The organism is Enterococcus sp. 3C7_DIV0644 (assembly GCF_002141235.1).
In the GTDB taxonomy this organism is placed as follows: domain Bacteria; phylum Bacillota; class Bacilli; order Lactobacillales; family Enterococcaceae; genus Enterococcus_D; species Enterococcus_D entomosocium.
The window spans coordinates 2,889,768-2,945,972 of record NZ_NGLK01000001.1 but is presented as its reverse complement, the minus strand read 5'-3'; the positions used below and the strand labels follow the sequence as shown (position 1 = coordinate 2,945,972).

Below are 56,205 nucleotides of genomic sequence, written 5' to 3'. Positions count from 1 at the left end.
CAGGTCATAAGGGGCATGATGATTTGACGTCATCCCCACCTTCCTCCGGTTTGTCACCGGCAGTCTCGCTAGAGTGCCCAACTAAATGATGGCAACTAACAATAAGGGTTGCGCTCGTTGCGGGACTTAACCCAACATCTCACGACACGAGCTGACGACAACCATGCACCACCTGTCACTTTGCCCCCGAAGGGGAAGCTCTATCTCTAGAGTGGTCAAAGGATGTCAAGACCTGGTAAGGTTCTTCGCGTTGCTTCGAATTAAACCACATGCTCCACCGCTTGTGCGGGCCCCCGTCAATTCCTTTGAGTTTCAACCTTGCGGTCGTACTCCCCAGGCGGAGTGCTTAATGCGTTTGCTGCAGCACTGAAGGGCGGAAACCCTCCAACACTTAGCACTCATCGTTTACGGCGTGGACTACCAGGGTATCTAATCCTGTTCGCTCCCCACGCTTTCGAGCCTCAGCGTCAGTTACAGACCAGAGAGCCGCCTTCGCCACTGGTGTTCCTCCATATATCTACGCATTTCACCGCTACACATGGAATTCCACTCTCCTCTTCTGCACTCAAGTCTCCCAGTTTCCAATGACCCTCCCCGGTTGAGCCGGGGGCTTTCACATCAGACTTAAGAAACCGCCTGCGCTCGCTTTACGCCCAATAAATCCGGACAACGCTTGCCACCTACGTATTACCGCGGCTGCTGGCACGTAGTTAGCCGTGGCTTTCTGGTTAGATACCGTCAAGGGATGAACGTTTTACTCTCATCCTTGTTCTTCTCTAACAACAGAGTTTTACGATCCGAAAACCTTCTTCACTCACGCGGCGTTGCTCGGTCAGACTTTCGTCCATTGCCGAAGATTCCCTACTGCTGCCTCCCGTAGGAGTCTGGGCCGTGTCTCAGTCCCAGTGTGGCCGATCACCCTCTCAGGTCGGCTATGCATCGTTGCCTTGGTGAGCCGTTACCTCACCAACTAGCTAATGCACCGCGGGTCCATCCATCAGTGACGCAAAAGCGCCTTTCAACTTTCTTCCATGCGGAAAATAGTGTTATACGGTATTAGCACCTGTTTCCAAGTGTTATCCCCTTCTGATGGGCAGGTTACCCACGTGTTACTCACCCGTTCGCCACTCTTTTTCTTTCGGTGGAGCAAGCTCCGGTGAAAGAAAAAGCGTTCGACTTGCATGTATTAGGCACGCCGCCAGCGTTCGTCCTGAGCCAGGATCAAACTCTCATAATGATTTGTTTGAATGACCATACGGTCATTAAGCTCATAAAAATTAACTTTGCTAGCTATTGCTTGCATGTATTTGTTTCAATAAATTGAAACGTCCTACACATTGGTTCGTTTGCTTGCTTTGTTCAGTTTTCAAAGGTCTACCGTGCTGCGTTAGCAACTTTTATATCATATCAGAGCGACGTTTGATTGTCAACTCTTTTTTAAAAGTTTTTTTCAAGAAGTTGTTATTTAACTTCTCTCTTAACCTCAGCGACTTTTTCATCTTACCATCTCAACCGTTATATGTCAAACACTTTTTTGAAAAGTTTTTTTGATTTATCAGGTTTTTTCAGAGACGATATTTTTTCGACTTTGTTATAATAACACTTGTAAAATGTTTCGTCAACAACTAATTTCAAAAAAGATCAATCAGTGTTTGTTACAAATGTCTTAACAAGGACAAGTAATAATATAGCAATTCTTAAAGGAAAAATCAACTAAAAAAATAGGCTTTTTGACAACTATTTTCATAGGCGAATTATTCATTACCAAACGTTTCGAACGTTCGTTTATAAGCAGTGTTTCGGCACTAAATCTATCATTTAAGAATGAAAAAAGAGAACTTAAGCTTTTTTGCTCAACGTTCTCTTTTCGTCCGATCTTCCGTTTGAAGAATCGGTATATAAATCCGAAAGATTGTTCCTTGGCCAATGACACTCTCCGCCGTGATTTTTCCTTTATAGCTTTCTAATAGTTGTTTTGCTATAGATAACCCCAAACCATTGCCACCTTTGGTTCTAGCACGGGCTTTATCTACTCGATAGAAACGATTAAAGATCTTATCGAGGTCTTCTTTGGAGATGCCTTCCCCGAAATCTTGGATGGCAATTTCAAAAGATTGACGATCCAATGAAATAGATAGATGAACTTCTTTTCGATCAGTGGAATACTTTACTGCGTTATCCAAGACAATAATAATGATCTGTTCAAAATGATTGCGATAGATTTTCAGCTTCAACTCATGATACAAATCATCATCCAACGTAAAGACAAAATCCGGATACAGTATTTTAAAGTTATTGAACACTTGATAGACAACTTCTTTTGCATTAGTTGTTTCATTTGCATAATGAACATCCACTTGTTCCGCTCTTGAGAGATCCAACATTTCCTGTACTAGCGTCTTCATTCGACTGATCTCTTGCATACTGGCTGCGAGGGACTCATCCAAGATCTCTGGATCATCTTTCCCCCAACGTTGCAAAAGATTCATGTGTCCTTCAATGATTGCTACGGGTGTCCGTAACTCATGAGAAACATCTTCAACGAATCGCTCTTGCTGCTCAATGTACAGGCGCATGCGATCCAACATCTCATTAAATATATCTGCTAAATCAGACAGTTCATCGTTCGTATTTAATTCTGGCATATGCACGGTTGACTGCGGGTTTTTCCGAACAGTTTCCATCGTATCCCGTAATACCTTTAATGGCTGAAGGAAATACGCTGATAAAAAGAACCCGAGGACACTGCTGAGAATCAGAGAGACGACTTCTAAGATAATCAAAGTCAGCAGCAGTTTGCTGCGTATTTCATAAAAAGAAGTCAACTCATAAAATGTTTGAGCATAGCCAATCCGCTCTCTGGTGCCTTTTGAATAAATGGGTTGGATCGAGAGAAAGCCTGTGATACCATCCAGCGTTACGATGGTTGGCGCTTTGCGCTGCGTGTCGATCAGTGCTAAATCATTTTCATGGGTTTTAAAAACAAGGTCCTCATTCAAATTATAAACAAACAGGCTCAATGGTGCTTGGCCTAATTCCGAAATAAAGGAGTCGATTTTCATTAAGTTGCCATCGATCGTTGAAGTGCGATCATAAATGCTCGTCGTCCCCGCATCATTTTTGGTTAAATTACGATACGTTCGGACCAATGTTAGTTCTTGATCCGAATTGGCTAAACGAGAAGCAACCTCTGACATCGTCCGCTCCACATTGTTTTCTTCTTTAGCGACGATCAAATTCACCGATGTTTTATAGGTGATCACGGCAAAGATCGTAAATACGACGAATATAAAGAAAGAACTTGCGAAGGCCCACTTTACAGTTAAAGAAGGCCCCTTCAGTTCTTTTAATTTTTTCATTCTTTTTTTAAGGTTCACGACCGCATCACATAACCTGTACCACGAACGGTTTGGATATAGCTTTCCTCCCCTGGTACATCAATTTTATTCCGTAAGTAGCGGATGTAAACATCGACAACGTTGGTTTCAACTTCTGTCTCATAGCCCCAGACTTTGTTTAATAAAACATCTCTGGCCAAAACGACATTAACGTTTTCCATTAAAGTCAACAATAGCTCATATTCGCGTTTTGTTAGTTCAATGACATCTGTTCCGCGACGAACGACACGATTTTCTTTTTCAATCGTTAGGTCTCGGTAAGTGATCGTGGTTTGTTTTGCAACGTTTTTGTCCCCTTCGATATCGATACGGCGAAGCAACGCACGTAAGCGTGCCAGCAATTCTTCAATTGCAAAAGGCTTCACAATATAATCATCGGCACCATGATCTAAACCTGATACTCGATCAATCACGGAATCTCGTGCGGTCATCATGATGATCGGGGTGTTCTTCGATTGACGCACGCGGCGGCAAACTTCTAACCCATTTAACTCAGGAAGCATTAGATCCAATAAGATCGCATCCCATTCATTATTCAGCGCCGCATCCAGTCCCGTCCGTCCGTTATAATGAACTTCAGTATTATACCCTTCATGCTTCAATTCTAATTCTACAAATCGAGCTAAGTTCTTTTCATCTTCAATGATTAGAATATTACTCATTATTGATAGCCCCTTTATTGATTATTCTGCCTTTAAATTAGACATTATCTGTCTTATTTTATCATGTATCTAAAAAATAAAAAAGAGATTGACCGAAAGTTCTCACTTTCGGCCTTTCTCTTTTGGATTCTCTTAAAGCTTACGCTTCATCATACCATGAATAATGGAAAATTCCCTCTTTATCTGTCCGTTCATACGTATGCGCTCCGAAGTAATCCCGTTGTGCTTGGATCAAGTTCGCTGGCAAACGATCAGAACGATAAGAATCGAAGTACGCGATCGCAGATGAGAACGTCGGCACAGGTACTCCTGCTTGGACAGCTAGTGCAACTACTTCACGTACAGAAGATTGATAACGTTTCGTAATATCTTTGAAGTAGTCATCTAATAGTAAGTTTTCAATGTCGGCATTCTTGTCATAAGCATCCGTGATTTTTTGTAAAAATTGAGCCCGGATGATACAGCCTGCACGCCAAATTTTGGCAATTTCACCAAAAGGAAGATCCCAATCATATTCTTTTGATGCAGTACGTAATTGCGCGAATCCTTGTGCATAGCTCATGATCTTACTGAAGTATAATGCTTCGCGGATCTTATTGATAAACTCTTCTTTGTTTCCTTCAAAAGCAACTGCTTCTGGTTTTGGTAAGACTTTGCTGGCATTGACCCGTTCTTCTTTGTAAGCCGAGATATAACGGGCAAAAACAGATTCAGTGATCAATGGTAGTGGTACGCCTAGGTCTAAGGCACTTTGGCTTGTCCATTTCCCAGTTCCTTTATTACCAGCAGCATCTAAAATCACATCAACGATTGGTTTGCCTGTACCTTGATCGTCTTTGCGAGTCAAAATATCCGCTGTGATCTCAATTAGATAGCTGTCTAATTCGCCTTTGTTCCATTCAGCAAAAATATCAGCCATTTCATCAACAGATAGACCTAATATGTTTTGCATCAAGTCATAAGACTCAGCAATCAGCTGCATGTCCCCATATTCGATCCCGTTATGAACCATTTTTACGTAATGGCCTGCACCGTTTGGTCCAATATAAGTCACACAAGGTGTTCCATCTTCGGCTTTTGCAGAAATTTGTTCCAAGATTGGCGCAACCAATTCATACGCTTCTTTTTGTCCTCCTGGCATGATCGAAGGACCTTTCAAGGCGCCCTCTTCCCCACCAGATACACCTGTACCGATAAAGTTGATTCCTGAGTTTGCCAACTCTTCGTTACGACGAACCGTATCTTTAAAGAAGGTATTTCCGCCATCGATCAAAATATCGCCTTTGTCTAGATGAGGCAATAATTCTTGGATCGTTGCATCTGTCGCAAATCCTGCTTTTACCATTAATAAAATACGACGTGGTTTTTCAATAGATTGAACAAATTCTTCTATCGTATAGGTTGCTTTAAAATTTTTATCTGGATGTTCTTTTACTACTTCTTCTGTCTTTGAACCAGTACGGTTAAATAAGGCAACTGAATAACCGCGGCTTTCGATGTTCAACGCTAAGTTTTTGCCCATAACAGCCATACCGACAACGCCGATTTGTTGTTTTGTCATCTTTCATCCTCCTAAGATTCAATTATCTTTTTCATTATAGCGCAAATGTACCTGCTTTTGAACTATTCTCTTTCGCTGGACAAAAATATTTCTGAAAAGTTCCATATTAGTCAAAAAAACAAAAAAACCTCAGGCTCCATGGTTAGCCTAAGGTTTTAGAATCCTCTTTCTGAAAAAAAGGAATTATGCTTCTTTTGTTGCTACGTCTTTGCCATCGTAATGACCACAGTTTGAGCAGACATGGTGGCTTTTTTTCATTTCACCACAGTTTGCACATTCGTTCAAACCGTTGATTGTCAATTTGTAATGTGTACGACGTTTTGCTTTCTTCGCTTTCGAAGTTTTTCTAGCTGGTACTGCCATTTTGCTACACCTCCTTGTTAATGAACGCAACCTTGAGGCTGCAATTTATTCCAATCCTACGCGTTATCGTCATCTGATTCAGTGAATAATTCGGATAATTTTGCAAGACGAGGATCAACTTGTTGAGCTTGCGCTTCTTTTTGATTTGCAAAGTCTTCTTCTGACAAAACAGCCCAATCGTTGCCAGATGGCATTGCTGAACCTTGCTTTTCTTCTTCTGTCAGGACTTGCAAAGGAATCGCAAGTAATAGGTTATCAGCGACTGATTCATCTAAGCTGATGGTTTGACCTTCAACGATCAAAACTTCTTCTTCGACGATCGTTTCATCGCGACGCTGAAATTGCTCTGGTGTCATGAAGTGTTCATCCACTGAAAAATCAAAAGGAATCGCTACAGGTGTCAAAGAACGAGTAGATGGCAATGTCATCGTCGTTTCTACTTGATAGTGCAGCAAGTATCCTTGCTTATCAACACTCATCAGCCCTTTTACTTTTACAGGAGACAAATCAATGATCTGTCCATCGCGTTTTATCAGTTGACTCTTTAAGTCAAGTGTTTCTTCAAACATCAGCGGTGTCTCTTGGTATTTTTTTAATTCCAATAAAGACCATTTCATTTTTATCACCCCTAAGCAACAAAAGCAATTATACAGGGCTTCTGAGGCTTTGTCAATGAAATTTTCTTGACACCTTTTTCATTTTTGATCGTGTCATTTTAATGCCCTTTCTCAAGGGATTTCGACCCTCTCAAAAAAACAACAGGAAGCGCACAACGTGCACTTGCCTGTTGCTTGATCAATCGTTAAAAATCATTAGATTGCTGTTGTTTCTCCACGATAAACGATACCGCGACGAGAATCAAGAGTAACCAATTCGCCATCTTTGATGGTTGTGGTTGCGTCTTTGGCACCAACGATGACTGGTAGATCTTTCGCGATTCCGACAACTGCTGCATGAGAAGTCAAGCCGCCATCTTCAACAACTAAAGCTGCTGCTTTTTCGATTGCTGGCATATATTCTTTATCTGTTGTTGGTACAACTAAAATCATGCCATCTTTTGCTTTCGCAATTGCTTCTTCGGCACTGTGAGCGATCACGGCATTGGCAACAACTGATTTTTCACCAATCCCTTGCGCTTCAAGCAATTTTGAACCGATCAATTGGATCTTCATGACGTTGGTTGTTCCGCGTTCACCAACAGGAACACCGGCTGTGATCAAGATTAGATCGCCTTCTTTAGCAAAACCTAAATCAACTGCTTGTTTTGCTGCTAATTCAAACATTTCATCAGTTGTTGATGGTTTTTCAGCAACGGTTGGGTAGACACCCCAGTTAAGCATCAAGCCACGTTTTGTACGTTCATCAAATGTAACAGCTAAAATGTCAGCATCTGGACGATATTTAGAGATCATTTTTGCAGTGTAGCCAGATTCAGTCGCTGCAACGATTGTTTTAACCCCTAGGTTTTTCGCCGCACGAGCAACAGATAAACCGATTGTTTCTGTTACATCTGTTTTATCGAATTGGTTGATTTGGAATGTGCTGTTTTCTGATAAAGCTTTTTCAGCTTCAATGTCGATCCGTGCCATTGTTGCTACTGCCTCAACAGGGTAGTCACCGTTTGCTGATTCACCAGAAAGCATTGTTGCATCGGTACCATCAAAGACAGCATTGGCAACGTCAGAAGCTTCTGCACGGGTTGGACGTGGGTTTTGTTGCATTGACTCTAACATTTGTGTTGCTGTGATAACTGATTTACCAGCAGCGTTACATTTTTTAATAATGCTCTTTTGAACCATTGGTACTTCTTCAGCAGGGATCTCAACACCCATGTCACCACGGGCAACCATGATACCATCAGAAACTTTGATGATTTCATCGATATTATCGATACCTTCTTGTGATTCGATTTTAGAGAAGATTTGCACATGAGTCATGTCTTTTTCTTCTAAAATTTCACGAATCTCTAAAACGTCTTGCGCTTTACGTACAAATGAAGCGGCAATGAAGTCGATATCGTTATCAAGACCAAAACGGATATCTTCTGCATCTTTTTCAGTAATACCAGGTAAGCTGATTGATACACCAGGAGCGTTGACCCCTTTACGTGATCCTAACATTCCAGCATTTTTAACAACAACCACTAATTCGCGGGTTGCTTCGTCTTTTTCTTTGATTTCCATGTCGATCAAACCATCATCAAACAAGATGTGTCCGCCCACATGAACATCTTCAAATAAACCAGGATAAGTTACAGCAATTTTTTCTTTTGTTCCTTTGTGTTCTGGATCCATTGAAATGCGTGTTTCATCGCCAACGTTAAATTGGATGTATCCAGCACGACCAAAGTCAGCTTCTGTCGTATTTTGTACAGTTGTACGGATTTCAGCACCTTTTGTATCTAAAAGGATACCGACATCTTTACCAGTTTTCTTCACGGCTTCACGAACCATTGTCATACGCGCTAATTGTTCTTCATGATCTCCATGAGAGAAGTTAAAGCGGAAGACATTCGCACCGGCTTCAATCAGTTGAGAAATAATTTCCACACTGTTACTTGCTGGTCCTAATGTACTTACGATCTTTGTTTTTTTCATTACTAAACGCTCCTATTCATTTATTTAAAATAGCTAATAAGCTTTTTTTACAAAATTACTGTTGCGTTGCTCTAAAAAATCTCTTTAAAATGAGATTTCTTTGTTCAAGTTATACAAGCTAAGATCTGGCTTGTGACGATTGTTTTCAAGGGTTTCGATAATATCAGAAGCAATCATTTCATTGTTTTCGATACCGATACATAGACCGCCTTTGCCTTGTTGCAATAATTCAACGGCATATGAACCAAATTTACTTGCTAACACACGGTCACGAGCGCTTGGTGAACCACCACGGACAACGTGTCCTAGAATTGATACACGGGTATGGAAATCGCCGTATTCAGAAAGTTTGTCAGCAAAATCATTTCCGCCCATCACGCCTTCGGCTAAAACGATCAAGCAATGTTTTTTCCCGCGGTCGCGTCCTTCACGGATACGATCAGCAACAACTTGCATGTCAAAATCATGTTCTGGGATGATGATTTCATCCGCACCACCGGCCACACCTGACCATAAAGCGATATCGCCAGCACCACGTCCCATTACTTCGATCACAAATGTGCGGACATGTGATGTCGCTGTATCACGGATACGGTCAATCGATTCTAAGACAGTATTGATCGCTGTATCAAAACCAATCGTGAAATCTGTTCCTGGAATGTCGTTATCGATCGTTCCTGGAATCCCGATTGCTGGGAAACCGTGGCGAGTAAGTGCCATCGCACCATGGTAAGATCCATCTCCACCAATCACGACTAGCCCTTCGATGCCAAATTTCTTTAATTGCTCGATTCCTTTTAATTGCCCTTCTTGTGTCGCAAATTCTGGATAACGTGCTGAATATAAGAATGTTCCACCACGTTGAATTTTGTCACCAACATCAGCAACATCTAAGCGACGAATGTCGCCTGCGACTAGTCCGGCATAGCCATAGTTGATTCCATATACTTCAAGTCCGTCAAAAATACCCTTTCTGACAACTGCGCGAATCGCTGCGTTCATTCCTGGTGCATCGCCGCCACTGGTTAGAATTCCAATGCGTTTCATTATTCTTTCACCTCATCAAAAGATTTTGTTTAGGGAAGCCCCTGTTTGCTAGTTTTCAAGTAATAACCACGAGACATATTCTACCATTATTCCATGAAAATGTCTTGAAATAGTGGGAAAAAGTTGAAAAAAGTGTAAGTTGAATTATCGTTTTCGGAAAATTACTTGAAAATTACATTTCCATTTCCTAATAATGCCTTCAGTTGTGTGACAAAGTTCGGCTCATCCGTTACCCAGTTTTCTTCTGCTAATAACACTTTTTTGCCACTACTTTCATAAAACATCACCACTGGAATATTTCCTTGATGCTGCTTCATTTCCTTCGACAATGCTTGCAGGTGCGACGTTTCGGCTTCAGCAGAAATCTTTAAGTAGCAAGTTTGTGGCGCAATTTTATTTTGAACGTTTTCTGCTAAGTCTATTTTATCAGCAATGAGTTGGATTTCACCATTGTAACGACTTACCTCGACCTTTCCTTCAATATAGAGAACAGCATTTTCTTCGATCAAGGAACGCACTTGTCGATAAACGATGGGAAAAATCGTTACTGAAACTTCTTTGCTAGCATCCGTTCCTTCAACAAATGCCATCTGTTCGCCTTTTTTTGTACGTATCTCCCGAATCTTGCGGACATACAAAAGGATGCGGACCCGTTCATTCGGAACCAGATCGGCAATATCGGTGATTTGTTTTAATTGATGCAATTTTTGAAACTGTTCTACGGGATGGCCAGACAAATAAACACCTAAGTATTCTTCTTCCAAAGCCAGTTTCTCTTCCAGTTTGTAATCGGCAACGGCTTCTTCTTTTAAAGCCATGGTTTCTAAGAGATCCAAACTGCCGCCACTATAAGTAATATTTTGGATTTTCCCTTCTAGTTGGATCAATGCTTGTTTTCGATTAGGCGCAATCACATCGAATACACCGATGCTCAAAAGCGGCAATAAATAGTCCAACTTTAACCACTTGCTGTTCCGCTGATTCAAGCGAAGTAAAAATTGATCCATGGACGTGAAATTGCCATGCTCTTTTCGTTCTGTCAAAATGTCTTGGATCATGTCGCGCCGAATCCCTTTGATACTGCTGAACCCAAAGCGGATTTGTTTCTCATTTTGCAGTTGAAAACTAAACCCACTGGTATTGATCGATGGTGGCAATACTTCTACTCCATAACGTGCGGCTTCATTTAAGTATTCTTTCATTTTGCTTGCAGTATTGCGTACCGAGTGCAAGATCGAAGCAAAAAAAGGTGCCGGATAGTGCACTTTCAAGTACGCCATTTGAAAGCCGATAAAGGAATAGGCAAACGCATGGGAACGGTTAAACCCATAGTTGGCGAAGCGCTCAATATAGTCATAGACCAAATTGGCGGTCTTCTCGTCATAATGATTGGCCAACGCACCTTGCACAAAATGGCGACGTTCTTCATCCAACACGTCTTTTTTCTTTTTACTGATTGCTCGCCGCAAAATATCTGCCTGTCCTAGGCTAAAACCAGCCATTTTGGAAGCTACTTGCATGATCTGTTCTTGATAAACAATGATTCCGTAAGTGTTTTGCAAGATTGGAATCAAGCTGTCATCCGGATAAGAGACCCGCTCTTGTCCTTTTTTCCGCTTGATAAAAGTATCAATATTTTGCATCGGTCCCGGGCGATACAAGGCATTGACTGCAGCAATGTCTTCGATACTTTCTGGCCCTAGCTTGCGCAAGACATTGCGTATTCCCGCTGATTCAAATTGGAAGATCCCTGCCGTCTCCCCTTTTTGAAACAAACGCAATGTTGCTGGATCATCAAGAGGAATCTCTTTTTGGGTTACGATTTGTTGGCTGATTCGTTTGATACCTTTCAAGGTATTATCAATGATCGACAAGTTTCTCAAACCTAAAAAATCCATCTTCAATAGGCCAATGGCTTCCACGTCATTCATGGTAAACTGGGTCAGCCAAATCCCATCGCTGCCTTCTTGCAAAGGCACCAAATCAAGCAGATTCTTGTCACTGATCACCACACCGGCGGCATGGGTCGATACGTGACGGGGCAGTCCTTCTAAGATTTTGGCGACTTGAAACATTACTTGATTCCGCTCATTGAACGAAACCAGCTCTCGCAGCTGATTGGATTGTTCATAAGCAAGATCTAAGGTCATTTTCAAGGCATTGGGGATGGCTTTTGACCAGCGATTAGCTTCACTTTGCGAGAGACCAAAGACCCGAGAAACATCTCGCAAAACCATTTTGGCCGCCATGGTACCAAACGTGGCAATCTGTGCCATATATTCTTGCCCATATTTTTGGCGCACATACTGTAAAATCTCGTCTCTGCGATTGTCAGGAATATCTAAATCAATATCAGGCATCGTGTAACGTTCTGGATTCAAGAATCGTTCAAACAAAAGATCGTATTTGATTGGATCCACGTCGGTGATAGATAAAACATACGCCACCAGTGCTCCGGCAGCGGATCCCCGTCCAGCTCCGGTAACGATTTCTTGTTGGTGGGCAAAGTCCATGACGTCCCAAATAATCAAGAAGTAATCATCAAAGCCCATCTTATGGATGACAGACAACTCATAATCCAAACGCTGTTCGTACGCCGATGTAACGTGAGCAACTCGCTGAGGCAGACGTTCAAAACAAATTTTGCGCAAATAGTCCGCAGCATTTTCTTCTGCTGGTAACGGGTAATGAGGCAATAGCCGCTGATGCAGTGGCAGCTCGACGGCGCATTCAGCTGCAATCCGCTGATTATTCATCAATGCCTGCGACGCTTCGCCAAATGACGCAGTCAATTGGTCTGCCGGTTGTAAAAAAAGCTGTGTAGTCGCTTGCTCTTTTGCCTGACGAAAGTCTTCAATTTGCGAACCATCTTTGATATGGGTCATCACTTTGACTGCAAAGGCTTCTTCTTGTGCTAAAGCCGCGATGGGTTGATACGCACATGGTGCAATGTTTTGCTCGTTAAACCAAGCGATCGTTTCTGGATCTAGCCCTTTGCTAGTAATCCCTAAAAACAAGCTCTCAGAATCAAATTTATGGCTGATTGCTCGCAGTGCTTCTTGATTGGCTTCTAGATCATCGTGCTGAGAAGGCAGAAACCCCTCGCCTTCAGGCAGCAAACCAAAGAGATCCTGCAAAGAATCACAAGCAGCTAAATTCAACTGCTCGGTGATCATTTTTTCACTTGATAAACGCATCAAGGTTTGATAGCCCTTGAGGTTTTTTGCAAATACGTACAATGGAAAGGACATTGATCCCTCTCCGAAGGTACAGTCGAACAAAGCGCCAAAAATCGGCTTGATGCCCTGTGCTAGGCATTGTTGATAAAACTCGACCGCGCCATAGAGAACATTATGATCGGTCAGCCCCAATGTCTGATAGCCCATCTTTTTGGCTTGCTCTATATAGTGAGGAATTTTGATCGTACTTTGCAGCAACGAATAGGCGCTTAAGGTGGTGAGCTGTGAATACATTGAAATCCCTCCAAAAATGAAAATTCTCTTTCTTTCTGCTAGTAAATAGATTTGAAAAACAAAATGAAAAAGTGAAAATCTTTACAATAAATATTTTTGTGATAAACTAAAGTCGAAATGGAAGATACGCAGAAAAGAGGTGTCGTCATGCGTTACCTAGTCACTTTATTTTGGACTTTTGTATTAGGTCAAGTCGTTGGCTATCTAGGCAGCTCACTTGCTGGAGCAACTTATGATTTTCAATTAACTTCAATCATCTCTTTGGTCACAGGTGTGGTGATCATTCTTGTTGGTATTATCGCACCAGCGCCTGAAAAGACAAGCCATTAAAAAAAAACCAGTTACCTTTATTGTAACTGGTTTTTTTTTCTTTTCAACTATTCACTGATGTCCGTTTTACGTAAGCTTTTACGGAAATTAAATCCTGAGATAAAAATATTGATCAGTACAAACCCGCTCGTCACCCAAAAGACGGCTGGATAGCCAAAACCGGCTGCCACCGTTGAGCCGACCATTGGACCTAACACTTGCCCAAAGTTGGAGAACATTTGGTTGTAGCTATAGATACGGCTGACCCCTTCCATTGGAGTGATCTTGCTGATCAGTGTATTGATGGACGGCATCAAGGCACCGGTAGAAAAACCAAGCAAGAAGCGCAACACGCCTAGTTGAAACGGAGTAGAGACAAAGCCCATCGGAATGAAACAGAAAAATGACAGTACTAAGCCCCCCAACAGCACTTTGTGATTGCCATAACGATCACCGATTTTGCCTAAAAACGGCGAGGAGATAATCGCTGAAACACCGGCAACAGAGACGATCAATCCGCTGACGAACAAAATATTGCCCGTATCCCCGCTTAAATCACGAATATACAATGTGAGGATCGGACTGATGCTCGTTACACCTAGCTGTAAAATCAGGGAAGTAATAAACAAGCCAACAAGCAACTGCATATTTTTGATTTGACCAAAAATTTCTTTAATGGAAAGCAGATCGCCCTTTTCAACTGGCTCAAAATCTTCTTGAACGAGAAAAATCGTAAGCAACAGCGTGATTAGTAGAACAACGCCTGTGATAATAAAGACATTTTTCATGCCAAACCATTGCGCCAACGCCCCACCCATCGAAGGACCAATCAAATTCCCTGCGATGGCTCCTGTAGCCAATGTCCCAAGCGCCCAACCGCTTTTTTCTCGAGGCGCCTGCGAAGCGATCAACGCAGTCGCATTTGGAATATACCCCGATAAAATTCCGGTAAAGAAACGCATGATCAATAACCAATAGACATTCGGTACAAAAGCCAAAGAACCCATCGTCACTGTCATCCCCGCAGCCGCGCGAATCATCATTAAACGACGACCTTTTTGGTCTGCTAGATTTCCCCAAACTGGAGCAATGATAGCCGCCGCAAACGCCGTTACTGAGATTGCTAATCCAGAAAACAACTCAATTTGACTCTCTGGAGCGCCTAACTCTTCTATATATAAGGGAATGAATGGCATGACAAGACTAAAACTGGCACCCGTAAAAAAACAACCTACCCATGAAATCAGTAGATTTCGTTTCCAATCAATCTTCATTTACAAACCTTCTTTCACAAATACTATACCGTATCGTGAGTAATAATCAAATAAAAAATCTTTCTGCATTTAAAATACAGAAAGATTTTCATCATTAAACTTAACTGATCAAAGCCAAAATGACAAAGTTCAGGATAAACAACGCATTGACGACCCAGATGATCGGAGACACTTCGTTGGCTTTTCCTTTCACTACTTTCACTAATGCATAGAAAATGAAACCAACAGCGATCCCATTTGAAATACTGTAAGACAAGCCCATAAAAATGGACGCGAAGAAGGCTGGAACTGCTTCTTCTAGATCAGTCCACTTGATGTCCGCAAAAGAAGCCATCATCATTACCCCAACCAAGATCAATGCCGGTGCTGTCGCTTGTGCGGGAACGATTGAGATCAGTGGAGAAAAGATACTGCTGATCGCAAAGAGTGCTGCCACCACAACGGAAGTCAAGCCCGTGCGTCCACCAGCACCGATGCCAGCTGCTGATTCCACATAAGTCGTTGTATTTGAGGTCCCTACGATGGCCCCTACAGAAGTGGCTACGGCATCTGCAAAAAGAGCCTTATCCATCTTCGTATTCAACCCATTACTGTTTTCAACCGCTTCTTCATCTTTTTTCGAAAAGATCCCTGTACGACGTCCGGTTCCGATAAATGTACCGATCGTATCGAAGACATCTGATAAACTAAACGCTAAAATCGTCATGATTACTTGAGGGATTTTGGCAGAATCACTGAATAGTGAGCCCATTCCTTCAGAGCCAAACGCAGCGCCAAATGTGATTCCTAGTTCGCTGATGGAACTTCCTAATGAATTCCCGTGCCAATCAATGGCACTTAAATCCACCACACCCATCAAAATACCAATGATCGTCGTTCCTAAAATACCAAAAATAATTGCCCCACGAACATTTTTCACCACTAATAAAGTAGTCACTACTAAACCAATCACTGCTAACAAAACAGGTGCATTATTGAAATTCGCCAAAGCTGGGACGATCCCCCCATTAAAATTGGCACTCACAATCGTCTCACCGTCGACAACTGAACCCGTCACTGCGGCAGTGTCTGCACTGAAGTTTAGCAAGTTGGCATTTTTGATCCCTACATAAGCCACAAAGATCCCGATGCCGCCGCCGATTGCATGCTGCATGCTTTCTGGAATCGCATGAATGATCATTTTTCTGATTCGAGTCACCGTGATAAAAATGTTGATCAGGCCGCAGATGAAAACCATCGCTAATGCTTGCTGCCACGTATACCCTAAACCAAAAACAACGGTAAAGGTGAAGAATGCATTAAGTCCCATTCCAGGTGCTTGCGCGTAAGGCACATTTGCAAATAAGCCCATGATCAGGGTACCAATCACTGAAGCGATGATCGTTGCTAGGAAAACAGCTTGAAACGGCATGCCTGCAGCAGATAAAATCGTCGGATTCACAAACAAAATATAACTCATCGCGAAGAAGGTGGTGACCCCAGCCATCACTTCTGTGGAAACCGTCGTTTTATTCTCCTTTAATTTGAAAAACTTTTCCATGTTATGTTTCACTCCTGAACTTTAATCGTTTCTATGAAAAGAAAAAATGAATAATTGCGCTTTTCATCGAACAATTACAAATTATAAGGGAATAATTTTCGCTTTTCAAACCTTTTTCCGAATAAAACGAACCAAAAACGTTTAATGTTCGTGTTTTACTTTGTAACTATTATGAAAACTTATCGAAAACTTACTTGTATTGTGAAATGACAGAAATATGTTACACTTAAGCCACTACCATAAGAGAATGGAGCGAGTCTTTTGAAACCAAAAATCATCGCCATTGATTTAGATGGCACAACCTTAAATACTGAATCCCAACTTTCCCCTCGCACACGTGAGGTACTGGTTCGCGCCACCAAAGCGGGACACTTTGTTACCATCGCTACAGGAAGACCTTTTCGTATGAGTGATCAATTCTATAAAGAATTGGCGCTCACAACACCAATGGTCAATTTTAACGGTGGGTTGGTCCATAAACCTCGACAAGTCTGGGCAAACGAAATGGAGCACTCGATCTCTCGAGAAATTGCGTTTGAGCTCATGGCACAAAAAGAGCAGCTGGGCCTGACGTTTGTTGCAGCAGAAAATCGTGAAACCTTTTTCATCGATGACCTAAGCGGATTTGATCAACACTTTTTCTTTTCGGGTAATGCTTCCGAAAAAAATCTATTAGCAAATTTAAAAACGGATCCCACTTCATTACTGGTGAAAACCGAAAATGAATTAGCAGAATCTGTTTCTTTACGTATCAAGGATCAATTTGACGATGCAGTCGATGTTCGCACGTGGGGCGGGCCTCAAGCCATCTTAGAGATCGTACCAAAAGGGGTCCATAAAGCACTTGGTCTTTCGGTGATCGCGGATTCTTTGTCTTTGGATCGGCAAGATATCATCGCTTTTGGTGATGAACACAATGATTTGGAGATGCTGGATTATGCGGGGTGGGGCGTTGCTATGGCAAATGGCACGCAACAATTAAAATCGATCGCCAATGATGTTACTGACAAAACCAATGCGGAAGATGGCATGGTCGATTACTTGGAAAAATATTTAGGTCTATAAAAAAAGCCGATGCGGGATTGTCCGCATCAGCTTTTTTTTGCTTCCATATTCAAATCAAAGTGTTTCATAAACGATTTCTTTGGCTTCGGGAATCGATTCATCAATAAAGAATACTTTGTACCAGGTCAAGAATGTAAAGATCGTCCAGATTTTTCGCTGAAGATTCGGTTTTCCTTGGCGATGGTCTTCTAGCATTTGCAAAATCGCTGTTTGATCAAAGAAGGTTGCTGCAAAGTCTGACTCAAAAAGGGCTTTAACTGCTTCATACCCTGTTCCTTCTTTCAGCCATGCCTTGATTGGTACAGGAAAGCCTAGCTTTTCACGGTTTGCCCATTCTTTTGGCAAATGACGGTTTGACGCTTGTCGAAACACATCTTTCGTATTGTTTTGATTGATCAAATATTTCGTCGGGATCGTTTGCGCCAGTTTTTGCATCTCGATATCCAGTAACGGAACCCGTAATTCTAAAGAACTCGCCATGGACATTTTGTCTGCTTTTAACAAAATATCCTTCGGCATCCATTGATGAAGATCCAAATATTGCATCTTGTTGACCTCGTCTTTGAGACCATTGACTTTCTCATAATGAGGCGCAACGATTTCAGCAACAGATGGTCCTTTTTGATACGTTGGTTTTAAAAGCTGTAGTGCTTCCTCTTCTTCAAAGACCAGGGCTTGCCCGATAAAGAAGTCTTGGGCAGGTGCCGTTGCTTCATAAAGATGAATTCGACCATGGAAGTTTTTCATTTTGCCGATTTGACGCCCTAAACGAAAGCGGATGTTTTGCGGCAGTTTTTTCAAGCCTTGGGCAAAAACGCGAACCGCTTTAGAGTTTGTGTGGAAGCCATAGGCAGCATAACCGGCAAATAATTCATCTGCCCCTTCCCCAGATTGAACGACCCGCACTTGCTGTGCTGCTAGGTTGGCTAAAAAGTACAAAGGGACACAGCTTGGGTTAGAATCCGGTTCGTCCAAGTGATACTGAATCAGCGGAAATGCCTCAAAGGACATTTCACCATCGATGACCGCTGCTGTGTTGTTCAAGCCGAGCTTTTCCGTCAATTTGCGGGCTTCGATCGCTTCGTTGTAGGTTTTGTCATCAAACCCAATTGAAAATGAGTGATCTGGGCGCAAGACCGAGGCCACGTAACTTGAATCGACACCACTGGATAAAAATGAGCCGACTTCAACATCACTGATTTGATGAGCGGCAATTGATTCTTGGACTGCTTGATCGATTTTATCGACCCATTCTTCTCTTGAATGATTTTCTTTCACTGAAAAATCTGCATCCCAGTACTGCTTGATCGTCAATCCCTGTTCATTAAACAGATAATAATGCCCTTCTTGCAAACGATGAACGCCTTTAAAGAAGGTTTCTCCGTTCAAAGGCGAGTATTGGAACGTCAAATAAGGTTTCAACGCCTCCTGGTTTAATTCTTTCTTGAAATCTGGATGAGGCAAAAAGCTTTTGATTTCAGAGCCAAACATGAAACTGCCGTTCATTTGTGCATAGTAATACGGTTTGATGCCAAAGTGATCCCGCGCGCCGAAAAGCTCTTGTTTTTGAGTATCCCAGATGGCAAAAGCAAACATTCCCCGCAGGCGCTGCAAAACATCAATCCCCCACTCTTCATAGCCATGTAAGACTACTTCGGTATCCGCATGGGTAGAAAAGACATGACCTGCTTGGATCAATTCCTCACGCAATACTTGAAAGTTGTAAATTTCACCATTAAAAATGATTACTTTTGTTCGATCCTCATTAAAAATTGGTTGTGAGCCACCTTCTAAGTCGATGATCGATAAACGACGAAACCCTAATGCCACTCGGTCGTCGGTAAATTTCCCTGAACTGTTTGGTCCGCGATGAACGATCCGGTCCATCATGCGTTCAATAATGATTTCTTTTTGGTCTTTTGAATTGACAAAGCCGACAATTCCGCACATATTTTCACATCCGTTTTCATAATCCATTTTCATTTTTCTAAAGTAAATCATACCATAGAATTCAAGAGATACGATCTCTTTTTCAAAAAAATACAATCAATATATTTTTGCACAAAACACAATTTGAAGATAAACCTTATGATATCAAGGTTTCCAATCATCTCATACTCTCAATCTTACAAATTTGTTATCTAAGAAAATAGCTATCCTCAAAATTCTTAAGAAATTTTTTATGAATTCTATTTTTCTGAAAATATACAAAGATACTTTTCCCGAATTTACTGACTCCAGCAAACTTCTTTTGCTTCCATTCTCAGCATTGATTTCCTGAAAATAATCAGTCAGATTTGTTCGTTTGATAGTTTTATTGGACTATTGTGAAAAAAAGTGTTATTCTAACTATGGAATTTCGTTATCAACTAACCGTTGCCTTTCAATGACAAGTTTTAAGAAAGGAGAATGACTATGACATTCTATAACACAGATCTACAATATCGTGTAACTCTGGATACCAAATTGAATTTATTTATCGTTTTCGATAAAAAAGATGCGAATCATTTTGCGACTGGAATTACGATCGAGCAAGCTGTACAAGAATTGAAAAAAACTGCATAAGGAGTTTATCCAAATGAAGGATACCGATTCGTACTGAAAGCACCTCGCTAAGGAAATAATTAGCTAGGTGCTTTCTTGTTTTTTGGCTCGCTTTTGTCTGTTGCAGCATCCACTTCTTGCTTCTGTCCACTTTGCTGTTCATCTAGCTGTAAGATTTCATCAACAGATCCTTGCGTAATAAACTTACTCAATCCCTGTGCCGCAACTTTTGTATAACGCATAAAATAATCTTTTTCTTCAAAATCCATCTTCTTGCCTCCTACTGATACAACTGTGCTTTTATTAAGTTTACCATCTATTTCACTAGTCATTCTTGAGCGTCATTCCTTTAATACTTATGAATGATCCATTAATAGCATACACGTTACATTTGTCAAATCATCCTTTTCCTCTATTCATGAAAAGACAAATCTGTTTTCTGGTACAGAACATAGTACTATTGTCTTTTCAGGAGACTTTTATTTAGGAGGAATTTTTATGGCTACGTTTTTCGCCATTTTGTTTTTCATTGGATTGTTCTGTTTCGTTTTTGGCATTGTCTTATTTTATATTGGGCTTGTAAAACAAAATGCAAAACGAGATCGAAACGTTTTGATCATTGTCGCTTCCGCTTTTATTGCCTTGTTTTCTTATGGTGGCTTGTCCTTCTACCAAGATGTGACATCTTTCGATAGCATCACTGCGCAATTAAGCCTTTCTTTACGTAACGAATCAAGGCAAAGCGAATCCTTTGGCGATGCCGCTGCTTCCATGGAACAACCACAAGGAGAACAAAAAGCTGGCAACAACGAAGCAAGTAGCGCACAACAAGAAGAACCCGCGAACAACGAGCAACATACACCTGAACTTTCTCGTGAAGAAAGAAATGCACTGAATCGTGCAGAAAGATACTTATCCAGCAATGCGTTTTCTCAGTCGAGCTTAAAACGCCAACTACTCTATGAAGATTTTTCTGAGAGCGCAGCAGACTTTGCCGTAGCCACCGTGGATGCCGATTGGAACGAGCAAGCATTGAAAAAAGCGATTCGCTACTCGCAAAATTTATCCTTATCGGATGAGCGTGTGGCGAGCCAACTTTCCTTTGAAGGCTTTACTTCTGAACAAATTGAATACGCCTTATCACGTTTGCCCGATTGATTCTTTTCGTTTGTTGCAGGACCACAAGCAAAAAAGATATCGGCAAGTTGACGGAACAATTATGCTGTTTTCTAGACCGAGTGTAGGTTAATCGCTTTTCAGATGGTTATCGATCAACCTCGGCAGTCATTTATATTCTTCTGCCCACAACAAACAAAAAAGCCTATCTCGAAAGATAGGCTAAACGCTCCAAAGCGTTGGTATAAGGAGAGTACAGGATTTGAACCTGCGCGCCGGGATGAACCGGGTCGGCGGATTTCGAGTCCGCTGCATTACCACTCTGCCAACTCTCCATAACAGTTATTTTCGCTAGTTTTACAAAAAATGTCAAGAAAAATCTGCATCCAAAATGGAAATGGATACAGATTTTTTGTTCTTTAATCGAAAATATAGTTTTCTTTCTTTTCGATTACGCCTGCGATCGTCTCGTTGATGATTTTGATGATCTGATCATCGGTGGGTGTGATGATACCCGCCGACATTAAGGAAGCCAAACCAGTCACAACGATCCATGCGCCATTATGTAGTGCATTTATCGCATCTTCGGATAGATCTGCATATTTTTTTTCTGATTTGATCAAGGATTTGAAATAGGTGGATGAAAAATCATGCATCAATTTCCCACCGCCGTAGTCGTCGATAAAAAGGGCGATGTAGAGATTGTGCTGCTCTTGCGCGAAGCGTATATAATTCAGGCCTAAATCAACAAGTTTGTCTCCTGTTCGAACGACTGGAAAAACATTTTCCGATAAATCTTTGAAAACAGCCTCCACCAAGGTATTTTTTAAGTCCTGCATATTTTCGAACTCAAGATAAATTGGTTGAGTAGAAATTCCCATGTGCTTAGCGATATTCCGGGCCGTAAAGTTGCCAAAACCTTCTCTATTGATCAGTTCATAAGCGGCCTTCAAAATGTGTTCTCTTGTATAGACCTTCCTTCGCATCAATAAATCCCCCTTTTTAAATAAAACACTCCTTCCGTTATCTTATTTCTATTCACTTTGTTCACTAAAAACGAATGTTTAGTAATAGGAAATGTTCTGCTTTTTTCATTTATCACAAAAAATCCAACGGATGGCGTTCTAGTTATTTTTCAAATCTACTTTTCTTTCTTGTTGAAAACTCGCTGAAATTGTACACTAGGAGTGTAGCACGCAAATTCGATTGAAAAAGGGGTTTGGAAATGGCTGAATCAAAAGAGCTATTATTGGAGACCTGCTTATTAGCAGGGAAAATCATGATGGAAAACGGCTCGGAAGTGTATCGCGTGGAAGATACGATGAATCGAATTGCGGCAAACGCTGGAGAGCAAGGGAGTATTAGTTATGTAACAGCAACTGGACTTTTTATGGGCTTACGCAGTAGCCACTATGCACAAGTAGAAAATGTTCATGATCGAGTCATCAATCTCGAAAAAATTGTTGCCGTCAATGGGCTCTCTCGCGCCTATGCGGAAAAGAAACTTTCCTTAGCGGAACTGCATGAGGCATTAAAAAAGGTCAATCAGACAACACCAAGTTTTCCTTACTGGCTACAGGTTCTTAGTGCTGGCGTGGTCAGCAGTACCTTAATGATTATTTTTGGCGGTGCTTGGTTTGACTTTCTAGCGACCTTCGTCATTGGCTGCCTTGGCTTTTTGTGTGCGTATTGGGTCAAGAAACTGATCGACATTCGCTTTTTGGATATGTTTTGTGCCTCCTTACTGATCGGTACTTTGTCTGTCTTAGCGGTCTCTCTTCATATCGCACAAAACGTCGATAATTTGATTATCGGTGCCGTCATGCCCTTAGTTCCTGGTGTAGCAATCACCAATTCCTTTCGAGATATCTTGGCAGGCCATCTCATTAGTGGCACAGCTCGGGGAACAGAGGCCATCTTTACTGCTGCCGCGATCGGTGTCGGCATTGCCACGGTCTTCACCTTATTTGGAGGGATCTCATGACGATTTTTATTCACCTTTCCTTCAGCTTCTTAAGCACTGTAACCTTCGGCATCTTGACCAATATTCCTAAAAGAGCCTTAGTTGCCACAGGCATTGCTGGAACGGTTGGCTGGATGATCTATTGGTCATTGCAAACGATTGGCTACGGTCTAGGCAGTGCCAACTTCTTAGCCGCATTTGCCGTCGGTTGCGTCAGCATCTTTTTTTCCCGCAGAAAAAAAATGCCCATGATCATTTTTAACATTCCCAGCCTCGTTCCCCTCGTACCGGGTGGGCCTGCCTACAAAGCCGTTCGAGAATTCGCTTTGGGCGACAACTTTGTCGGTTTTGAAAATCTGATGATCGTTGTCATCACCGCTGGGGCGATTGCCGGCGGGTTCATGATGACGAGTGTGGTTGAAAAGATCGTCAATCGCTGGCAAGTGAAACGCACAAAAAAACGTCACCCGGATAAAAAAATCTCCTAAAACTATTGGCGCGCAGAAACTATAAATTTTTCTTATTTCAGACTTTAGTACAATGTTTTCTTTTCGGACTTCTTTTATAATAAAGGCATACCTTACAAAACTGTTTGACGTTTGTCATTTGTTTTACTGGATTTTTCTGGTCCCACCCCGTATAGTGAGATTATGAAACATAAAGGAGATGAAGTCCTGTGAGCATAGCAACTTCTCGTCGTATCATTAATACGATTTCTATTATTGGCTTAGGTTTATCGATCGCGTTAACCATCTATTTTATCAATCTAGGTGTTTTTAAAGATATTAATGCACTGCGAGGTCTAGTTGGAAATTCCGTTATCTTAGGACCAATCGTCTTTATCCTATTGCAGATCTTGCAAGTAGTAATCCCGATTATTCCCGGTGGTGTCTCCAGCGCTGCAGGTGTCTTGATTTTCGGTCCTTATCTAGGATTCGTTTATAACTATGTAGGAATCAGTATTGGTTCTGTCATTATTTTCCTGCTTGGCCGACGATACGGTAAACCATTCATTTTAAGTATGATCAGTGACAAAACTTACGATAAATATATCGGCTGGTTAGACAACCAAAGCCGATTTGAAAAACTTTTCGCCCTTGCAATCTTTCTACCGGTTGCCCCTGATGATGCCCTTTGTCTAATGGCTGGCTTGACCAACATGACAGTGAAGAAATTTACGTTGATTATTTTGTTGGCAAAACCTGCTTCAATTTTCTTGTACAGTATGGCATTGATTTACGGTGGAACATTCTTAACTGGTTTGTTAGGCGGATAAGAATCATATGTAAGAAAAACGATCAATTCAGCGAGCCGAACGTAAAGAAGCTGCTTTTCAAACAGGGAACTATGCCTGTGGCAAATGTGCTTCTAAAACTGTTCGGCTCTTTTTTACCGCCTTTCTAGAATAAATTGAACCACAATACTTACTTTGTTAGGATGACGACCATGAATTATTTAAAAAACAGCTTAGTCAACACGTGGGATTTTTTGAAAGACAGCAATGCCTACTTCCGTGATGTTTTATTGATGCACGGTGCCTTGTTGTTCTTAGTGATCCCGATATTATCAGCTTCCACCAAGTTCGTCTTAAAGCGCGGCGGCTTGCCTTATCTTTCTTTCGATAATATCGGTAGTATCTTTACAGATCACCCTGTTGTGTTGCTCTCATTAACCCTGATTTTGCTTTTGATCTTATTAGCCGTCTTTTTTGAATTTACTTTCTTACTGCTGAGTGTCTATTTTATCAAAAAGAAGCAGCCCATCAGCTTGCGGCAATTGTTACGAATGACTATTTTGCAATTGCGCAAATTACGGCCGATGACCTTTTTATTTTTCCTTTTTTACTTCTTACTGATTTTACCCATCGGTGGATTGAGTTTTAATTCGGATTTACTCGCAAAAATCAAAATCCCTGCTTTTATCATGGACTTTATTTTTGCCAATCGTGTCTTGATCATTGGGGCAGTGCTTTTGGTTTATGTTTTGTTGATTTACTTGGGGATTCGCGTGATCTTTGCCTTACCGGAAATGATTTTACGTGATCTGCCCTTTCGAAAAGCGATCAAAGAAAGCCTCCAAGTAACAAAACGCCGTTTTTTTGCCATCGTTGGTCAATTTGTCTTTATCGGTGGTAGTATCTTATTGATCACGACTCTGGGCTTCACGCTGCTGATTACCCTTCAAGCGGTGATTGAAGTTGTTACACCGGACTATGCGTTGTATAGTGCTGTTTTTATTATGACTTTCTTGCAGTTTATTTTGTTACTGAATGTCATTTTATCGACCGTGGCTATTTTTTACATCATCGTTGATTTCATGGATGATGAAGGCTTTTTACCAGAGATCCCTTCGTGGTTCCACCAAGAACCATTGAACCAGCGACATTTTCTAGGACTGAAAAGTTCCTTGTTTACCTTGGTCACGGTACTTTTTGGTGTTGGGGTTAGTCTGTATAATATGAACTATCTGACCTCAGCTGCTTCGATCCATCCGGTAACGATCTCCCATCGAGGGGTAAGCGACGGACAAGGGGTCCAAAATTCCCTTGAAGCGTTACGATTTACTAGTGAGAAATATCAGCCGGACTACGTGGAAATGGACGTCCAGCAAACAAGTGATGGTCATTTTATTGTCTACCATGATTTTTCTTACCGGCCTTTGACAGGCGGCAAAGGAAAACCCGAGCAATTGCCCTTGAGTTACGCCGAATCACTGACGGTTTCAGAAAACAACCAGACAGCCCGTATTCCAACTTTTGACGAGTACTTGGCGCTTGCCAATCAGTTGGACCAAAAATTACTGGTGGAGATCAAAACCCAACAAAAAGATACTGCGGCACTCGTAGATGCCTTCTTAGACCGATACCAAGAGGATTTAGTTGCAAATGGGCATATTATGCAAAGTCTCTCCTATACAGTTGTTGAAGAATTAAAAGAGAAGGCGCCTGAATTGACATCGGGATACATCATGCCTTTCAATATCGTAGGGCCGCCACTGACCAGTGCCGACTTTCTGACAATGGAATACAGTACGATCAACCGCAACTTCATCGCTTCTGCCCGGACCGATGGCAAGGAAGTGTTCGTTTGGACCCCCAATGATGCGGATACTATCAGCCGAATGCGTTTTTACGGTGTAGACGGGATCATTACTGACCAAATGGGGATTTTAAATGAAGAGTTGAGTTTGTCGGAAGAAGACATGACTTATTCAGACAAACTATTGAATTTCGTGATTGGCGTTGGCTGATCTCACACAAAGAAAAATACTGCTCACGGTGATCCGTTGAGCAGCATTTTTTGCTAGTTGGTTAGGCAACGTTCGTTTGCGTACAAATTTTATTGAAACTGACGATCATCCGACGATTACAAGCTTCTACTTGTGCTTGATCTTCTTCTTCATAACTTGAAACGACGATCAACGCCGTATGTACGTATAGTTTTTCCACCACACCAATCACAGGCTTGCTCGCCCCGACAGGTCGGCAGACATATTTTTCACCGATCGTAATATTCTCCATATGCTCACCTCAACCGTTTTCTTTCATAAAGATATAATAACAAAAAAGCATCAAATTGAAAACGTTTTATTTCAATTTATCACGCATTTGTCACCAAGAAATGACAGTTTCGTTCGTTCAAACGCACTGGTTTGTTCGTGCCACTTCTTAAAAAGCATTTTATACTAAAGAAAATCAAAAGGAGATGAGTCAAATGCCAATTATTCAAACCTGTATCTTTGGACTATTGTCTGCTGCGTTGCTTTGGGGATTAAAAGAAGACCGCTGATTTTTTGGATCAACTATCGAGGAACACAACAAACGCGAAAATAAAACAACGCCTTGAGCCAATCAGAACTGGCACAAGGCGTTTCTTTGTCGAATTATAGGCGTTCGTTCAATTCTTTTGCAAGATCTTCGAAACCTGGTTTGCCAAGTAAGGCGAACATGTTTTTCTTGTACGCTTCAACCCCTGGTTGGTCAAATGGGTTCACACCGTTTAAGTAACCAGAGATACCTACAGCGATCTCAAAGAAGTACATCGTGTAACCTAACGTGTACGCATCCATTGTAGGAATTTTTACTAACAGATTAGGTACATCCCCATCTGTATGGGCAAGTAACGTTCCTTCAAAAGCTTTCGTATTAACAAAATCAACTTCTTTTCCTTCTAAGTAGCCAAGACCATCAAGATCTGCTTCTTGTGTAGGGATCGCAATTGATTTGCGTGGTTTTTCAACTTTTACGACAGTTTCAAAGATATTGCGACGGCCTTCTTGGATGTATTGACCAAGAGAATGCAAATCTGTTGAGAAGTTTGCACTTGAAGGATAGATCCCTTTTTGGTCTTTTCCTTCAGACTCACCGAATAATTGTTTCCACCATTCTGAGAAGTATTGCATGCCTGGTTCGTAGTTGATCAGCAATTCGGTTACTTTGCCTTTGCGATAAAGGATGTTACGCATTGCTGCATATTGATACGCTTCATTTTTTTCAAGGTCGTCACTTGCGTAAGCATCGCTAGCATCTGCTGCCCCTTGCATCAAGGCATCGATATCTGCTCCGCTGGCAGCGATTGGTAATAAACCAACAGCAGTCAATACAGAGAAACGGCCGCCGACGTCATCTGGAATGACGAAGGTTTCCCAGTTTTCGGCATCTGCTTCAACTTTTACTGCACCTTTCGCTTTATCCGTTGTTGCGTAGATCCGTTTGTTGGCTTCTTCTTTGCCGTATTTTTCAATCAAACGTTCTTTGAAAACACGGAAAGCGATCGCTGGCTCAGTAGTTGTTCCTGATTTTGAGATCACATTCACAGAGAAGTCACGGTCACCAATGATTTCGATCAAATCTGCTAAGTAAGTTGAAGAAATCGAATTACCGGCAAAAAAGATTTGTGGTGCTTTGCGTTCTTCATTTGGTAACAAGTTAAAGAAAGAATGATTTAAGAAATCAATCGCTGCTTTCGCTCCTAAATAAGATCCGCCGATCCCGATCACGACTAGTACTTCAGAATCAGATTGAATTTTTTCAGCCGCTTTTTTGATACGCGCAAATTCATCTTTGTCATAATTTTTAGGAAGGTCGATCCAACCTAAAAAGTCGCTACCAGCACCTGTTCCTTCGCGTAATTGTTTGTCTGCTGCTGTAACTTGACTTTGCATGTAGCTCAATTCGTATTCGTTCACGAATGGTGCTACTTTCGAATAGTCAAACTTGATGTGTGACATGATTTGTCCTCCTTGAAAAAATAGTTTTTCATACACTACCTACTTTACGTTTTTTTCCAACTTTTTTCAAGTAATTCCTGATAGATAGCCTGTCAGGTGATTTTAGACAAGTCCTTGAGCAAACATTGCTTTAGCAACTTTTTCAAAGCCTGCGACGTTCGCACCTAACATAAAATTATTTTTTTGATCGAAGGTTTCAGCTGTATCACGGCATGCTTCATAGATCGACTTCATGATATCATCCAATTTGGCATCGACTTCGGCTTTTTCCCATTGCAATCGTTGGGAGTTTTGACTCATTTCTAAAGCAGAAACGGCTACGCCGCCGGCATTGGCTGCTTTTCCTGGGCAGTAGAAAATTCCTTCTTCAATAAAATATTCTGCTGCTTCTAATGAGCTAGGCATATTCGCGCCTTCAGAAACGACCCGGACGCCATTGGCTTTTGCACGTTTGGCTTGCGAGAGATCAATTTCGTTTTGGGTCGCACAAGGAAAGGCTAATTCCGCTGGAGTATCAAAATCCCAGACAGTTGCCCCTTCATGATATTCCGCTGATGGCCGTTCCTTGGCGTAAGCCGTCAACCGTTCGCGTTTCACTTCTTTGATCTCTTTTAATAAGGCCAGATCAATGCCGTCTTTGTCATAAATAAAACCAGAGGAATCAGAACATGTAACAGGGATCGCACCTAATTCTTGCAATTTCTCAATTGCATAGATCGCAACATTGCCGCTTCCAGAAACGATCGCTTTTTTGCCTTCAAATGTTTCACCTAAGTCTGTCAATAAATGCTTAACGAAATAAACAGCGCCATAACCCGTTGCTTCTGTGCGGTTTTTACTGCCCCAGAAGTCTAGTGGCTTACCGGTTAAAATCCCGGCATCATATTGTTTCAATCGTTTGTAGGCACCAAACAAATAGCCGATTTCCCGACCTCCGACACCAATGTCGCCAGCAGGAACATCTAGGTCAGGTCCGATATGTTTTGACAGCTCCGTCATAAAGCTTTGGCAAAAACGCATCACTTCGGCATCTGATTTGCCTTTTGGATCAAAGTCACTTCCGCCTTTGCCGCCGCCGATCGGCAGACCCGTCAAGCTGTTTTTGAAGATTTGCTCAAACGCCAAAAACTTCAAAATACTCAAGTTTACACTTGGGTGAAAACGCAAGCCGCCTTTGTAAGGCCCCATTGCAGAGTTGAATTGAATCCGATAGCCACGGTTTACTTGCCAGTTGCCTTGATCGTCTTGCCACGGGACTCTGAATTGGATAAAACGTTCTGGTTCAGTTAAGAGTGCAAGGATATTTGATTCAATATATTCTGGATGCTCCTCTAAAAAGGGAACGATCGTAGGCAAAAATTCGTCAATTGCTTGAAGAAATTCCGGTTGGTGTTGGTCTTTCTCGTGAATCTTCGCTTGAATTTCTTTCACGTAAGCTGAAGCTTTGGTCATAGTGCATTACCTCCTTTAAGATATTTTCTATTTTAAAGAAATTTTCTGAAATTGCACGCTTTTTTTTAGAATTGTCAGAATTTTTTATCATTCGAAAAAAATCGCCCTCTCCTTTCAGCAGTCATAGGCGATGTGTTACAATCCCAAAGAGGTGAGAAGAATGGAAAAAACCTATGATGTCATCGTTGTTGGTGCAGGTACGAGCGGTATGATGGCTGCGATCACCGCTGCCAAACAAGGTGCTAGGGTCTTATTAATCGAAAAAAACAAAAAAATCGGCAAGAAACTATTGATGACTGGCGGCGGACGTTGCAATGTAACTAATAATCGGCCGGTAGATGATTTAGTTGCTCATATTCCAGGAAACGGCAAGTTTTTGTATAGTACGTTTTCCCAATTCAATAACTATGATGTAATGGCGTTTTTCGCAGACTTAGGTGTCGTCTTAAAAGAAGAAGACCACGGACGGATGTTCCCTGTGACGAACAAATCAAAAACTATCGTCGAAGCGCTGCTTCAAGCAATCAACGATCATCACGTCACCCTGTTGACGAATACGGTCGTAACCAAGCTGATCCATGATGGCAGCCAAATACGCGGCGTACGAACCGAAACCGATGAGTTCTCTGCCCCAAGCGTGATTTTGACAACGGGTGGCCGCACCTATCCTTCCACGGGCGCGACGGGGGACGGCTATAAGATGGCGAAAAAAGTCGGGCATACCATTACGCCGCTTTATCCAACCGAATCGCCGCTTGTTTCAGAAGAATCTTTTATTCAAGAACGGACCTTGCAGGGCATTTCCTTACAAGACATCACCTTGAGCGTCTTGGATCAAAAAGGAAAGCCCATCGTCGCCCATACCATGGATCTTTTGTTTACCCACTTTGGGTTATCTGGTCCAGCTGCTTTGCGCTGTTCCTCTTTTGTGAACCAAGAATTGAAAAAGCAGCAACCAGTGACGGTTGTTCTGGATTGTCTGCCGACGAAAGCCCAGGAAGCCTTGACCCAAGAATTAATTCAGTCTGCGGCTTCGAAGAAACAATTGCCGAATGCTTTAGCTGGCTTTTTGCCTGAGCGCTTGATGACCTTCTTTTTGCAGCAGCTAGACTTGCATGAGCTGGTTGCTGAAAAAGCCTCACCGGAACAGTTGACGGCGCTCGCTTCCTTGATCAAAGGCTTTTCAATCACCATTGTCCGCACGTTCCCATTAGAAAAGTCCTTCGTGACGGGCGGCGGGGTCCATCTGAAAGAAATCAATCCTAAGACCATGGAAAGCAAGAAAATCAATGGCTTGTATTTTGCCGGTGAATTGCTGGATATCAATGGTTATACAGGTGGTTTCAACATCACCGCTGCGTTTTGCACGGGTCATGTTTCTGGAAAAAACGCAGCAGAAACAGCTAGTTATTTCAGTTATTGATCGACGACCCAGGTGTTGGCAGCAATATCCTTGCCGTTGCTGCCAACACCTGGATCTCCTCTCTTTTTGCTTATTAGTTGGGTTTTTCTCAAAGTAGGCGTAGACTAAAGATAGCAAGATCGAGGGAGGTTTTTTTTATGAAACGAATTTCAAGAGGTAAATTTGAACGAATGCAAAAACTTTCAAATGAGGACGGTGTGATTGCCGCACTAGCGATCGACCAACGTGGTTCCATGAAAAAAATGATGAAGGCGGCAACTGGACCGGATGACTTTACGATGGAACACATTTATGAATTCAAACAGTTGGTTTCCCAAGAACTGACCAAATATGTCAGCAGTATTCTGTTAGATGAGGAATATGGCTTCTTAGGGATCGAAGCAAAGAATCCCAATGCTGGCTTGATCCTTTCCTATGAAAAAACAGGCTATGATGTCAACACGCCGGGTCGTTTGCCAGAGATTTTACCCAATGAATCGTTGCAGCGCTTGGTGAAAAAAGGTGCGGATGCTGCAAAAGTCTTGGTTTATTATAATCCAGATGAACCCCAAGAGATTTTAGATACCAAACATGCGTTTTTGGAGCGTTTAGGTACGGAGGCACAGGCGGCCGATATTCCCTTATTTGTGGAACCGATCGTCTATGATGATGAGATCACAGATGACAAATCACCTGCTTTTGCCAAGATCAAACCGAGCAAGGTCATCCGAACCATTCAGGAATTGACGAAAGATCACTACCATATCGATATTTTGAAAGTCGAAGTACCGGTTCAGTTCGACTTAGTGGAAGGCTTCCAAAAAGAAGGCTTAGAGGCCGTCTATACGCAAGAAGAAGCAGCCAATTACTTCAAAGAAGCCAGTGACGCCGCGACTCGGCCATTTATCTATTTGAGTGCGGGAGTTCCAGCGAATGTCTTTCGCGATGAATTGACCTTTGCTGGTCAACATGGTGCCAAATTCTCAGGAATCTTAGGAGGTCGAGCAACTTGGCGCGATAGTGTGGAAATTTATGGGAAACAAGGTGCCAAAGCGTTGTTGGAATGGCTGGACACCCAAGGGAAAGAAAATGTTGAAGAATTAAACGCCATTCTAAAACAATATGCCACTCCATGGTTTGACTTTTATGGTGGTTTAGAAAATATTGAGGTTTTCGATATTGAAGTAATGGAATAAAATAGTACAAAATAATCCCCGTGAACGGCATTTCAAGATGGTTCACGGGGATTTTTTATTCGTGTTCAGGTGCCAACAAATCGGCAAAGATCGCCCTAGTCAATTGTTGCAACGCTTGTGGGGCAAGCCCCATCTGCAACCCGCGCTTTCCTGCAGAAACCACGATTTCTTCCAGTGTCTGCGCCCCACGATCAATATAAGTAGGAAAGAGCTTTTTCATCCCGATCGGCGAACAGCCGCCGCGAATATAGCCAGTCGTTTCTTCTAAATCTCTCAGATGCAGCATCTCTACTTTTTTGTTTCCACTGACTTTGGCTAACTTTTTCAGATCCACTTCTCTGTTTCCAGGAATCACAGCCACTAGCGGACCTGTTTTGTTGCCCACTGCCACCAGCGTTTTGTAGATGGCTTGCGGGCGTGCTAGTTGCACAGCGACGGATTGCGCATCGAGATGGTCTTCCGACCACTCATAGGTATATTCGTTATAAGCGATTTTCTGTTGTTCTACTTGACGGATCGCATTGGTTTTTTGTTTCTTCTTCGCCATTTTATCCCTCTTTTGTTTTGGTTTCTTTTAAGAGAAGGCCTTGGCTGGTCTTACTCATTGAGTGAAAATTCTTGTAAGTAGTTGGTCATTCGTTCGATCGGTATTTGTCCAGGTGCTGAAGCACCTTGCAACGAAGCAAAAGTAAAGACCGAACCAGTCAATGCCCCACTAACCCGGCTGATTTTCCCCAGCTCCCCCATCGACATGATCGCCAACGGCAGTTGGTTGAAGCCACGCGCTTTAGTAATGATCCCCATCAAACGTAAAACATCTTGGACTTGCTTGGGCATCATCGCTAACTTGCCAACATCGGCACCAAATTGATTCATTACGCCGATCTTTAAAATCAACACAGCATCTTCTGGCGTTTTCTCAAAATCATGATTGCTCAATATCAGCTTTACCTGTGCCTTTTTGATTTCTTGAATAAAGGCTCGACCTAAAAATTCAGCTTTCTCTAATTCGACATCGATCCAATCGATCAAGCCTGAATCAGCAGCAGCTAAACACAATTCTTTGTACTGGGTCAATGTGAACGCCCGCTCGCCCCCTTCTTCCAAGGTTCGAAAAGTGAAGAGCAGCTCTTTGTGCTTTAATGTCGTGCGAATATGTGATAACGCATCTAAGACCGCTTGCTGGTCTTCGACATGTTTGTAATGATCAACACGCCATTCGACGATCTGTGCCTCTGATTCCTCAGCAGCAATGGCTTGTTTCAAGATCTCTTCATTGGTTTTCCCAATCAATGGCACACAAATCAACGGTGTTTTCCCGTCTAACGTTACTGGTTTTGATCGGCTCATCTACTTCACTCCTTTTTCATTTGATAAAAGAATACTTTCAGATAGTTCCCTTCGGAAAAATGCTTATCTACCGCAAAATCAGCTGGTAGACGATAACTTTGAATACATTCATAAGCAACGTGTGCTTTCTCTAAGGATGCTTCGATCATTTCTTGAAACTTCCTCGGTGAAAGATTGGCCGCATTCGTTGAGGCGATCAACAAGCCATCAGGCGCTAAAATCGCCAAACTATCAGTGACTAAGTCGCCATAATTTTTCGCAACCGAGAAGACCTTTTTCTTGTTGCGGGCAAAACTCGGCGGATCTAAAACGATCACATCAAAGCGCAAGTCTTTTTTGCTGGCATAATTGAAGTAATTGAAAACATCCATGACATGGATACGCTGGGTATCTGGATCAATGCCGTTGACTGCAAATTGTTCGCGGGTCTTTTCTAGACTGCGTTTTGCCAAATCGACGCTCGTTGTTTGAGCAGCGCCACCGACAGCAGCAGCGACAGAAAACGCCCCCGTATAACTGAACATATTTAAAACCGTCTTGCCAGCTGCCAAGCCATCAACAAGTTGCCCACGAACTTCTTTTTGATCCAAAAAGATGCCCGTCATTAATCCTTCGTTCAAATACGTCGCATACGTGACGCCATTTTCCTTCACCAGTAAGGGTTCAGGTGCCGTTTTTCCATAGACCCATGCTGATTCAGGCAGATCAGACGTAAAGCGGATTTTTTCATATGCCCCTTTGATCTCGGGAAAGATTTGACGAAAAGCCGCCACGATCGCTTTTTTATGTTGATAAAGGGTGGCATTGTACCATGAAAAAACGACATACTCGCCATACAAATCTACGGTAAGTCCCCCCAATTGATCCCCCTCGCCATTAAACAGACGAAAGGCATCTGTCAGGTCATCTTGATAGTAAGCACTGCGTTTGCCTTTTGCTTTCGCAAAGCGTTGCGCAAAGAATGCTTGGTCGATCACTGTTTCTTCAAAGGATACGACCCAGCCGATCCCTTTATTTTGTTCCCCAAGATAGCCGACACCTAAGAAATGGTTGGCCTGATCAATAAAGGTGACCCACTCCTTCGTCTCGATTGCTTGTTGAAGATCTTCTCGTTGGATCAACGGATTCTTTTTGCGAAGCTTCGCTGATCCTTGCTTCGTTAGTTTTATTTTCATGTTCATCTGCTCCATTCATTCTCCTTTTTAGTATAGCAAAAAGCGACTGTATTGTCTGTATCCTTGAAAGTAAAGAAATACTTAATTCCGCGTCATGACAAGGAATTCATTTGACACGTCTTTCACAGCCTAGTAGAATGTATTGTGATGTAAAATCGTAATTTACCGGTTATACTGGAAAAAGAGAGGACGATTCCTTTGAAAAAAAATAAAGTATCCACCTTTGTGAATACAAGAATGGGCTTTTTTTTCCTATTAGCCCTATTATTTTGGCTAAAAAATATCTTTGCCTATATGGTGGATTTCCACCTAGGTATTGAAAGCAGCATTCAGTACTTCATCTTATTCATCAATCCGATCGCAACGACCTTATTGCTGCTGTCGATCGCATTGTACGTAAGAAGAACCAAAGCAGCTTATATCACCATGCTTGTGATTTATTTCCTGATGACCCTGCTGTTGTTCTCCAACGTTTCGTACTATCGAGAATTCACTGACTTTATTACCATCAACACAATGCTCGGTGTAGGAAAAGTGGCAAGTGGTCTAGGAGAAAGCGCGATTCGCTTGTTCCGTCCCTACGATGTGTTGTATTTTATTGACTTTATCGTGTTAATTGCAGCCTTTTCAATGAAGAAAATCAAAATGGACACTCGTCCTGTACGGGCACGGATGGCTTTCGCCATTTCAACATTGGCTGTCATGGTCTTTTCTGCCAACCTTTTCTTAGCAGAGGCGGATCGTCCTGAATTGCTTACTCGAACGTTTTCTCGTGACTATTTAGTCAAATATCTTGGGATCAACGCCTTTACGGTTTATGATGGGGTACAAACTTATCAAGCTTCGCAAGTACGTGCCGAAGCGAGTCCCAACGACATGAACGAAGTAGAGAGCTATGTTAAAGAACATTACGCAGAACCAAATGATGATCTGTTCGGTATCGCAAAAGGCAAGAATGTCATTTATATTCACTTAGAAAGTGTTCAGCAATTCTTGATCGATTATAAATTGAAAGATGAAGATGGCGTGGAACATGAAGTCATGCCGTTTATCAATAGTTTATACCATAGCGATAGTACCTTTAGTTTTGATAATTTCTTCCACCAAGTAAAAGCTGGGAAGACCAGTGATGCCGAAACATTATTCGAAAATTCCCTGTTTGGATTGAATCAAGGAGCGTTATTCACTCAACTGGGTGGGAAAAATACCTTTGAGGCAGCTCCAGATATTTTAGGTCAAACGCAAGGCTATACCAGTGCTGTTTTCCACGGAAATACCGGTACCTTCTGGAACCGAAATGAAACCTACAAACGGTTTGGCTATGATTATTTCTTCGATGCATCTTATTATGATGTCAATGATGAAAATTCATTCCAATACGGCCTACATGACAAACCGTTCTTTGAACAATCCGTACAATACTTAGAACGTCTGCAACAACCGTTCTATTCAAAATTCATTGCGGTTTCTAACCACTACCCATATTCTGAATTTACCAATGAAGAAGGCGGCTTCCCGCTAGCGAACACTTCTGATCAAACGATCAATGGCTATTTCGCAACCGCGAATTATTTGGATAAAGCCGTGGAAGAGTTCTTCAATTACTTGAAAGAAAGTGGCTTATACGAAAACTCAGTCATCGTTTTATATGGTGACCATTACGGAATTTCCAATTCTCGTAACCGTAACTTAGCAGAATTGCTTGGAAAAACAAGTTCTACATGGACAAACTTTGACAATGCCTCGTTACAACGTGTGCCTTATATGATTCATATTCCAGGACAATCAAACGGCGGCATCAATCATACGTATGGTGGCCAAGTCGATGCCTTGCCAACCCTATTGCACTTACTGGGTGTGGATACATCAAACTATATCCAATTAGGACAAGATTTATTCTCTGATCAAAACGAACAACTGGTTGCCTTCCGCGATGGCGACTTTGTGACACCAGACTACACCTACTACAGCAGTACATTGTATGACAATCGTACCGGCATGCCGATCAACGATCCATCCGATGAATTGCAAGCCAAAGTCGATGAATGGAAAGCCAAAGTCGACAAGCAGCTTTCGGTTTCTGATCAGATCAATAATGGTGACCTTTTACGATTCTACGCGAAAAGCGGTCTAGAAGAAGTTGATCCTTCGACCTATAACTACAAAGACGCCCTTCAGCAAATGATGGACATTGAAAAGAATCTAGGCAGTGATTCAACTAGTGCCTTTTCTCAAAATGGCAATCAATCGACCGTCGATCTGTATCAAACAAAAACCTTCCAAGAATACCAGCAGATGACGGAACAAGATAGCGGCGAGTAAAGTAAGAACAACCAATAATCAATCCAGTAAGGCACCTGCCTTGCTGGATTTTTTTGCACTATTTGATAGGAAAAAGTCGAACTTTCTTGCCACTTTTTTAGCTTCGATATTTTACTACAAGAACTTCATACTTTATTCAAACTCCCCTTTTATACTATGTACTAGGATGAGGTGACTTAGATGAAAACTATACATTTTGCGATTGCCAGCATTTTTTATCATAAAAAAGCCATGGTGCTTTATACGCTTGTATCCTTCTTTGCCGTGATTGGCTTGATCGTGACGTTTGCCTTGATCTATTCGATGGATCAAGTGATCGCTCAAACAAGAGATCTCTTGGCGACAGAAGATCTGCAAACGAAAGTAGCCGAAGAGATCCAACCAGTCACGACAATCTATCATCAACTGTTCTATTTGATTTTTAGTGCCTTTACACTGGTCTTTATTGGCTTTCAAGTTTACTATCAATTATATAAACGCTCGGAATACACAGCTTGGTTAGCAAGTGGCGCCACCACCAGACAATGGGTAGCGATGCAGATCATTGAAATGCTCTTGCCGCTCTTAGCAGCCGCTGTGATCGCCTTTGTCTTATTGCTACTCTTCCAGCCTTATTTCCAGCGGGAATTACTTAGTGGGCATATCATTGCCCTTGATCGAGAGCGTGCTTCTGATAACTTTTGGGAGGCTGTACAAAGTCTTCCTGGACAAGAATTCGCCATTACGATTCCGCAGAATAGTCAAATTCTGGTCCAAAATGTCGATTTGAACAGCACCACTTGGCTTGCTATTTTATTTGAAAGCACACGCCACACACTTGTCGTCTTACTTGCCGCTGTTACCAGTTTTACTGGTTTGATTGCCAGCGGACATAGTCTGTATTGGAGGAAAAAACAATGGAAAAACCAACTCAGCTAACGAAACCAATTGGTTTCTATTATGTTTCGAAAGACAATGAAACAAAAACTTCTGAATTAAGTTTGCTGCTTTCACAAAAAAAAGCCATCTTGATTCGTGCTCAATGGCCCTCCGTTCCCTTTTTATCCGTCATGGACAATGTATCTCTTGCAAATAAAAAAGGGGGCGATTTAGAGGGTGTTCTGCCTTATGTTCAGCTTCCCTTATCGGCTTTGAAAAAAGAGCGGACAGAATTAGGCCCCTTTGAGGAGATCAAAATTCAGCTGCTCTTAGCGTTACTTTCAGAAAGAGAAACCCTTTTAATCGAAAATGTCTTGAACACGTTAACAACAGAAGAGGTCCAAATCCTACTACCTTTGTGCCAAGAAATCGCCGAACAATTTGCTGTTGCCATCTATTTGATCCATGAAGACGAATGCTTTGCCCATACGCCCTATACCACTTATCTATAGTTTACATAGCCCTCAAACAAAAAGACTTGCTTGCAAAAGCAAGTCTTTTTGTTTGGGCTGCTGCCAATGAACCGCAAAAAAATCGACCGGCTAAGCGAATTTCTGCCGGTCGATTCCTTATTCTTCATTCAAGTCGATATCTGGAAAAGAGATTTTAAAGGTCGTGCCTTTGCCAAGTTCACTTTCTACACTGATCTTTCCTTTGTGCAGGCGTACGAGCTGTTCAACGATTGATAAGCCTAGACCTGATTCGCCAAATTGACGGTTTTTACGGGACGGATCGACTTTGTAGTAACGATCCCAAATATTTTTGACTTGTTCTTCAGACATGCCGATTCCCGTATCACTGATTTCGATAATCGTTTCTAAATAGCCTTTTTCTATTCGGACCCGAATTTCTCCTTCTTCCGTAAACTGGATCGCATTTTGTAAAATATTGACCATGATCTGGACGAAACGATCATAATCCGCGTAGACATCGATTGGATCGGTTGTTTCTAAAATCAGCACATCTTTGGCAATTTCTGCCTTGCTCTCCAGTTGCGTCAACAGATTTTTGATGGTTTGCGTCGCATCAAATTTTTTGATGACCATCGAGATTTGGTTGGTTCGGATTTTTTCGTAGTCAAGGTTTTCGTTGACAAGACGAATCAAACGATTGGTTTCATTTTTCATCAAGCGGATCGCATTGTCCTTTTGATTTTCAGGAATTGCGTTGTACTCTAAGCCTTCCAATAAGCCATTGATGGTCGTCAACGGGGTACGCATCTCATGAGAAGCATCGGCCATAAATTGCCGACGACGTTCTTCTTGCCGTTCAATTTCTTCTTGAGATTCTTTTAAGGATTTCGTCATTAAATTAAAATCTTCGGCTAATTCATCAAATTCATCCCGATTATGCACCGGCAAGAAAATATCAAAATTGCCATTAGTAATTTCTTTGGTTGCTCGTTTCATTCGATTGATCCGTCTTACTTGGAACGTAGCGAAAAGGTAACTGATCAATAATGAGACAACGATCGAGATCAAACAAACTTTAAACAAGTTTTGATTAAAAGCACTGACAAGATTCAAAATACTGCTTGCCGATTGCGAAACCACCATTACACCGTAAAAATCCGTGCGATTGACAGAAAAAGGTATCAACACATAGGAAGTCAGTTCTTTTTCCCCGTATAAATTTGTGGCGGAAGTCAGTTGTAGACGCGCCCCATTTTCTAAGGATTGCCAGTCTTTTTCAGAGATCGGAAAATCAACAGCATGAGCGGTATCTAGTGGATAAATAATGTCATCAGGACTTTTAAAGAAAGCAAAGGAGATATCTTGGTTGCTCAAAATATTCTCAGCCAAACGCAAGGAATACTGTAGATAGCCATCCCGGGTCATATTTTGCTGTAAATATTCTGAATCACTGATTTGCGAAATCGTCGCGACCGACGAAGCATACCCCATTAACTGCTCATAATTCCGTTCTTGTAACGTTTGGCGTGTCATTTGAGTAAACGCAATACCAATCGTCATCAAGATCACGAAGATCACCACAAAAAATGCAATCAGCTGTTGATACAGGTAGCGCATTAAGCAGCACCCGCATCATCAAATTTGTACCCAACGCCCCAGACGGTTTGAATGATCTGTGGCCCCACTTTTTCAATTTTTTGTCTTAGTTTTTTGATGTGTGCATCAACGGTCCGTTCATCGCCAAAGTATTGGTAATCCCAAACCAGTTCTAACAGCTGTTCTCTCGAAAACACTTGTCGCGGTTTTTTCGCTAACGTATAAAGCAAATCAAATTCTTTCGGCGTCAACCCATCGATGGGTTTGCCATTTAAATAGGCTTCCCTTGTTTTTGTGTTCATTTTGAAATGATCGGTGACGATATCAAAGGTGGCATCGGAAGCTTCGGGTGTTGTTTTTTCAACCAATTCACTGCGGCGGTGTAATGCCTTGATCCGTGCAATCAAGGTCAATGGACTAAAGGGTTTCGTCACATAGTCGTCCGCCCCCATCTCTAACCCGATGACTTGGTCGCTTTCTGAATCACGGGCCGTCAACATAATAATAGGTACTGTACTGGAGATTTTGCGAATTTCTCGCGCCACCATCATGCCATCCATGGAAGGAAGGTTCAAGTCAAGGGTGATCATGTCCCATTTGTCTGGTTCAGCAGCAAAGGCTTCCAGTCCTTCTTTGCCGTCGTACTTAAAAGCCGCTTCCCATCCTTCATTCAAGAAAAACATTTGCATCATTTCAGAAACAGATTCGTTGTCTTCAATCATTAATATATTCATTTTCTTCACCTCTATGTTCTTTATCAAATCGTTGCAGATTCTCTTCGATCAGGCCAAAGATCGGCACGATGAACCAAGGGATCGCGATCATTTCAACTAGGAAAAAATTGGTCCATTCTTGCCATTTCAAGACAAACCCAATGACCGCCATGATTCCGCCAAAAAGCAGAAAAAATCGGGCAGATAGTTTTTGGGCCTGTCGCCAATTGCGTTCATTTTGTTTTGCTAGATAGGAACGGTATCCATAAATAAGGTTCATTTTTTTTGATGGAAAAAGAAAAAAAGTGAGACCAATCAAGAAAAAAATGCTGCCAATTACTAAAAAAATCATCGTTTCACTCCATTCTTCCTATAGTATACTCGAATTTCTTTCTTCTACCAACAACTTCACCGATTATTCATAAAGGTTTGCCTTTTTTTCAATCTTTGATAAGATTGTGAGTGGACTATGACTATAAACCTTAGGAGTAAGATACATGACCTATAAAGCATTAACTTTTTTTGATCTTGACGGTACACTTTTAGATGAACACTCGCAAATCACTTCGGAAATTGCTGAGGCGATGGCGAGGTTGCGTAAAAACCAAGTACTGCCGATCATTGCAACAGGCAGAACCGAACCTGAAGTTACCGCTATTCGTGAAGCAGCTGGTATTACCTCGAACATCGTCATGAACGGTGCTTTTATCCGCATTGATGGCAAAGAAGTTTTTTCCGATACCCTTGAGCCTGAGCTTTGCGCACGGATGTACCAAGCCGTCAAAGACAATGGCGATGAGCTGTGTTATTACAATGAGAAAGGCTATTGGGCGACTGGTCACACCGAGGAAATGGTTGGTGCATATAACTACGTCCGTAGCCCTCTACCAGAAATCGATCCTCTGCATTATGAAACAGATCGGACCAATATGTTGTTGGTTTTAGGTGTCGGCAACGATGCTTATTATCATGAGCGTTTTCCCGAACTAACTTTTTATCGTAATACGCCCTTTTCAATCGATGTCGTAAAATCCGGGACTTCTAAAGGGACTGGCGTAAAAACCTTGGTAGAATTGTTGGGTCTAGAAGATGTACCTACCTTTGGCTTTGGTGACGGCAGCAACGATTTCGCCCTTTTAGAAGCCTGTGACCACAAGATTGCAATGGGAAATGGGATTCAAGAGTTAAAAGAGCTGGCAGACTTCGTGACCTTGAAAAATACCGAAGGCGGGATCGTACACGCCCTGAAACATTTTGACTTAATCTGATTCTTTGCACACGCACGAAAATATGGTATACTAGTGAATGGTAGCGATACCCCTTTTATCAAGGGGATGTTACGGATTCGACAGGCATAGTTGAGCCTGAATTGCGCTTCGTAGGTTACGTCTACGTTAAAACGTTACAGTTAAATATAACTGCTAAAAACGAAAACTCTTACGCTTTAGCTGCCTAAAAACAGTTAGCGTAGATCCTCTCGGCATCGCCCATGTGCTCGAGTAAGGGTCCTATTCTAAGTGGGATACGTTTTATCTTTCCGTCTGTAAGATAAAAAAGAGATCATCAGACTAGCAATACAGACTGCCTGTCACTCGGCAAGCTGTAAAGCGAATCTACAAATGAGTTGACTATGAGCGTAGATTTTTAGGTAGCAATATGTTTGGACGCGGGTTCGACTCCCGCCATCTCCATTTTAAACTGTCAGTAAGTGACACTAAGAGCCAAAACCTTGATTTTACAGGGTTTTGGCTTTTTACTTGTGCCAGTATGTGACACTATTTGACTACCAATCTAAAAAGTTTTCTAAATAGTTTTTTCAAAAGCACGCAAAAAAAAGCCCGCCACTCCGAAAAGTGGTGGGCTAGAAGTGATGCCGTCCGCTGGCGTGCTTCCTAAATCCTTCTGTGTCGCCTTCTCTGATTTCTATAGGATATAAAAACAAAGAGAACCTTAGAATAGTCACGTCGCTACAGTGTGATTACGATATTCTAAGTGTTCTCTTTTTTGCCTTAGCCTACTTTTCAAAAAGTTATTTTTTCGTGAGTCTGATAATTTCTGAAATATCGTCAATTTCTAATGCATTAGCGATTCTTTCAATATGTTGAAGGTAAACTTTCTCTCGTTTTCCATTTGCCAGCTTATTAATAATCGAAGGTTCAATATCCGATAAGCGTGCTAACTCTCTTAGAGAAATTCCTCGGCTTTTTACAAGCTCTTTTAAGCCTATTTCTATTCTTCTGTTCATGTGTTCCCCACCTTTTCTGCAAACAGATGTTGTTCCTAGAGACATCATATAGTAAAATAGGATTAAAAGTGGTGTCTATACAAACATCAATAAAAGCAGAATGGAGGCGTTACGTTGAAAGAAATAGAAAAGATGGGTATTAAGACGAGTAATAAGCAGCCGGTAAAAGAAATTAGCTACCAGGACATATATGGTTTAGGAGATACTTTGGAGCAATTGAAATCTTGGCAAGAACCACTCGGTGTATTAGAAAAATTTTTCAGTGACAAAAAAAGATCCGTGAATAAGCAGAAAATCATCCGAGATTATCATGCCTGCTCCTTATTATTCCATGTTTTTCTCACAGACTTAGGTAGCTCCCTCGAAAAACCGGAACTCCAGATTGGTGATTTAAAGACTCGAAGAAAAGTTTAATACCAGAACGATAGGTTGAGCTCCTATCAAGGTATAGACTATCGTTCTCTTTGCTAATTGGTTTGATAATTGAAAATGTTTAACAGCTTATTCCCTTCGTTCTTCCCATTTGATATGATGAAAGCATCAAACGAAGGACGTGATTAGATGAAACTAACCTTACTGGCTCCCTCTTTTTCTGTCATCCAAGTAAAGAGTATTGATCCTTCGATACTGAAGATTGTTCCTCTTTTTTTTGCCCATACGTCAGAAGAACTTTCTTTGGTGTTACCAACTGCAAACGTTCCAGCTGAAACGCTAAACAGAGAAGATGGATGGAAAGCGATGAAAATAATTGGTGTGCTGGATTTTAGCTTAATTGGCATTATTGCAAGAATCTCTTCCCTTCTAGCCGAGGAGTCAATCAGTATTTTTGCTGTTTCTACCTTCAATACTGATTATATTTTAATCAAGGAGCATCAGGTAGAACAAGCTCGTACTGTTTTAACCGCCAATGATTATTCCTTTGTCAATTGAGAAAAAACTTTTTCTTCCTTACTACAAGTTACTCTCGCTCGCTTTATGAAATACAAAAGAACGACTGAACCAAAGAAGTTCAGTCGTTCTTTTGTATTTCACTTGTCGTTGAAGAAAGATAAGAGTACTAGGTATCCCAAATAAAAGACTTCCCCAAGCTTTCATCTGCCCCAGTACTCTTCATTGCTCGTTGTTAAGATAATCATAATACAAAAATGATTTTTATTCAATAAATATGTCTATAAATTACATTAAATACCTTTTTATGACAATTTATAAGGTTTTCAATTCATTTCTTATAACATCTCTCCAATTTCTATTTATATTCTGAAGAGGTCCTTTAGCTTCGCTCCTAAGTGAATGACCTCTTAAAAAGAGACATTCTTGTTTCCTAAGTATTGAATTTGAGCGATTTTTGTCTTGTCAATCTCGCGTTCCCATGCTAACATGATTATGCAAACGTTAACATTAAAATGCACACGTGAACATTAGTTTGAGGAGGATTTTTAATGGCAAAAATTACAGATGTACAAACAGCGTATTATCGGATACCTCTTCCGGAAATCATGGAAGATGCGAAGCACGGCTTACACACCCACTTTGAAGTGCCTATCGTCAAGATCGTTACTGATGAGGGACGTGAAGGTGTGGGCTATACGTATACTGGTGGCTTCGGTGGCGAATCGATTGCCAAACTGATCGACAAAGAACTAAAAGCAATCCTTTTAGGGAAAGATCCAGCATGTGTGGAGGCCTTGTGGGATCAGATGAACTGGGGCATTCACTATGTTGCCAGAGGCGGTTTAGCGAGTTTCGCCATTGCGGCTTGTGATATTGCCTTATGGGACTTACGCGCGAAAAAAGCACAAGAACCTCTCTACAAACTTTTAGGCGGCGCAAGTAACAAAGTCAAATGCTATGGTGGTGCGATCGATCTAAACTTTTCTCTTGAAAAACTCTTAGCCAATAATCAAAAATATTTAGACATGGGATTAAAAGCGGTCAAAATCAAATTGGGCCAAAAAACACTTGCCGAAGATATTGCTCGAATAAAAGCGGTCAGAGAATTGATTGGTCCCGATGTTGTCTTTATGGTGGATGCCAACATGAGCTGGTCTGTTGAAAAAGCGATCAAAGCCGCCAAACTGATGGCGCCTTATGACATTTTGTTCCTTGAAGAACCAACAATCCCCGAAGATTACGAAGGCTACGCTCGTATCGCTAAAGAAGGGCAAATTGCGGTCGCAGGCGGGGAAAACTTGCGCACCCCTATTGAGTTTGCTCATATGATCAAATATGGCAATGTCGATTTTCCACAACCCGACGCTTCCAATTGCGGTGGGATCACCGGCTGGTTGAAAATTGCTGCCTTAACACAAACAAGTAACTTATCTGTTTCTACACATGGCATGCAGGAATTACACGTCAGTCTACTGGCGGCGATGCCTAATGCTGGGTATCTTGAAATGCACAGTTTCCCAATCGATCAATACACCACGAGACCATTAGTGATCGATCCATCCGATGGCTGCGCGATTGCCCCAGAAGAACCAGGGATGGGTGTCATATTTGACTGGGAGAAACTTGCTCCTCATAAACAACCCTTTTAACTGAAAACCCACGATTATTTCCTTTAGGATTAGGAAATAATCGTGGGTTTTTATTACAGAATCAATGGTTTTTCTTCAAATGGAAGCCACCGTTCATCAATAAGGGAACGATACCAAGCGGCTGATTTTTTTAATGACCGGGTCCGTTCTTCATTTAACTCAATTCGGACGAGACCATAGCGATTTTTGAACGCATTCATAGGTGAAACACAATCGGTAAATGCCCAAAGCATATAGCCTTCGCAGTTGGCGCCTTCCTCGACGGCTTTTAGCAGCCAGTAAAGATGTTCGGTAATAAACTGAATCCGATAATCATCTTGGACTTGACCTGTGGCATCCATATACTGTTCTTCATTTTCCCGCCCCATACCATTTTCAGTGATCAGCCATGGAATATTGTCATAATTCTCTTTAAGATAATTAGCCATATCGTACATGACCTTCGGATAGATTTCCCAGCCACGAGAGTTATTCATTTGTTTTCCTGGCAAATCAAAGGTCTCATAAAACATTTCTGGATGAAATGGTGTATCCGAATGCCATTGATATCGTGGTGCCCGCACGCGTTTCGGGTAGTACTGATTGACACCTAAGAAATCCACCGTATGGGTGCGGATCGTTTCCAGATCTTCTTCTGTCGGATCAAAGTAGATGCCATAGGTTTGGCAAAGTGTGATAAGTTCCTCTGGATAATGACCTTTGACCATTGGATCAAAAAAGATCCGGTTGAAAAAGAGATCATACATTTTTTGCGCTTTTTGATCCTCCGGTGAGGAAGAGCGTGCGTAAACCATTTCTGGATTCAGCACACAACCGATGCGCCCCTCGTAGCCTTTTTCATGATAGACAGCCACCGCTTGGGCGGACGCCAATACTTTGTGATAATTCCAAAGCATCCATTTTTTTGTGTTTTGCTCATGGGGCCAGCGGATCGCATCGAGATAGCAACGAGTCTGAATAACGATCGGCTCATTGAAGGTGAACCACTGTTTGACTCGATCACCGTAACGTTCGAAGGCGATTTCGGCATAACGGGTATATAGATCGACCACTTTCCGCGAGCTCCAGCCATCATAGGCATCCATCAAACTAGCTGGCAGTTCATAATGTTCCAAACAAAGCATCGGTTCGACACCAGCCGCAAGCAATTGGTCGATAAGCTGATCGATATGAGCAGCATAGTCTTCATCAACGATCAGCTGCTCATGATCGGTAAAGAAGCGCGCCCAGTTGATCGATGTTCGATAATGGGTCAAATGAACCTCCTGCATCAGTTGAACATCCTCTGAAAACTTTTCCATAAAATTCGTCGCAACAGCAGGCCCGTAGCCATTATGCCAGACAAAGCGTTCTTCTTTGTACCAGCGATCGAGATACGAATCTTGCCCTTCTTTCTTTCCCTGCCAGCCTTCTGTCTGCCAAGCAGACGAAGCAGCCCCTAAAATAAATGTTTCAGGTATTTTTACCATTTTTGCAAAACTCCTTTATGCAACTTCATTGGTCGTACGATTCGTTACCAAAACAAAAGGTAGATAGATCAAAATCGCCACGACAATACAGATCACTTGCGTGATCACAGCCCCGATATCTCCGGCAGTAGCTAGATAAGCATTGACGATCGGTGGCATCGGCCATGGGACCATTACCACCGCTTTAGCGGCAAAGCCTAGACTTGTCGCCACGTATCCAATCGTTCCTGTTACTAACGGTGTGAGGATAAAAGGAATCGCCAAAATGGGATTCAGCATGATCGGCATTCCGAAGATCACCGGCTCATTGATATTGAAAATTCCAGGTGCTAATGACAATTTAGTGATTTGACGCATGTCCTCCCGTTTACCGACGATCAAAATCGCAATCAGCAAACCAATCGTCACGCCAGAGCCGCCCATACTCATATACATATCCCAAAACGGCATCGTAATGATATTGGGTACTTCTTTTCCAGCTTCAAAAGCTTCCGTGTTGACGGCGATCGCTGCCAGCAACAATGGTTCGCGAATGGGTTTGACCATCTGGTTCCCATGAATCCCGATGACCCAAAAAACTTGTGCGATAAACATCAACAACAAGATACCTGGTAATCCTTGGACGATCCCTTCCAGTGGTCGTTGGACGACATTGTAGATGATATCGTAGGCATACATCCCTGTGAGTGCTTTGATAGCAAAGCCAGCGGTGGCGATGATGGTCACGGTGAAAATCGTTGGAAACAATGCCGAAAAACTTGCCGAAACATTCCCTGGAACACTATCAGGCATCGTGATCTGCAGCCGTTTTTGTCTTCCTAGCCACGCATAAAGCTCGATGGAAACGATCGCAACGAACATGCCTAAAAATAGGCCTTTCGTGTCCGTGTATTGCTTAGCCAGCACGTTTTCGGCAACCACCGTCGCATCTTCGTGCAAAAATTCAAAGATCATTGGATTAACAGAAAGATAAGACATCACGGCGATGATTCCTGGAAAGACCCCCGAAATCTTATTTAATTTTGCTAGCTCAATCCCAATCAGGAACACTGCATAGATCGTTAAGAAACTCAACGTCACATAACTGACCGCAGATGAGATCGGTTTTAAACTTTCTAAGAAGCGCAGTGCCTCGATTTGTGCCAATCCATTTTCAGCATCAAAAACCATTGCTGAAAACAAAGTACCAAATGCCCCGGTAATTATTACTGGAATCAAAGCAGCAAAGGCATTTTTAATGACCATGATGTAGCGTAAATTGTTGATCCTGTTGGCAAATTTTCCCAAAACGTCAGCGAGTCGATCCATAAATCCTTGCATAAAACTCCCTCCTATACCTTGTTCTTCAATTGATGGAAAACGATTACATTACAAATGTAATTCATTTATTGAAGAATGTAAACGCAGGAAAAGCCTTTAAAACAGGGTATGTAAAGCTCCACGTTTACATACTTCGTTTTATCACTTATTATTATTTTGAGGTGAAGCAAATGGCGAACTACCATGACATCGCTGCCGATTTACGGAGCAAAATCAATCACGGGTTTTACGAAGAAGAGAAAAAATTGCCGAAGCAATCCGAACTGGCTGCGGATTATCAAACGAGCCGCGTGACGATTCAAAAAGCATTGAATATTTTACAAATGGAAGGCATTATTTACGGTAAAAAAGGCACGGGTACGTTTATCAGGGATTCCTATTCAACCTTCGATTACAACGCCAAGATCAATCGCGGGCTGACCAAGCGCCTTGGAGAAACAGGAAAGATCACCAGCAAGATCATTTCTTTTGCCATTCTTTTTCCCGATGAGAAAGAACAAGAAAAACTAAACATTCGCAGTGACCAGCAAATTTATGATATCGTTCGTTTGCGTCTATTTGACGATATACCCGTTGTTTTAGAATATACCATCATGCCGCTTCATGTCATTCCTGGCATTACCGAAGAAGTCTTAGCCTCTTCCGTCTATAGCTACATCACGAACCAACTCCACTCCTCGATTGGAACATCTGTCCGTCGTATCAAAGCGGATCGTGCAGACACCTACGACCAGCAATACTTAGCTTGTGCTGCCACCGATCCCATTTTAGAAGTGGAACAAACGGTTTACCTCGGCGATGGGACGCCTTTTGAATTTTCCCAATCACGGCACCGCTATGATATGGGGGATTTTATTGTTGTAAATAATTAATACGCTGCGTATCGATCCTCACTCAGAGGCACTCGATACGCAGCGTATTTTACTTAAAATACTGCTGATAGACTGTTTGACCAATTTCTCTTAGCCAACTGATCCCTCGGCCACTACCGGCTTTATCATAGGAAAATGCCGCAATGATGATCGTCGTTTCATTGGCTTGTAAATATGCTACATCGTGTTCGATGCGGTCAAGACGACCTGTCTTATTAAAAATGCGGCAAGAAGGCTGCGCAGTTTCAGCAAAATTCCCCGCTAATCCATCTTGAAATTGCTGCTGATTTAAAGGTGAAAATCCTAGTGCAGCTTCTTCTCGTTCCACACACCTTAGTAGCAGTTTGGCAGCCACCGAGGGTGTCAAGCGGTTCTCTTTGTCTTTGATCGGTCGCATCATATACCGTTCAAATTGGATCTCCGGCTCCTGAATCCATGCCTGAAGCGTGGGCAACCCTACTAAGTCCAATAGTACATTGGTCGCAGTATTATCAGATACGGCGATCATTGCCGTGAGAAGTTCACTGATGGTCCAACCTTTCTTCTGAGGAAAAAGACGGATCACCCCAGCACCCCCTGTCAGATCAACAGGGCTCACACAAATTACCTGTTGGGGATCGATCTTTTTTTCGATGATTTGTTCAAGATAATACGCGTACAAAACAAGCTTACTAATACTCGCTGCCGAAAACGACTTTTGACCCTGATAGTCAACAAGACATTCCGTTGGCGTACCGATCCATACCCCCATTTCCAACGTTGCCTGGTAGTTTTTTAGAATAGGATCAATTGCTACACGCAAGTCATCTTTTCTCATCAAATGCCCCTTTCCTTACGATCATGAAAAGAATGTTCATGAGTATTCCTGTGATTCATTCGGCTGGTTTTGCCAATAACGCGCCACAACTGCGAGTTCTGGTTCATAATTAGAGCCAGTGATTTTGGTTTTCATGACCCGTGACCCAGGTGTTCTTGAATGAATCATTTCGTCATCCCCCAAATATAGACCGACATGATGGACTTCGCCTTTTCCTTCTTCATAAGCAAACAACAGCAGATCCCCTGGTTGTGCCTGACTGTAAGGTACGATGTTTGCTTGTTGTGCTTGCTCGATCGTATCTCGGGGGATTAAAATACCATGAAGTCGATGCAGCGAATACATGAATCCAGAACAGTCAAAGCCACTGCCGCTAATGCCTGCCCAGACATAGGGCTGGTTTATAAATTGTTCTGCCAAGGCTATTATTTTTTCTGGGAGCTTTGCCCATGTGTCCGATAGGACGTGAGCAAAAGCTTTAGCGATCGTTGCTGGTCCATTAGGCGTAGCCACTTGATAGGAATCTGCGGTTTCCCCAACAAGTGGTAAAACTGTTCCAAAAGAAACAAGTCGTGTGGTCGAGTCAAAAACAAGCACGGCTTCTTTTGCAATCACACCAATCCTTCTTTTGGCTGTTGCATAGTCTGGTGACAATGGCTTCAATACCTCGTTCGGCAGATAACCCGGATACCCGAGTGGGTGTTTATTGCTTATTTGATCCAAGACGATCACATGGGACCAACCATCCGTTTGGGCGATGACTTCTACAATCGTCCCATATAATACTTCGGAGTCCACTAAGCTTTCCTGATAAAGCCGCATCGTATCTTCATCAGTCAAAAAAGTGTGCAGTGCTTCTAAAGGAAATGCTTTGATTTTTGCTAGTACTTTGTTTTCTTTGGGTTCCTTCCATAAGAAGGAAGAGCCAGCCTGAACAATTTGTTTCATCTTTGCTCCTCTCATAACTGTTTATTCGTTGATTCCTAGTCCGATGCGTTCGGTGACGCTCAAGCTTCCTGGACGCTGAAGAATCCCTTGCATTTCAGGGGAAGTCGTTTGGGTCTCCCACATAAAAGGAACATCCAGATCATAAAATTGGACATCCGCCATCCCCAAGGCAAAATGGGCGGCTGCAGCCATTCCCCCATACCCTTCAATCATCGAACCGACCATCACCGGCATTTGATGCTCTTTTGCCAATTGATAAATTTTTTGTCCCTCTTTGATCCCGCCGCTTTTCATCAATTTAATGTTCATATAATCGCAGCAGTTTTCAGCAATCAAACGTTTGGCATCCTCATAGGAAAAAAGACTTTCGTCTGCCATGATCGGAATCGTCGTCCGAGCAGTCACATAGCTAAGTCCAGCAAAATCATTGGCTTTGACGGGTTGCTCAACAAACTCGATCGGAATGTCTTGCCATTGGTCTAAAATCTGCACCGCTTCTTCTTTGGTCCAGCCTTGATTGGCATCAATTCGAAAGGGGATTTTTCCTGCCAAACGTTCATTGATGCGGCGAATTTTCGCAACCTCCTCTTCGATCGCGTCTACTCCCAGTTTGATTTTCAAGGAGCGAAATCCCGCCTGGATTTTCGCTTGGGCATCATGCAGCATCTGCTCCTGTGAACCAACACTGATCGTATAGTCGGTTGTCAGTGTATTGGCAGAACCACCTAAATAGCGGTAAAGAGGCAAGTTTGCCGCTTTTGCCAGTGCATCATGCAACGCGATATCAATCGCCGCTTTAGGGCTCGTATGATGCTGGATCAACGCATGAAGCTCATCCATTACCAGCAATTGGGCATCTACCTTTCTTCCTAACAGGAACGGGGTAAAGACAGTTTCGATATCTGTTAAAATACTTTCTTTTGTATCACCGGTGATCACTTCGGTAGGTGCTGCTTCTCCGATGCCAACGATCCCATTATCAAAAAAAAGCAGCACTCGAATCACTTCGACGGCGTGCACTTCTCTGAGCGCCGTTTTAAACGGTGCATTCAGCTGGATCGGAATTAGCTTCGTTTCAACTGCTGTGATTTTCATTCGTGTTCCTCCCAAAAGGAAAAGCCGTTCTTATCTAGCTGGAATGAATGATTCCTCTTCACTGCTAGATAAAGAACGGCTTTATTCCTTGCTCTAGTTGCTGAACGCTTGGCGTTCCTCTTTTCTGCAGTACTGTTTGACTACGTCAGTCGGTAGATGTATGAAAGAATTGTTTTTTTTTACTTATTCTTCGACAAACACATTTTTATAATCATAGGCAGCACCGACACTATGAACGATGAGGCCTTTGATCTTAGGCGACCGCAGATGTGCTTCTGCACTTTGGAAAAGCGGTATAACGCCCAAATCTTCATTTAAGATTTTTTCTGCTTCCACCATATTTTCCCAACGGGCTTCTGGGTCGTTGGCATTTTCATTGGAGGCTTGTTCGATCAATTGGTCGTAGTCATCATTTAGCCATTTCCCACGATTGTAGGAACTGTCTTTTTTGAACAATTCCAAAAAGTTGATTGGATCTGCATAGTCCCCGATCCAATTGTTCATGACCATCTCAAAATCGCCGCTATTGGAACGATCCAAACGAACAGAAAAAGGAACGTTTGTGACTTCGACAGTCAATCCATCCAGTGTTTGCTGCAAGGTTCCTTGAATGTATTCCGCCATTTTTTTCGATTGGTCGGTATCTGAGGTCAGCAGCTCGAAAGACAACGTATCGATCCCCAGCTCAGCTTTGGCCTTTTCCCAATACTCTTGGGCTTTTTCTTCGTCATAGTCTAACGTCGTTGCCGCATCCTCAACAAAGTCAGCTTTTGTCTCTGGATTGAAAGCTAGGTCAGAAGGAACAAAACCGACAGCCGGTAATGAGCCGTTGCCTAAAATATTCTCAACGATTTGTTGCCGATTCATGCTATAAGAAATGGCTTGCCGCAAATTTGCATTTCGAAAAGGCGAATCTTCTGGTGCTTGATTCATTTCTAAATACTGAGTGGTTGCACTAGGCTGAACAATGTAATCAGGATGATTCACATTCTGCATCGCCAATTCACCGCTTAAAATAATGTCATCGGCTTGTCCGCTTTCGTACAAGTTATAAGCAGTCGATGAGTCTTTCACGACATCGAAATTAACTGTTTCAAGTTTGACTGAATCGGCATCCCAATAATCCGGATTTTTTTCCAATGACCACTGGATATCGGTGCCTGGGCCAGCATAATTGGTCAATAGGAATGGTCCATTGTACGCCGCGTTTTCACTTGTTAAGGCGTATTGATCACCAAATTCCTCCACGACACGTTCGTTTTGTGGGAAGAAGGTTGGAAAAGCCAGTAAAGATAAAAAGTAAGGTGTTGGTTTTTCTAACGTGATTTTCAACTCATGATCATTGACTGCTTCGATCCCTAACTCGCTTTTATCTAGCGTCCCATCTGAAATAGCGGCAGCGTTTTTAACGGGTGCCAGCATATAAGCATAATTAGAAGCAGTGGCTGGATCAACGGTTCGCTGCCAGCTAAAAACATAATCAGCTGCAGTAACTGGATCGCCATTGGACCATTTTGCCTCTTCCCGCAGTGAAATGGTGTAGGTCAGCCCATCTTCACTGACTTCAGCTTCTTCACTTACCCCGGCAATCACTGGAACATTGTTCTCATCCAAGCGATAAAGGCCTTCATAAGCATTGTTCAGAGTAATAAAGCTATAAGAGTCGGTGGCTAAAGAAATATCGGCACTGCCCATCTCCGCCGAAAATTGCACATTGATCACTTGCTCTGCGGAAGAAGCTGCTGATGAATCCGTCTCGTTTTCTTGATTGCCATTTTGACAAGCTGCTAAAAAAAAGCTGCTTAGTAACACAAGCGATACTGCATATTTGCTGCGTTTCCCCATTTCTACTCATCCCCTTCTAACATTCAGATAATTCAAAAAATTCTGTTTGTTGTACCGAGTTTACCGCATGTTTATGCAGCCTGTCAATTTAACACGACCAAAAAATGTAAGAGGTTACATAGTTGTGTCAGAAGTTCTCTTCTGAATGTTAAAATTAGAAAAGAGCGACTTTATGCTAAATATCGTTGAAAGGAGTAGTTCCAAGAAACCACACAAAAAAGTTCTGATCTCCTAGCGATCAGAACTTTGGCTACTCTCTTATACATCATTTCGAAGAAAAATGGATAAAAAAAACTTCCACTATTTTCCTAATATTTCTTTCCTAACATTTCAAAAAAAAGACGCAAATTTCGTCTTCATAGCGCTTTCTCAGAACCTTCCCACTTTTTTGCCTTTCAACTCAAGGAATAAAAGAAATCTCCTCAGAAAGCAAAAAAAACGTATCTATTTTAAAATGGGAGTGGTACACTAAACAAACGAAGAGTACTGCACGTGAGAAAAGAAAGACTTCCCCAAGTATCCATTTTCTCCAATACTCTTCGGACTCTTCAGTACGTATATTAATTATACGTACTTTTTTCATTTGTTCAAGGCTTTTGAGGGATTTAATCAAAAAATGACTATCGATAAAAAGCTTACAAGATTCCATATCTAATTGACAATCATTCTCAATTAGCGCTATACTAAACCAAATCGTCCCGAGTCAAAGGAGGAATTTCATGTATATCCGTACCGTTGCGTTTGAAGTCATTCCAGAAGGAAAAGAACTCTTTCTTGCTAAAATGAAAAAAGATACCGCCTCAATGAAAACATTTGCTGGCTGTCACTCTGCTGAAGCATGGTTTTCAGAATCAAAAGACAGCCTCGTTTTCCAGTTGGTGTCAAAATGGACTGAGAAAAAAGCCTTTCAAGCTTGGTTAAAACGTCCCGAACATTTGCAAAAGCACCGAGAGGCGTATCGAGCAGAAAAAGAAGGAACTGCAAAACCGAACCTTGTTTTGTCCAAGACCGGTCAAGAATTTGTCTTGATCAATGAAGAGGCTACTCCTAGTTAAACTATAAGAGCGATCCACCAAAGCAGATTGATTTAGCTATGGTGGATCGCTTTCTTGTTCAGTGCCTCTCTTTTCTACTCCACCGTTCGCTCGTTCAAGGTTCTTCCTTGCTGATCTTTTAATTGTAGCCAACCATTGGTGCCCCCATAGTAAAGAAACATTCCTACCTCGTTGACACTTTTTAATACAACGTCTTCAATCGTGTGTCCCTCTTTGATCGCCGCTTGGTTTTCTTGCCGAATTTTTTCCGCTAAACGAGCAGAAAAACCAACCGATCCGTCTTTATTCAAGGGAATCTCTTGACTCAAAATTGCGCCTTTTTCAATTCGAACCTCGTTGCGTTTTTGCCAATAGACCCTTGCTTTACTTCCTTGATAGTCAACCATGAAGGGTTCATCTTGTAATTCTTTTGACCATTTGTGTCTTGGTTTGCCCCCTTTTTTTGCCTCTTTTGTCGTCTTTTTGCTCGTAGATCCATAGCCAAGAAAATCGATAAATCGATCAAATGGTTTTGCGCTAGCAGCAATGGTTTGCTGCAACTCTTTGGGTATGCCGATGGATGCTTTGGACCCATTGGTTAACTGATATTGTTCTTGATAATAGGCTACTAAGTAAGGAGCCATGATCTCCCAAGGTGGTGTGAGGATCATCAAGCGGTCGTATTCTAACTGGTCGTCAAAGGTTTTATCGTCTGCTACTGAGAAAATTTGGCCGTCTTTGATAAAAAATAGCACAGTATTTTCTTTGACTTGCGCTAAACTTCCCTTAACAATTTGCAGTTGGCCTGCTTCATTCGGCCATTCAAAAAGCAACTGCTGTTCCTCAACGATCGTCTTTTTTAGTTCCATCCTATTCCCTGCTTTCTGTTGTTTTCTCGCCTATTATAGCACTTCTTTTGCTAGGTACCTGAGTCTAAGAATCAAAAAAGAGACTGCTTCTGAGAAACAGTCTTTTTTTAAGGGAATTGGTTTACATGCATGGTTTCATTTTATTTTGATTGGGTGATTACCAATGGATCAGCTAAAAAAGCATTCAACTAGCGCTGGTTGATAGATCTCATTGTATTTTGCAACTACTCGTCCGCAACGTTCTTCGATATCTTCATGATCGATCCCATCGTAGCGGATCACATTTAATACGACACACCGTTCCATTTTTCTGACCACTTCACCGATCACGCGGCTTTGTAAGCCGACTGGTTTACATTCATATGCTTTACCTAATACAATAGTTTCTGCTTCCATAATTCTCTCCTTAAAAACTCATTTTTCTAATTGTATTATCATATTATCATCTAATTTTAATTAAATAAAGTAATATG

Annotated in this window: 50 protein-coding genes, 1 tRNA gene, 1 other RNA gene and 2 other annotated features; of the genes, 20 read left to right on the top strand and 32 right to left on the bottom strand. The window is 42.0% G+C overall.

Annotated features, from left to right (window positions below; genetic code table 11):
- Positions 1–264, bottom strand: a sequence feature (16S ribosomal RNA rRNA prediction is too short).
- 72 nt (positions 265–336) lie between these two features.
- Positions 337–1,229: a sequence feature (16S ribosomal RNA rRNA prediction is too short), on the bottom strand.
- A 624-nt stretch (positions 1,230–1,853) separates the two neighbouring features.
- The 8 genes from A5877_RS13820 to dnaE form a co-directional block, all read right to left on the bottom strand.
- Positions 1,854–3,359 carry a HAMP domain-containing histidine kinase gene (locus A5877_RS13820; RefSeq protein WP_034872519.1) on the bottom strand — a complete coding sequence of 502 codons (1,506 nt, stop codon included), beginning with the start codon at positions 3,357–3,359 and terminating at the stop codon, positions 1,854–1,856.
- Between the two features lie 14 nt (positions 3,360–3,373).
- Positions 3,374–4,060 carry a response regulator transcription factor gene (locus A5877_RS13815; protein ID WP_005229193.1) on the bottom strand — a complete coding sequence of 229 codons (687 nt, stop codon included), beginning with the start codon at positions 4,058–4,060 and terminating at the stop codon, positions 3,374–3,376.
- Positions 4,061–4,199: 139 nt separating this feature from the next.
- Entirely contained in the window at positions 4,200–5,621 is a 1,422-nt protein-coding gene (gene gndA, locus A5877_RS13810; RefSeq protein ID WP_005229192.1) for an NADP-dependent phosphogluconate dehydrogenase, read from the bottom strand.
- Between the two features lie 183 nt (positions 5,622–5,804).
- Complete coding sequence (gene rpmF / locus A5877_RS13805; protein ID WP_005229191.1) at positions 5,805–5,984, bottom strand: 50S ribosomal protein L32; 180 nt, start codon at positions 5,982–5,984, stop codon at positions 5,805–5,807.
- Between the two features lie 56 nt (positions 5,985–6,040).
- The gene (locus A5877_RS13800) at positions 6,041–6,601 is read right to left on the bottom strand and encodes a DUF177 domain-containing protein (RefSeq protein WP_005237175.1); all 561 of its coding nucleotides are present in this window, start codon (positions 6,599–6,601) and stop codon (positions 6,041–6,043) included.
- Positions 6,602–6,796: 195 nt separating this feature from the next.
- Entirely contained in the window at positions 6,797–8,581 is a 1,785-nt protein-coding gene (gene pyk, locus A5877_RS13795) for a pyruvate kinase (RefSeq protein WP_008377816.1), read from the bottom strand.
- An 84-nt stretch (positions 8,582–8,665) separates the two neighbouring features.
- A complete protein-coding gene (gene pfkA, locus A5877_RS13790; protein WP_005237177.1) occupies positions 8,666–9,628 on the bottom strand; it encodes a 6-phosphofructokinase in 963 nt (320 codons plus the stop codon).
- Between the two features lie 161 nt (positions 9,629–9,789).
- Positions 9,790–13,101 (bottom strand): DNA polymerase III subunit alpha, encoded by a 3,312-nt coding sequence (gene dnaE, locus A5877_RS13785; RefSeq protein ID WP_086316979.1) that lies wholly within the window; start codon positions 13,099–13,101, stop codon positions 9,790–9,792.
- 147 nt (positions 13,102–13,248) lie between these two features.
- On the opposite strand from dnaE, the gene A5877_RS13780 reads away from it, so the two are divergent.
- Positions 13,249–13,431, top strand: coding sequence for a YjzD family protein (locus A5877_RS13780; RefSeq protein WP_008377814.1), 183 nt, complete (start codon positions 13,249–13,251; stop codon positions 13,429–13,431).
- 47 nt (positions 13,432–13,478) lie between these two features.
- Here A5877_RS13780 and A5877_RS13775 read toward each other — a convergent pair whose 3' ends face one another.
- Both A5877_RS13775 and A5877_RS13770 read right to left on the bottom strand, forming a co-directional pair.
- Complete coding sequence (locus A5877_RS13775) at positions 13,479–14,684, bottom strand: multidrug efflux MFS transporter (RefSeq protein ID WP_016619879.1); 1,206 nt, start codon at positions 14,682–14,684, stop codon at positions 13,479–13,481.
- A gap of 100 nt (positions 14,685–14,784) precedes the next feature.
- The gene (locus A5877_RS13770) at positions 14,785–16,224 is read right to left on the bottom strand and encodes an NCS2 family permease (protein ID WP_005237180.1); all 1,440 of its coding nucleotides are present in this window, start codon (positions 16,222–16,224) and stop codon (positions 14,785–14,787) included.
- A gap of 261 nt (positions 16,225–16,485) precedes the next feature.
- Between A5877_RS13770 and A5877_RS13765 the strand changes: the two genes are divergently transcribed.
- Positions 16,486–17,289 carry a Cof-type HAD-IIB family hydrolase gene (locus A5877_RS13765; protein WP_005229159.1) on the top strand — a complete coding sequence of 268 codons (804 nt, stop codon included), beginning with the start codon at positions 16,486–16,488 and terminating at the stop codon, positions 17,287–17,289.
- Positions 17,290–17,343: 54 nt separating this feature from the next.
- Here A5877_RS13765 and asnB read toward each other — a convergent pair whose 3' ends face one another.
- Entirely contained in the window at positions 17,344–19,239 is a 1,896-nt protein-coding gene (asnB, locus tag A5877_RS13760) for an asparagine synthase (glutamine-hydrolyzing) (protein WP_061054487.1), read from the bottom strand.
- A gap of 465 nt (positions 19,240–19,704) precedes the next feature.
- On the opposite strand from asnB, the gene A5877_RS17230 reads away from it, so the two are divergent.
- Complete coding sequence (locus A5877_RS17230; protein ID WP_005229155.1) at positions 19,705–19,854, top strand: hypothetical protein; 150 nt, start codon at positions 19,705–19,707, stop codon at positions 19,852–19,854.
- Between the two features lie 59 nt (positions 19,855–19,913).
- On the opposite strand, the gene A5877_RS13755 is transcribed toward A5877_RS17230, so the two are convergent.
- Positions 19,914–20,102, bottom strand: a complete 189-nt coding sequence (locus A5877_RS13755) for a hypothetical protein (RefSeq protein WP_034872503.1) — start codon at positions 20,100–20,102, stop codon at positions 19,914–19,916.
- Positions 20,103–20,331: 229 nt separating this feature from the next.
- On the opposite strand from A5877_RS13755, the gene A5877_RS13750 reads away from it, so the two are divergent.
- A complete protein-coding gene (locus A5877_RS13750; RefSeq protein ID WP_086316978.1) occupies positions 20,332–20,991 on the top strand; it encodes an Ltp family lipoprotein in 660 nt (219 codons plus the stop codon).
- Between the two features lie 205 nt (positions 20,992–21,196).
- Here A5877_RS13750 and A5877_RS13745 read toward each other — a convergent pair.
- Together A5877_RS13745 and A5877_RS13740 are read right to left on the bottom strand one after the other, a co-directional pair.
- Positions 21,197–21,284, bottom strand: a tRNA-Ser gene (locus tag A5877_RS13745).
- An 84-nt stretch (positions 21,285–21,368) separates the two neighbouring features.
- Positions 21,369–21,935: a TetR/AcrR family transcriptional regulator gene (locus A5877_RS13740; RefSeq protein WP_086316977.1), complete on the bottom strand. Its 567-nt coding sequence runs from the start codon at positions 21,933–21,935 to the stop codon at positions 21,369–21,371.
- Positions 21,936–22,174: 239 nt separating this feature from the next.
- Here A5877_RS13740 and A5877_RS13735 point away from each other — a divergent pair, with 239 nt between their 5' ends.
- The 4 genes from A5877_RS13735 (at position 22,175) to A5877_RS13720 (ending at position 26,161) form a co-directional block, all read left to right on the top strand.
- Positions 22,175–22,933 carry a threonine/serine exporter family protein gene (locus A5877_RS13735; protein WP_016619873.1) on the top strand — a complete coding sequence of 253 codons (759 nt, stop codon included), beginning with the start codon at positions 22,175–22,177 and terminating at the stop codon, positions 22,931–22,933.
- A complete protein-coding gene (locus tag A5877_RS13730; protein ID WP_005237187.1) occupies positions 22,930–23,400 on the top strand; it encodes a threonine/serine exporter family protein in 471 nt (156 codons plus the stop codon). The genes A5877_RS13735 and A5877_RS13730 overlap by 4 nt, the downstream gene beginning before the upstream one ends.
- A gap of 188 nt (positions 23,401–23,588) precedes the next feature.
- Positions 23,589–24,188, top strand: a complete 600-nt coding sequence (locus tag A5877_RS13725) for a TVP38/TMEM64 family protein (RefSeq protein ID WP_005229140.1) — start codon at positions 23,589–23,591, stop codon at positions 24,186–24,188.
- 170 nt (positions 24,189–24,358) lie between these two features.
- On the top strand, positions 24,359–26,161 hold the full coding sequence (locus A5877_RS13720) for a glycerophosphoryl diester phosphodiesterase membrane domain-containing protein (protein WP_086316976.1): 1,803 nt from the start codon (positions 24,359–24,361) through the stop codon (positions 26,159–26,161).
- Positions 26,162–26,222: 61 nt separating this feature from the next.
- Here A5877_RS13720 and A5877_RS13715 read toward each other — a convergent pair whose 3' ends face one another.
- The 3 genes from A5877_RS13715 to gdhA form a co-directional block, all read right to left on the bottom strand.
- Positions 26,223–26,432: a hypothetical protein gene (locus A5877_RS13715; protein WP_016619871.1), complete on the bottom strand. Its 210-nt coding sequence runs from the start codon at positions 26,430–26,432 to the stop codon at positions 26,223–26,225.
- Positions 26,433–26,794: 362 nt separating this feature from the next.
- The gene (locus tag A5877_RS13710; RefSeq protein ID WP_005229134.1) at positions 26,795–28,141 is read right to left on the bottom strand and encodes a glucose-6-phosphate isomerase; all 1,347 of its coding nucleotides are present in this window, start codon (positions 28,139–28,141) and stop codon (positions 26,795–26,797) included.
- 102 nt (positions 28,142–28,243) lie between these two features.
- Positions 28,244–29,593 carry an NADP-specific glutamate dehydrogenase gene (gene gdhA / locus A5877_RS13705; RefSeq protein ID WP_061053892.1) on the bottom strand — a complete coding sequence of 450 codons (1,350 nt, stop codon included), beginning with the start codon at positions 29,591–29,593 and terminating at the stop codon, positions 28,244–28,246.
- A gap of 160 nt (positions 29,594–29,753) precedes the next feature.
- Between gdhA and A5877_RS13700 the strand changes: the two genes are divergently transcribed.
- Positions 29,754–31,016, top strand: coding sequence for an NAD(P)/FAD-dependent oxidoreductase (locus tag A5877_RS13700; RefSeq protein WP_086316975.1), 1,263 nt, complete (start codon positions 29,754–29,756; stop codon positions 31,014–31,016).
- A 137-nt stretch (positions 31,017–31,153) separates the two neighbouring features.
- Positions 31,154–32,191: a tagatose 1,6-diphosphate aldolase gene (locus tag A5877_RS13695; protein WP_005237193.1), complete on the top strand. Its 1,038-nt coding sequence runs from the start codon at positions 31,154–31,156 to the stop codon at positions 32,189–32,191.
- Between the two features lie 55 nt (positions 32,192–32,246).
- On the opposite strand, the gene ybaK is transcribed toward A5877_RS13695, so the two are convergent.
- Genes ybaK through A5877_RS13680 form a run of 3 tightly spaced genes read right to left on the bottom strand, consistent with a single transcriptional unit; the run spans position 32,247 to position 34,716 of the window.
- Positions 32,247–32,738, bottom strand: a complete 492-nt coding sequence (gene ybaK / locus A5877_RS13690) for a Cys-tRNA(Pro) deacylase (RefSeq protein ID WP_005237194.1) — start codon at positions 32,736–32,738, stop codon at positions 32,247–32,249.
- A gap of 50 nt (positions 32,739–32,788) precedes the next feature.
- Complete coding sequence (gene aroD / locus A5877_RS13685) at positions 32,789–33,541, bottom strand: type I 3-dehydroquinate dehydratase (RefSeq protein WP_005229128.1); 753 nt, start codon at positions 33,539–33,541, stop codon at positions 32,789–32,791.
- A 5-nt stretch (positions 33,542–33,546) separates the two neighbouring features.
- Positions 33,547–34,716, bottom strand: coding sequence for a class I SAM-dependent rRNA methyltransferase (locus A5877_RS13680; RefSeq protein WP_042890257.1), 1,170 nt, complete (start codon positions 34,714–34,716; stop codon positions 33,547–33,549).
- A gap of 237 nt (positions 34,717–34,953) precedes the next feature.
- Between A5877_RS13680 and A5877_RS13675 the strand changes: the two genes are divergently transcribed.
- The 3 genes from A5877_RS13675 (at position 34,954) to A5877_RS13665 (ending at position 38,408) form a co-directional block, all read left to right on the top strand.
- Positions 34,954–37,038 carry an LTA synthase family protein gene (locus A5877_RS13675; protein WP_016613914.1) on the top strand — a complete coding sequence of 695 codons (2,085 nt, stop codon included), beginning with the start codon at positions 34,954–34,956 and terminating at the stop codon, positions 37,036–37,038.
- A gap of 180 nt (positions 37,039–37,218) precedes the next feature.
- Entirely contained in the window at positions 37,219–37,956 is a 738-nt protein-coding gene (locus A5877_RS13670) for a hypothetical protein (RefSeq protein ID WP_005237197.1), read from the top strand.
- On the top strand, positions 37,935–38,408 hold the full coding sequence (locus tag A5877_RS13665; protein ID WP_016619863.1) for a hypothetical protein: 474 nt from the start codon (positions 37,935–37,937) through the stop codon (positions 38,406–38,408). Before A5877_RS13670 ends, A5877_RS13665 begins: the two co-directional genes overlap by 22 nt.
- A 117-nt stretch (positions 38,409–38,525) precedes the next feature.
- Here A5877_RS13665 and A5877_RS13660 read toward each other — a convergent pair whose 3' ends face one another.
- From A5877_RS13660 to A5877_RS13650, 3 genes are read right to left on the bottom strand one after another with little or no spacing between them, the layout of a single operon-like run.
- Entirely contained in the window at positions 38,526–39,986 is a 1,461-nt protein-coding gene (locus A5877_RS13660; protein WP_016619861.1) for a sensor histidine kinase, read from the bottom strand.
- Positions 39,986–40,699, bottom strand: coding sequence for a response regulator transcription factor (locus A5877_RS13655; protein ID WP_016619860.1), 714 nt, complete (start codon positions 40,697–40,699; stop codon positions 39,986–39,988). The genes A5877_RS13660 and A5877_RS13655 overlap by 1 nt, the downstream gene beginning before the upstream one ends.
- Positions 40,680–41,030: an SdpI family protein gene (locus A5877_RS13650; protein ID WP_016619859.1), complete on the bottom strand. Its 351-nt coding sequence runs from the start codon at positions 41,028–41,030 to the stop codon at positions 40,680–40,682. Before A5877_RS13650 ends, A5877_RS13655 begins: the two co-directional genes overlap by 20 nt.
- Before the next feature lie 145 nt (positions 41,031–41,175).
- On the opposite strand from A5877_RS13650, the gene A5877_RS13645 reads away from it, so the two are divergent.
- Both A5877_RS13645 and ssrA read left to right on the top strand, forming a co-directional pair.
- A complete protein-coding gene (locus tag A5877_RS13645; protein ID WP_016619858.1) occupies positions 41,176–41,946 on the top strand; it encodes a Cof-type HAD-IIB family hydrolase in 771 nt (256 codons plus the stop codon).
- A 62-nt stretch (positions 41,947–42,008) separates the two neighbouring features.
- Positions 42,009–42,372, top strand: a transfer-messenger RNA (tmRNA) gene (gene ssrA / locus A5877_RS13640).
- Positions 42,373–42,707: 335 nt separating this feature from the next.
- Here the strand turns inward: ssrA and A5877_RS13635 are convergent.
- Positions 42,708–42,923: a helix-turn-helix transcriptional regulator gene (locus tag A5877_RS13635; protein ID WP_034872498.1), complete on the bottom strand. Its 216-nt coding sequence runs from the start codon at positions 42,921–42,923 to the stop codon at positions 42,708–42,710.
- A gap of 114 nt (positions 42,924–43,037) precedes the next feature.
- Here A5877_RS13635 and A5877_RS13630 point away from each other — a divergent pair, with 114 nt between their 5' ends.
- From A5877_RS13630 to A5877_RS13620, 3 genes are all read left to right on the top strand, one after another.
- Positions 43,038–43,337 (top strand): hypothetical protein, encoded by a 300-nt coding sequence (locus A5877_RS13630; RefSeq protein ID WP_016619857.1) that lies wholly within the window; start codon positions 43,038–43,040, stop codon positions 43,335–43,337.
- A gap of 147 nt (positions 43,338–43,484) precedes the next feature.
- A complete protein-coding gene (locus A5877_RS13625; protein WP_016619856.1) occupies positions 43,485–43,853 on the top strand; it encodes an ACT domain-containing protein in 369 nt (122 codons plus the stop codon).
- Between the two features lie 509 nt (positions 43,854–44,362).
- Complete coding sequence (locus tag A5877_RS13620; RefSeq protein ID WP_016619854.1) at positions 44,363–45,463, top strand: mandelate racemase/muconate lactonizing enzyme family protein; 1,101 nt, start codon at positions 44,363–44,365, stop codon at positions 45,461–45,463.
- Between the two features lie 53 nt (positions 45,464–45,516).
- Here the strand turns inward: A5877_RS13620 and A5877_RS13615 are convergent, their stop codons facing one another.
- Positions 45,517–46,932: a glycoside hydrolase family 1 protein gene (locus A5877_RS13615; protein WP_016619853.1), complete on the bottom strand. Its 1,416-nt coding sequence runs from the start codon at positions 46,930–46,932 to the stop codon at positions 45,517–45,519.
- A gap of 15 nt (positions 46,933–46,947) precedes the next feature.
- Positions 46,948–48,252, bottom strand: coding sequence for a PTS sugar transporter subunit IIC (locus A5877_RS13610; RefSeq protein WP_016619852.1), 1,305 nt, complete (start codon positions 48,250–48,252; stop codon positions 46,948–46,950).
- Positions 48,253–48,422: 170 nt separating this feature from the next.
- On the opposite strand from A5877_RS13610, the gene A5877_RS13605 reads away from it, so the two are divergent.
- Positions 48,423–49,124 carry a GntR family transcriptional regulator gene (locus A5877_RS13605; RefSeq protein ID WP_042890247.1) on the top strand — a complete coding sequence of 234 codons (702 nt, stop codon included), beginning with the start codon at positions 48,423–48,425 and terminating at the stop codon, positions 49,122–49,124.
- Positions 49,125–49,173: 49 nt separating this feature from the next.
- On the opposite strand, the gene A5877_RS13600 is transcribed toward A5877_RS13605, so the two are convergent.
- The 4 genes from A5877_RS13600 to A5877_RS13585 form a co-directional block, all read right to left on the bottom strand.
- Positions 49,174–49,941, bottom strand: a complete 768-nt coding sequence (locus A5877_RS13600; RefSeq protein WP_086316974.1) for a serine hydrolase — start codon at positions 49,939–49,941, stop codon at positions 49,174–49,176.
- Positions 49,942–49,977: 36 nt separating this feature from the next.
- Positions 49,978–50,889, bottom strand: a complete 912-nt coding sequence (locus tag A5877_RS13595; RefSeq protein ID WP_008377632.1) for a C40 family peptidase — start codon at positions 50,887–50,889, stop codon at positions 49,978–49,980.
- Between the two features lie 21 nt (positions 50,890–50,910).
- Positions 50,911–51,984 (bottom strand): dipeptide epimerase, encoded by a 1,074-nt coding sequence (locus A5877_RS13590; protein WP_016619850.1) that lies wholly within the window; start codon positions 51,982–51,984, stop codon positions 50,911–50,913.
- A gap of 183 nt (positions 51,985–52,167) precedes the next feature.
- A complete protein-coding gene (locus A5877_RS13585) occupies positions 52,168–53,829 on the bottom strand; it encodes a peptide ABC transporter substrate-binding protein (RefSeq protein WP_016619849.1) in 1,662 nt (553 codons plus the stop codon).
- Positions 53,830–54,548: 719 nt separating this feature from the next.
- Between A5877_RS13585 and A5877_RS13575 the strand changes: the two genes are divergently transcribed.
- Entirely contained in the window at positions 54,549–54,884 is a 336-nt protein-coding gene (locus A5877_RS13575) for an antibiotic biosynthesis monooxygenase (protein WP_016619847.1), read from the top strand.
- A 74-nt stretch (positions 54,885–54,958) separates the two neighbouring features.
- Here the strand turns inward: A5877_RS13575 and A5877_RS13570 are convergent, their stop codons facing one another.
- Together A5877_RS13570 and A5877_RS13565 are read right to left on the bottom strand one after the other, a co-directional pair.
- Positions 54,959–55,732 (bottom strand): hypothetical protein, encoded by a 774-nt coding sequence (locus tag A5877_RS13570; RefSeq protein ID WP_016619846.1) that lies wholly within the window; start codon positions 55,730–55,732, stop codon positions 54,959–54,961.
- A gap of 168 nt (positions 55,733–55,900) precedes the next feature.
- Positions 55,901–56,128, bottom strand: a complete 228-nt coding sequence (locus A5877_RS13565; RefSeq protein WP_005237217.1) for a hypothetical protein — start codon at positions 56,126–56,128, stop codon at positions 55,901–55,903.
- Positions 56,129–56,205 lie beyond the last annotated feature (77 nt).

Coding starts and splice junctions, on each gene's coding strand:
- A5877_RS13670 (WP_005237197.1), top strand. CDS start 37,219: ATGAAAACTATACATTTTGCGATTGCCAGCATTTTTTATCATAAAAAA.
- A5877_RS13775 (WP_016619879.1), bottom strand. CDS start 14,684: ATGAAGATTGATTGGAAACGAAATCTACTGATTTCATGGGTAGGTTGT.
- A5877_RS13675 (WP_016613914.1), top strand. CDS start 34,954: ATGGGCTTTTTTTTCCTATTAGCCCTATTATTTTGGCTAAAAAATATC.
- A5877_RS13565 (WP_005237217.1), bottom strand. CDS start 56,128: ATGGAAGCAGAAACTATTGTATTAGGTAAAGCATATGAATGTAAACCA.
- asnB (WP_061054487.1), bottom strand. CDS start 19,239: ATGTGCGGAATTGTCGGCTTTGTCAATTCAAAAGACCAAAAAGAAATC.
- A5877_RS13635 (WP_034872498.1), bottom strand. CDS start 42,923: ATGAACAGAAGAATAGAAATAGGCTTAAAAGAGCTTGTAAAAAGCCGA.
- A5877_RS13590 (WP_016619850.1), bottom strand. CDS start 51,984: ATGAAAATCACAGCAGTTGAAACGAAGCTAATTCCGATCCAGCTGAAT.
- A5877_RS13800 (WP_005237175.1), bottom strand. CDS start 6,601: ATGAAATGGTCTTTATTGGAATTAAAAAAATACCAAGAGACACCGCTG.
- rpmF (WP_005229191.1), bottom strand. CDS start 5,984: ATGGCAGTACCAGCTAGAAAAACTTCGAAAGCGAAGAAAGCAAAACGT.
- A5877_RS13740 (WP_086316977.1), bottom strand. CDS start 21,935: ATGCGAAGGAAGGTCTATACAAGAGAACACATTTTGAAGGCCGCTTAT.
- A5877_RS13665 (WP_016619863.1), top strand. CDS start 37,935: ATGGAAAAACCAACTCAGCTAACGAAACCAATTGGTTTCTATTATGTT.
- A5877_RS13610 (WP_016619852.1), bottom strand. CDS start 48,252: ATGCAAGGATTTATGGATCGACTCGCTGACGTTTTGGGAAAATTTGCC.
- A5877_RS13655 (WP_016619860.1), bottom strand. CDS start 40,699: ATGAATATATTAATGATTGAAGACAACGAATCTGTTTCTGAAATGATG.
- A5877_RS13570 (WP_016619846.1), bottom strand. CDS start 55,732: ATGGAACTAAAAAAGACGATCGTTGAGGAACAGCAGTTGCTTTTTGAA.
- dnaE (WP_086316979.1), bottom strand. CDS start 13,101: ATGTATTCACAGCTCACCACCTTAAGCGCCTATTCGTTGCTGCAAAGT.
- A5877_RS13700 (WP_086316975.1), top strand. CDS start 29,754: ATGGAAAAAACCTATGATGTCATCGTTGTTGGTGCAGGTACGAGCGGT.
- A5877_RS13695 (WP_005237193.1), top strand. CDS start 31,154: ATGAAACGAATTTCAAGAGGTAAATTTGAACGAATGCAAAAACTTTCA.
- A5877_RS13605 (WP_042890247.1), top strand. CDS start 48,423: ATGGCGAACTACCATGACATCGCTGCCGATTTACGGAGCAAAATCAAT.
- A5877_RS13660 (WP_016619861.1), bottom strand. CDS start 39,986: ATGCGCTACCTGTATCAACAGCTGATTGCATTTTTTGTGGTGATCTTC.
- A5877_RS13650 (WP_016619859.1), bottom strand. CDS start 41,030: ATGATTTTTTTAGTAATTGGCAGCATTTTTTTCTTGATTGGTCTCACT.
- A5877_RS13595 (WP_008377632.1), bottom strand. CDS start 50,889: ATGAAACAAATTGTTCAGGCTGGCTCTTCCTTCTTATGGAAGGAACCC.
- A5877_RS13710 (WP_005229134.1), bottom strand. CDS start 28,141: ATGTCACACATCAAGTTTGACTATTCGAAAGTAGCACCATTCGTGAAC.
- A5877_RS13575 (WP_016619847.1), top strand. CDS start 54,549: ATGTATATCCGTACCGTTGCGTTTGAAGTCATTCCAGAAGGAAAAGAA.
- A5877_RS13680 (WP_042890257.1), bottom strand. CDS start 34,716: ATGAAAATAAAACTAACGAAGCAAGGATCAGCGAAGCTTCGCAAAAAG.
- A5877_RS13750 (WP_086316978.1), top strand. CDS start 20,332: ATGGCTACGTTTTTCGCCATTTTGTTTTTCATTGGATTGTTCTGTTTC.
- A5877_RS13615 (WP_016619853.1), bottom strand. CDS start 46,932: ATGGTAAAAATACCTGAAACATTTATTTTAGGGGCTGCTTCGTCTGCT.
- pfkA (WP_005237177.1), bottom strand. CDS start 9,628: ATGAAACGCATTGGAATTCTAACCAGTGGCGGCGATGCACCAGGAATG.
- A5877_RS13620 (WP_016619854.1), top strand. CDS start 44,363: ATGGCAAAAATTACAGATGTACAAACAGCGTATTATCGGATACCTCTT.
- A5877_RS13645 (WP_016619858.1), top strand. CDS start 41,176: ATGACCTATAAAGCATTAACTTTTTTTGATCTTGACGGTACACTTTTA.
- aroD (WP_005229128.1), bottom strand. CDS start 33,541: ATGAGCCGATCAAAACCAGTAACGTTAGACGGGAAAACACCGTTGATT.
- A5877_RS13600 (WP_086316974.1), bottom strand. CDS start 49,941: ATGAGAAAAGATGACTTGCGTGTAGCAATTGATCCTATTCTAAAAAAC.
- A5877_RS13815 (WP_005229193.1), bottom strand. CDS start 4,060: ATGAGTAATATTCTAATCATTGAAGATGAAAAGAACTTAGCTCGATTT.
- pyk (WP_008377816.1), bottom strand. CDS start 8,581: ATGAAAAAAACAAAGATCGTAAGTACATTAGGACCAGCAAGTAACAGT.
- A5877_RS13735 (WP_016619873.1), top strand. CDS start 22,175: ATGGCTGAATCAAAAGAGCTATTATTGGAGACCTGCTTATTAGCAGGG.
- gdhA (WP_061053892.1), bottom strand. CDS start 29,593: ATGACCAAAGCTTCAGCTTACGTGAAAGAAATTCAAGCGAAGATTCAC.
- A5877_RS13585 (WP_016619849.1), bottom strand. CDS start 53,829: ATGGGGAAACGCAGCAAATATGCAGTATCGCTTGTGTTACTAAGCAGC.
- A5877_RS13625 (WP_016619856.1), top strand. CDS start 43,485: ATGAAACTAACCTTACTGGCTCCCTCTTTTTCTGTCATCCAAGTAAAG.
- A5877_RS13720 (WP_086316976.1), top strand. CDS start 24,359: ATGAATTATTTAAAAAACAGCTTAGTCAACACGTGGGATTTTTTGAAA.
- A5877_RS13715 (WP_016619871.1), bottom strand. CDS start 26,432: ATGGAGAATATTACGATCGGTGAAAAATATGTCTGCCGACCTGTCGGG.
- A5877_RS13780 (WP_008377814.1), top strand. CDS start 13,249: ATGCGTTACCTAGTCACTTTATTTTGGACTTTTGTATTAGGTCAAGTC.
- A5877_RS13730 (WP_005237187.1), top strand. CDS start 22,930: ATGACGATTTTTATTCACCTTTCCTTCAGCTTCTTAAGCACTGTAACC.
- A5877_RS13770 (WP_005237180.1), bottom strand. CDS start 16,224: ATGGAAAAGTTTTTCAAATTAAAGGAGAATAAAACGACGGTTTCCACA.
- A5877_RS13755 (WP_034872503.1), bottom strand. CDS start 20,102: ATGGATTTTGAAGAAAAAGATTATTTTATGCGTTATACAAAAGTTGCG.
- A5877_RS13820 (WP_034872519.1), bottom strand. CDS start 3,359: ATGAAAAAATTAAAAGAACTGAAGGGGCCTTCTTTAACTGTAAAGTGG.
- gndA (WP_005229192.1), bottom strand. CDS start 5,621: ATGACAAAACAACAAATCGGCGTTGTCGGTATGGCTGTTATGGGCAAA.
- ybaK (WP_005237194.1), bottom strand. CDS start 32,738: ATGGCGAAGAAGAAACAAAAAACCAATGCGATCCGTCAAGTAGAACAA.
- A5877_RS17230 (WP_005229155.1), top strand. CDS start 19,705: ATGACATTCTATAACACAGATCTACAATATCGTGTAACTCTGGATACC.